69 protein-coding genes and 5 tRNA genes (2 of these 74 running past the window's edge) are annotated in these 50,614 nt (G+C 66.9%); 22 read left to right on the top strand and 52 right to left on the bottom strand.

Annotated features, from left to right (window positions below; genetic code table 11):
* The 19 genes from CKO43_RS00655 to CKO43_RS00565 form a co-directional block, all read left to right on the top strand.
* Nucleotides 1–34, top strand: partial view of a hypothetical protein gene (locus CKO43_RS00655; protein WP_200377504.1) — the 3' portion only. 152 nt of this gene lie to the left of the window's left edge; only the last 34 of its 186 coding nucleotides appear in the window; the start codon falls outside the window, past its left edge; the stop codon is at nt 32–34.
* Between the two features lie 70 nt (nt 35–104).
* Nucleotides 105–311: a hypothetical protein gene (locus CKO43_RS00650; RefSeq protein WP_200377503.1), complete on the top strand. Its 207-nt coding sequence runs from the start codon at nt 105–107 to the stop codon at nt 309–311.
* Complete coding sequence (locus CKO43_RS00645; RefSeq protein WP_200377502.1) at nt 308–655, top strand: ogr/Delta-like zinc finger family protein; 348 nt, start codon at nt 308–310, stop codon at nt 653–655. The genes CKO43_RS00650 and CKO43_RS00645 overlap by 4 nt, the downstream gene beginning before the upstream one ends.
* Nucleotides 656–825: 170 nt before the next feature.
* Nucleotides 826–1,239 carry a hypothetical protein gene (locus tag CKO43_RS00640; protein WP_200377501.1) on the top strand — a complete coding sequence of 138 codons (414 nt, stop codon included), beginning with the start codon at nt 826–828 and terminating at the stop codon, nt 1,237–1,239.
* A complete protein-coding gene (locus CKO43_RS00635) occupies nt 1,236–3,953 on the top strand; it encodes a toprim domain-containing protein (RefSeq protein ID WP_200377500.1) in 2,718 nt (905 codons plus the stop codon). The genes CKO43_RS00640 and CKO43_RS00635 overlap by 4 nt, the downstream gene beginning before the upstream one ends.
* 19 nt (nt 3,954–3,972) lie before the next feature.
* The gene (locus CKO43_RS00630) at nt 3,973–4,179 is read left to right on the top strand and encodes a hypothetical protein (RefSeq protein ID WP_200377499.1); all 207 of its coding nucleotides are present in this window, start codon (nt 3,973–3,975) and stop codon (nt 4,177–4,179) included.
* Complete coding sequence (locus CKO43_RS00625) at nt 4,179–4,322, top strand: hypothetical protein (RefSeq protein ID WP_200377498.1); 144 nt, start codon at nt 4,179–4,181, stop codon at nt 4,320–4,322. Before CKO43_RS00630 ends, CKO43_RS00625 begins: the two co-directional genes overlap by 1 nt.
* Nucleotides 4,323–4,347: 25 nt before the next feature.
* Nucleotides 4,348–5,073 carry a deoxynucleotide monophosphate kinase family protein gene (locus tag CKO43_RS00620; RefSeq protein ID WP_200377497.1) on the top strand — a complete coding sequence of 242 codons (726 nt, stop codon included), beginning with the start codon at nt 4,348–4,350 and terminating at the stop codon, nt 5,071–5,073.
* Entirely contained in the window at nt 5,070–5,588 is a 519-nt protein-coding gene (locus CKO43_RS00615; protein WP_200377496.1) for a hypothetical protein, read from the top strand. Before CKO43_RS00620 ends, CKO43_RS00615 begins: the two co-directional genes overlap by 4 nt.
* Nucleotides 5,588–6,439, top strand: a complete 852-nt coding sequence (locus tag CKO43_RS00610) for a DNA adenine methylase (RefSeq protein ID WP_200377495.1) — start codon at nt 5,588–5,590, stop codon at nt 6,437–6,439. Before CKO43_RS00615 ends, CKO43_RS00610 begins: the two co-directional genes overlap by 1 nt.
* Entirely contained in the window at nt 6,439–7,353 is a 915-nt protein-coding gene (locus CKO43_RS00605) for a DNA cytosine methyltransferase (RefSeq protein WP_200377494.1), read from the top strand. The genes CKO43_RS00610 and CKO43_RS00605 overlap by 1 nt, the downstream gene beginning before the upstream one ends.
* Entirely contained in the window at nt 7,353–7,580 is a 228-nt protein-coding gene (locus CKO43_RS00600) for a hypothetical protein (protein ID WP_200377493.1), read from the top strand. Before CKO43_RS00605 ends, CKO43_RS00600 begins: the two co-directional genes overlap by 1 nt.
* Nucleotides 7,581–7,605: 25 nt before the next feature.
* On the top strand, nt 7,606–7,944 hold the full coding sequence (locus CKO43_RS00595) for a hypothetical protein (RefSeq protein WP_200377492.1): 339 nt from the start codon (nt 7,606–7,608) through the stop codon (nt 7,942–7,944).
* On the top strand, nt 7,938–8,108 hold the full coding sequence (locus tag CKO43_RS00590) for a hypothetical protein (RefSeq protein ID WP_200377491.1): 171 nt from the start codon (nt 7,938–7,940) through the stop codon (nt 8,106–8,108). The genes CKO43_RS00595 and CKO43_RS00590 overlap by 7 nt, the downstream gene beginning before the upstream one ends.
* 10 nt (nt 8,109–8,118) lie before the next feature.
* Nucleotides 8,119–8,385, top strand: a complete 267-nt coding sequence (locus CKO43_RS00585) for a hypothetical protein (protein WP_200377490.1) — start codon at nt 8,119–8,121, stop codon at nt 8,383–8,385.
* Nucleotides 8,375–8,752, top strand: coding sequence for a hypothetical protein (locus CKO43_RS00580; RefSeq protein WP_200377489.1), 378 nt, complete (start codon nt 8,375–8,377; stop codon nt 8,750–8,752). Before CKO43_RS00585 ends, CKO43_RS00580 begins: the two co-directional genes overlap by 11 nt.
* Nucleotides 8,742–9,947, top strand: a complete 1,206-nt coding sequence (locus tag CKO43_RS00575) for a hypothetical protein (protein ID WP_200377488.1) — start codon at nt 8,742–8,744, stop codon at nt 9,945–9,947. Before CKO43_RS00580 ends, CKO43_RS00575 begins: the two co-directional genes overlap by 11 nt.
* Nucleotides 9,947–10,315 carry a hypothetical protein gene (locus tag CKO43_RS00570; protein WP_200377487.1) on the top strand — a complete coding sequence of 123 codons (369 nt, stop codon included), beginning with the start codon at nt 9,947–9,949 and terminating at the stop codon, nt 10,313–10,315. The genes CKO43_RS00575 and CKO43_RS00570 overlap by 1 nt, the downstream gene beginning before the upstream one ends.
* Nucleotides 10,308–10,961, top strand: a complete 654-nt coding sequence (locus CKO43_RS00565; RefSeq protein ID WP_200377486.1) for a DnaJ domain-containing protein — start codon at nt 10,308–10,310, stop codon at nt 10,959–10,961. The genes CKO43_RS00570 and CKO43_RS00565 overlap by 8 nt, the downstream gene beginning before the upstream one ends.
* An 11-nt stretch (nt 10,962–10,972) precedes the next feature.
* On the opposite strand, the gene CKO43_RS00560 is transcribed toward CKO43_RS00565, so the two are convergent.
* Complete coding sequence (locus CKO43_RS00560) at nt 10,973–11,179, bottom strand: hypothetical protein (protein ID WP_200377485.1); 207 nt, start codon at nt 11,177–11,179, stop codon at nt 10,973–10,975.
* A gap of 86 nt (nt 11,180–11,265) precedes the next feature.
* Between CKO43_RS00560 and CKO43_RS00555 the strand changes: the two genes are divergently transcribed.
* Together CKO43_RS00555 and CKO43_RS00550 are read left to right on the top strand one after the other, a co-directional pair.
* Nucleotides 11,266–11,523 (top strand): hypothetical protein, encoded by a 258-nt coding sequence (locus CKO43_RS00555; RefSeq protein WP_200377484.1) that lies wholly within the window; start codon nt 11,266–11,268, stop codon nt 11,521–11,523.
* A 126-nt stretch (nt 11,524–11,649) separates the two neighbouring features.
* On the top strand, nt 11,650–13,233 hold the full coding sequence (locus tag CKO43_RS00550) for a recombinase family protein (RefSeq protein WP_200377483.1): 1,584 nt from the start codon (nt 11,650–11,652) through the stop codon (nt 13,231–13,233).
* Here CKO43_RS00550 and CKO43_RS00545 read toward each other — a convergent pair.
* The 36 genes from CKO43_RS00545 to rpsL form a co-directional block, all read right to left on the bottom strand.
* Nucleotides 13,212–13,288: transfer RNA gene (locus CKO43_RS00545), tRNA-Met, on the bottom strand. The two genes, CKO43_RS00550 and CKO43_RS00545, sit on opposite strands and share 22 nt — an antisense overlap.
* An 82-nt stretch (nt 13,289–13,370) precedes the next feature.
* On the bottom strand, nt 13,371–14,351 hold the full coding sequence (locus tag CKO43_RS00540) for a hypothetical protein (protein WP_242481010.1): 981 nt from the start codon (nt 14,349–14,351) through the stop codon (nt 13,371–13,373).
* A 236-nt stretch (nt 14,352–14,587) separates the two neighbouring features.
* Nucleotides 14,588–14,983 carry a 50S ribosomal protein L17 gene (gene rplQ, locus CKO43_RS00535; RefSeq protein WP_200225888.1) on the bottom strand — a complete coding sequence of 132 codons (396 nt, stop codon included), beginning with the start codon at nt 14,981–14,983 and terminating at the stop codon, nt 14,588–14,590.
* A 141-nt stretch (nt 14,984–15,124) separates the two neighbouring features.
* On the bottom strand, nt 15,125–16,111 hold the full coding sequence (locus tag CKO43_RS00530; protein WP_200225885.1) for a DNA-directed RNA polymerase subunit alpha: 987 nt from the start codon (nt 16,109–16,111) through the stop codon (nt 15,125–15,127).
* A gap of 161 nt (nt 16,112–16,272) precedes the next feature.
* Complete coding sequence (gene rpsD, locus CKO43_RS00525) at nt 16,273–16,896, bottom strand: 30S ribosomal protein S4 (RefSeq protein WP_200225883.1); 624 nt, start codon at nt 16,894–16,896, stop codon at nt 16,273–16,275.
* 231 nt (nt 16,897–17,127) lie between these two features.
* Nucleotides 17,128–17,532 (bottom strand): 30S ribosomal protein S11, encoded by a 405-nt coding sequence (gene rpsK / locus CKO43_RS00520; RefSeq protein WP_200225881.1) that lies wholly within the window; start codon nt 17,530–17,532, stop codon nt 17,128–17,130.
* A gap of 34 nt (nt 17,533–17,566) precedes the next feature.
* Nucleotides 17,567–17,932: a 30S ribosomal protein S13 gene (gene rpsM, locus CKO43_RS00515; protein WP_200225878.1), complete on the bottom strand. Its 366-nt coding sequence runs from the start codon at nt 17,930–17,932 to the stop codon at nt 17,567–17,569.
* A gap of 16 nt (nt 17,933–17,948) precedes the next feature.
* The gene (rpmJ, locus tag CKO43_RS00510) at nt 17,949–18,062 is read right to left on the bottom strand and encodes a 50S ribosomal protein L36 (protein ID WP_009548427.1); all 114 of its coding nucleotides are present in this window, start codon (nt 18,060–18,062) and stop codon (nt 17,949–17,951) included.
* A gap of 16 nt (nt 18,063–18,078) precedes the next feature.
* Entirely contained in the window at nt 18,079–18,297 is a 219-nt protein-coding gene (gene infA / locus CKO43_RS00505; protein ID WP_009855680.1) for a translation initiation factor IF-1, read from the bottom strand.
* A 6-nt stretch (nt 18,298–18,303) separates the two neighbouring features.
* A complete protein-coding gene (secY, locus tag CKO43_RS00500; RefSeq protein ID WP_200225876.1) occupies nt 18,304–19,614 on the bottom strand; it encodes a preprotein translocase subunit SecY in 1,311 nt (436 codons plus the stop codon).
* Between the two features lie 14 nt (nt 19,615–19,628).
* The gene (rplO, locus tag CKO43_RS00495) at nt 19,629–20,060 is read right to left on the bottom strand and encodes a 50S ribosomal protein L15 (RefSeq protein ID WP_200225873.1); all 432 of its coding nucleotides are present in this window, start codon (nt 20,058–20,060) and stop codon (nt 19,629–19,631) included.
* The gene (rpmD, locus tag CKO43_RS00490; protein WP_200225871.1) at nt 20,060–20,242 is read right to left on the bottom strand and encodes a 50S ribosomal protein L30; all 183 of its coding nucleotides are present in this window, start codon (nt 20,240–20,242) and stop codon (nt 20,060–20,062) included. Before rpmD ends, rplO begins: the two co-directional genes overlap by 1 nt.
* Before the next feature lie 20 nt (nt 20,243–20,262).
* Nucleotides 20,263–20,781: a 30S ribosomal protein S5 gene (gene rpsE / locus CKO43_RS00485; RefSeq protein WP_200225869.1), complete on the bottom strand. Its 519-nt coding sequence runs from the start codon at nt 20,779–20,781 to the stop codon at nt 20,263–20,265.
* Nucleotides 20,782–20,803: 22 nt separating this feature from the next.
* The gene (gene rplR / locus CKO43_RS00480) at nt 20,804–21,160 is read right to left on the bottom strand and encodes a 50S ribosomal protein L18 (RefSeq protein WP_200225866.1); all 357 of its coding nucleotides are present in this window, start codon (nt 21,158–21,160) and stop codon (nt 20,804–20,806) included.
* A gap of 10 nt (nt 21,161–21,170) precedes the next feature.
* Complete coding sequence (gene rplF, locus CKO43_RS00475) at nt 21,171–21,704, bottom strand: 50S ribosomal protein L6 (RefSeq protein ID WP_200225864.1); 534 nt, start codon at nt 21,702–21,704, stop codon at nt 21,171–21,173.
* Between the two features lie 16 nt (nt 21,705–21,720).
* Nucleotides 21,721–22,116: a 30S ribosomal protein S8 gene (rpsH, locus tag CKO43_RS00470; RefSeq protein ID WP_200225861.1), complete on the bottom strand. Its 396-nt coding sequence runs from the start codon at nt 22,114–22,116 to the stop codon at nt 21,721–21,723.
* Nucleotides 22,117–22,144: 28 nt separating this feature from the next.
* Complete coding sequence (gene rpsN / locus CKO43_RS00465) at nt 22,145–22,450, bottom strand: 30S ribosomal protein S14 (protein ID WP_200225859.1); 306 nt, start codon at nt 22,448–22,450, stop codon at nt 22,145–22,147.
* A 9-nt stretch (nt 22,451–22,459) separates the two neighbouring features.
* Nucleotides 22,460–23,023, bottom strand: a complete 564-nt coding sequence (rplE, locus tag CKO43_RS00460) for a 50S ribosomal protein L5 (RefSeq protein WP_200225857.1) — start codon at nt 23,021–23,023, stop codon at nt 22,460–22,462.
* 5 nt (nt 23,024–23,028) lie between these two features.
* Nucleotides 23,029–23,343, bottom strand: coding sequence for a 50S ribosomal protein L24 (gene rplX / locus CKO43_RS00455; protein ID WP_200225855.1), 315 nt, complete (start codon nt 23,341–23,343; stop codon nt 23,029–23,031).
* A 30-nt stretch (nt 23,344–23,373) separates the two neighbouring features.
* Nucleotides 23,374–23,742 carry a 50S ribosomal protein L14 gene (rplN, locus tag CKO43_RS00450; protein ID WP_009855669.1) on the bottom strand — a complete coding sequence of 123 codons (369 nt, stop codon included), beginning with the start codon at nt 23,740–23,742 and terminating at the stop codon, nt 23,374–23,376.
* A gap of 211 nt (nt 23,743–23,953) precedes the next feature.
* Nucleotides 23,954–24,472, bottom strand: a complete 519-nt coding sequence (locus CKO43_RS00445) for a peroxiredoxin (RefSeq protein WP_200377482.1) — start codon at nt 24,470–24,472, stop codon at nt 23,954–23,956.
* Between the two features lie 89 nt (nt 24,473–24,561).
* On the bottom strand, nt 24,562–24,843 hold the full coding sequence (rpsQ, locus tag CKO43_RS00440; RefSeq protein ID WP_200225851.1) for a 30S ribosomal protein S17: 282 nt from the start codon (nt 24,841–24,843) through the stop codon (nt 24,562–24,564).
* Complete coding sequence (gene rpmC, locus CKO43_RS00435; RefSeq protein WP_014426562.1) at nt 24,840–25,037, bottom strand: 50S ribosomal protein L29; 198 nt, start codon at nt 25,035–25,037, stop codon at nt 24,840–24,842. Before rpmC ends, rpsQ begins: the two co-directional genes overlap by 4 nt.
* A 17-nt stretch (nt 25,038–25,054) precedes the next feature.
* Entirely contained in the window at nt 25,055–25,471 is a 417-nt protein-coding gene (gene rplP / locus CKO43_RS00430) for a 50S ribosomal protein L16 (protein WP_132644734.1), read from the bottom strand.
* A 2-nt stretch (nt 25,472–25,473) separates the two neighbouring features.
* Entirely contained in the window at nt 25,474–26,340 is an 867-nt protein-coding gene (rpsC, locus tag CKO43_RS00425; protein WP_200225848.1) for a 30S ribosomal protein S3, read from the bottom strand.
* Nucleotides 26,341–26,356: 16 nt separating this feature from the next.
* Entirely contained in the window at nt 26,357–26,686 is a 330-nt protein-coding gene (gene rplV / locus CKO43_RS00420) for a 50S ribosomal protein L22 (RefSeq protein ID WP_200225845.1), read from the bottom strand.
* Nucleotides 26,687–26,699: 13 nt separating this feature from the next.
* Nucleotides 26,700–26,975, bottom strand: a complete 276-nt coding sequence (gene rpsS, locus CKO43_RS00415) for a 30S ribosomal protein S19 (RefSeq protein ID WP_200225843.1) — start codon at nt 26,973–26,975, stop codon at nt 26,700–26,702.
* Between the two features lie 10 nt (nt 26,976–26,985).
* Nucleotides 26,986–27,810, bottom strand: coding sequence for a 50S ribosomal protein L2 (gene rplB / locus CKO43_RS00410; protein WP_200225841.1), 825 nt, complete (start codon nt 27,808–27,810; stop codon nt 26,986–26,988).
* Complete coding sequence (rplW, locus tag CKO43_RS00405) at nt 27,810–28,127, bottom strand: 50S ribosomal protein L23 (protein ID WP_200225839.1); 318 nt, start codon at nt 28,125–28,127, stop codon at nt 27,810–27,812. The genes rplB and rplW overlap by 1 nt, the downstream gene beginning before the upstream one ends.
* Nucleotides 28,124–28,744 carry a 50S ribosomal protein L4 gene (gene rplD / locus CKO43_RS00400; RefSeq protein WP_200225837.1) on the bottom strand — a complete coding sequence of 207 codons (621 nt, stop codon included), beginning with the start codon at nt 28,742–28,744 and terminating at the stop codon, nt 28,124–28,126. The genes rplW and rplD overlap by 4 nt, the downstream gene beginning before the upstream one ends.
* Nucleotides 28,744–29,415, bottom strand: a complete 672-nt coding sequence (rplC, locus tag CKO43_RS00395; RefSeq protein WP_200226062.1) for a 50S ribosomal protein L3 — start codon at nt 29,413–29,415, stop codon at nt 28,744–28,746. Before rplC ends, rplD begins: the two co-directional genes overlap by 1 nt.
* A gap of 211 nt (nt 29,416–29,626) precedes the next feature.
* Nucleotides 29,627–29,941 (bottom strand): 30S ribosomal protein S10, encoded by a 315-nt coding sequence (gene rpsJ, locus CKO43_RS00390; RefSeq protein WP_200225835.1) that lies wholly within the window; start codon nt 29,939–29,941, stop codon nt 29,627–29,629.
* 164 nt (nt 29,942–30,105) lie between these two features.
* Nucleotides 30,106–31,296, bottom strand: coding sequence for an elongation factor Tu (gene tuf, locus CKO43_RS00385; RefSeq protein ID WP_200225805.1), 1,191 nt, complete (start codon nt 31,294–31,296; stop codon nt 30,106–30,108).
* A gap of 123 nt (nt 31,297–31,419) precedes the next feature.
* On the bottom strand, nt 31,420–33,522 hold the full coding sequence (gene fusA, locus CKO43_RS00380) for an elongation factor G (protein WP_200225833.1): 2,103 nt from the start codon (nt 33,520–33,522) through the stop codon (nt 31,420–31,422).
* 73 nt (nt 33,523–33,595) lie between these two features.
* Nucleotides 33,596–34,066: a 30S ribosomal protein S7 gene (gene rpsG / locus CKO43_RS00375; RefSeq protein ID WP_200225831.1), complete on the bottom strand. Its 471-nt coding sequence runs from the start codon at nt 34,064–34,066 to the stop codon at nt 33,596–33,598.
* A gap of 137 nt (nt 34,067–34,203) precedes the next feature.
* Nucleotides 34,204–34,581 carry a 30S ribosomal protein S12 gene (gene rpsL, locus CKO43_RS00370; protein WP_200225829.1) on the bottom strand — a complete coding sequence of 126 codons (378 nt, stop codon included), beginning with the start codon at nt 34,579–34,581 and terminating at the stop codon, nt 34,204–34,206.
* A 221-nt stretch (nt 34,582–34,802) separates the two neighbouring features.
* Between rpsL and CKO43_RS00365 the strand changes: the two genes are divergently transcribed.
* Nucleotides 34,803–35,240 carry a putative toxin-antitoxin system toxin component, PIN family gene (locus CKO43_RS00365; protein ID WP_200225827.1) on the top strand — a complete coding sequence of 146 codons (438 nt, stop codon included), beginning with the start codon at nt 34,803–34,805 and terminating at the stop codon, nt 35,238–35,240.
* A gap of 96 nt (nt 35,241–35,336) precedes the next feature.
* Here CKO43_RS00365 and rpoC read toward each other — a convergent pair whose 3' ends face one another.
* The 15 genes from rpoC to trpC form a co-directional block, all read right to left on the bottom strand.
* Nucleotides 35,337–39,566, bottom strand: a complete 4,230-nt coding sequence (gene rpoC, locus CKO43_RS00360) for a DNA-directed RNA polymerase subunit beta' (protein WP_200377481.1) — start codon at nt 39,564–39,566, stop codon at nt 35,337–35,339.
* Nucleotides 39,567–39,691: 125 nt separating this feature from the next.
* Nucleotides 39,692–43,813: a DNA-directed RNA polymerase subunit beta gene (gene rpoB / locus CKO43_RS00355; protein ID WP_200377480.1), complete on the bottom strand. Its 4,122-nt coding sequence runs from the start codon at nt 43,811–43,813 to the stop codon at nt 39,692–39,694.
* Nucleotides 43,814–44,178: 365 nt separating this feature from the next.
* Complete coding sequence (gene rplL, locus CKO43_RS00350; RefSeq protein ID WP_200225820.1) at nt 44,179–44,553, bottom strand: 50S ribosomal protein L7/L12; 375 nt, start codon at nt 44,551–44,553, stop codon at nt 44,179–44,181.
* Nucleotides 44,554–44,597: 44 nt separating this feature from the next.
* Complete coding sequence (gene rplJ, locus CKO43_RS00345; protein ID WP_200225817.1) at nt 44,598–45,116, bottom strand: 50S ribosomal protein L10; 519 nt, start codon at nt 45,114–45,116, stop codon at nt 44,598–44,600.
* A gap of 284 nt (nt 45,117–45,400) precedes the next feature.
* Nucleotides 45,401–46,102 (bottom strand): 50S ribosomal protein L1, encoded by a 702-nt coding sequence (rplA, locus tag CKO43_RS00340; RefSeq protein WP_200225815.1) that lies wholly within the window; start codon nt 46,100–46,102, stop codon nt 45,401–45,403.
* Nucleotides 46,103–46,106: 4 nt separating this feature from the next.
* Nucleotides 46,107–46,538 (bottom strand): 50S ribosomal protein L11, encoded by a 432-nt coding sequence (gene rplK / locus CKO43_RS00335; protein ID WP_200225812.1) that lies wholly within the window; start codon nt 46,536–46,538, stop codon nt 46,107–46,109.
* A gap of 133 nt (nt 46,539–46,671) precedes the next feature.
* A complete protein-coding gene (nusG, locus tag CKO43_RS00330) occupies nt 46,672–47,256 on the bottom strand; it encodes a transcription termination/antitermination protein NusG (protein WP_200225810.1) in 585 nt (194 codons plus the stop codon).
* Between the two features lie 11 nt (nt 47,257–47,267).
* Nucleotides 47,268–47,654 carry a preprotein translocase subunit SecE gene (secE, locus tag CKO43_RS00325; protein ID WP_200225808.1) on the bottom strand — a complete coding sequence of 129 codons (387 nt, stop codon included), beginning with the start codon at nt 47,652–47,654 and terminating at the stop codon, nt 47,268–47,270.
* 92 nt (nt 47,655–47,746) lie between these two features.
* Nucleotides 47,747–47,822 (bottom strand) — tRNA-Trp (locus CKO43_RS00320).
* Between the two features lie 18 nt (nt 47,823–47,840).
* Nucleotides 47,841–49,031: an elongation factor Tu gene (gene tuf / locus CKO43_RS00315; protein WP_200225805.1), complete on the bottom strand. Its 1,191-nt coding sequence runs from the start codon at nt 49,029–49,031 to the stop codon at nt 47,841–47,843.
* 56 nt (nt 49,032–49,087) lie between these two features.
* A tRNA-Thr gene (locus CKO43_RS00310) sits at nt 49,088–49,162 on the bottom strand.
* A gap of 99 nt (nt 49,163–49,261) precedes the next feature.
* Nucleotides 49,262–49,335: transfer RNA gene (locus CKO43_RS00305), tRNA-Gly, on the bottom strand.
* 27 nt (nt 49,336–49,362) lie between these two features.
* Nucleotides 49,363–49,448, bottom strand: a tRNA-Tyr gene (locus CKO43_RS00300).
* Nucleotides 49,449–49,472: 24 nt separating this feature from the next.
* Entirely contained in the window at nt 49,473–50,153 is a 681-nt protein-coding gene (locus CKO43_RS00295; protein ID WP_200377479.1) for a uracil-DNA glycosylase, read from the bottom strand.
* Nucleotides 50,150–50,614, bottom strand: the 3' portion of a protein-coding gene (gene trpC, locus CKO43_RS00290; RefSeq protein ID WP_200377478.1) for an indole-3-glycerol phosphate synthase TrpC. It continues 324 nt past the right edge of the window; the window shows 465 of its 789 coding nt (coding positions 325–789); the start codon falls outside the window, past its right edge; its stop codon occupies nt 50,150–50,152. Before trpC ends, CKO43_RS00295 begins: the two co-directional genes overlap by 4 nt.

Below are 50,614 nucleotides of genomic sequence, written 5' to 3'. Positions count from 1 at the left end.
GCTGGCCGCGAGTTTCGACCGCCGCCAAGGCTGAGGCCAGGCGCATACAGGCGCCCCAAGCGCCCCCGATCCGCCACCGATTCGGCAGACGAAAAGCAGCACACATGCCCGAGCACGCAATCACGCTCTCAGACGCCGACCTCGACATGCTCGAGCGCGTGCGCCAGTCGCAGGGCCTTGCCGACGTGCACCAGGCTGCGGAATGGCTGGCCAAGGTGAGGCTGCGCCGCGCAGCGCGCGCCAGCACCGGCCGCGGCCGCGCTCTGAACCTGGTGCATGTAGCGGCGCCGAAGCCGGAAGGCACCCGATGAGCCGCCCGCGCGCTGCACGCCTCGGTGTCCGCTGCCCGCACTGCGATGCGCGGTGCGTCGGCCAGCGCGATCGCCGCATCTCGCGCGTGCTGACCGAGGTCGACTACCTCTGCACGAACCCCGACTGCAACCACCGCTTCGTCGTCTCGGTCGAGGCGGTGCGCACGATCGGCCTGTCGTCGACGCCACGAAGCGACGTGCACATCCCGCTTTCGACGCACATCCGCCGCGGCGCCATCGCCGCGCAAATCTCGGCGCTGCCGCCCGCGCGCGGCGCCGACGAATGGCCCGCTGGCCAAGCCGCCAGCGACCCCACCGGCGACCTGTTCGAGGCGACCGGATGAACGACGACCACCCGAGCCGCGCAGGCCCCGCCTGACCGGCTGACACCACCCAAAACCACCCGCTGCAGGGCCTGTTCGGAGGCCCCTGCGGATCAGCTCACGCCTACGAGATCCACGCCATGCCGACAACGACTCGCCGATCACCCGCCAAGTCCTCCCACGAGGGCGTCATGCAACAGCTCGCCCGGCGCGACGCCGCCCCCCTGGCTGCAGCGGCGCTCGAGCACGAGCTGGAACGCCACCGCACAGCGGTCGCAGTGCTGGAACGCCTCGCTGGACAGCTGCAGGTGCTGGACACCTTCCGTCCGGCGCTGGCGGCGAAGGGCGTGAAGGTCTCCTACGGCCAGGTCAGCACGACCGGCACCTTCGAGAAGGCCGTCTATCTCACCGAACCAATGTTCGACGGCGACTGGGGCATGCGGCTCAAGGCGGCGCTGCTCGAGCTGGGCTGGAAGCTCGTCGAGTGCCGAGACGGCGGCAGCTACGAGGCGGTGCAGTTGACGACCACCGTCGAGCGCCGCCGCTGCACCGTGCGCTTCAACGCCAACAAGCCGAAGGCAGCGACCGGAGCGGGTGCAGCGTGAGTCCCGACCTGCTCAAGTCCGTCCTGCGCGAGCTGGGCGAGTTCGGGTTCAAGGAAGAAGGCTCCGGCGAGGAGCGCTGGCTGCGCAAGGGCACCTGCCCGAGCTGCGGCAAGCGCGAGCTGTACACGAAGGCCGAGCACCCATGGGTGCTGCGCTGCGGTCGCCTGAACAACTGCGGCTACGAGGCGCACGTCAAAGAGCTGTATCCGGGCCTCTTCAGCGACTGGACGAAGCGCGCGCGCGACCAGGCCGCCGCGAACCCGGCTGTGCCGCCGAACCCGCGGGCCGCGGCGGACCTGTACATGTCCGAGGGGCGCGGCTTCCAGCTCGCGCTGATCAACGGCTGGTACAGCCAGGACACCTACTTCGACCCCGAGGCCGACAACGGCCGCGGCGCCGGCAGTGCCACCGTCCGCTTCGCCGTCGGCGCCGACTACTGGCAGCGGATCATCGACAGGCCCGAGCGCTTCGGGAAGAAGAAGGCGCATTTCAAGGCGGGCAGCTCGTACAAGGGCCGCTGGTGGCAGCCGACCGGCATGCTGCCGGCCGAGGGCCGGGAACTGTGGATCGTCGAGGGGATCTTCGACGCGATCGCGCTTTTCCATCACGGCATCCCGGCAGTCGCTGCGCTGAGCAGCAACAACTACCCGGACAAGAGCCTCGAGGACCTGCGCATCGCGGTGTCGGCCCGTGGCGTCGAGCTGAAGCTGGTCTGGGCGCTGGACGGCGACGCCGCCGGCCGCCGCTTCACCGTCAAGCACGTGGACCTGGCGCGCAAGGCTGGCTGGGTGTGCGAGGCCGCGCAGATCCCGCAGACCGGCCGCGGCAAGCTCGACTGGAACGACCTGCACCAGCGCGGCCGCCTGGAGGCCAAGGACCTCGAGGAGTACCGCTACCACGGCGCGCTGCTGATTGCCGAGAGCGCCAGCGCCAAAGGCCTGCTGATGTACCGCCACAGCGGCGGCGCGCGCACCGAGTTCGACTTCGAGTTCAAGCGCCGGCTGTACTGGTTCCGGCTCGATGTCGAGGCCTTCAACAGGGCGCTGCAGCAGCTGGAGAAAGACGACGAGGGCAAGCACAGCGAGGACGAGCTGCGCGAGGAGGCGCTGAAGAAGAGCCACGTCATCCGGCCGATCGCCAACTGCTACCCGGTGCCGCTGTACTTCCAGGAGAACAAGCTCACCGACGAGAGCTGGTATTACTTCCGCGTCGAGTTCCCGCACGACGCGGCGCCGGTCAAGAACACCTTCAGCGCAGCGCAGCTCAGCGCCGCGGCGGAGTTCAAAAAGCGCCTGCTGGGCATCGCGCCGGGCGCCGTCTTCACCGGCTCGAGCCAGATGCTCGAGCGGATGATGGAGAGGCAGCTCTACGCGATCAAGCGCGTCGAGACCGTCGACTTCATCGGCTACTCGGCCACCCACGGCGCCTACGTCCTGGGCGACGTCGCGGTGCAGGGCGGCCAGGTGCACGAGATCAACGCCGAAGACTTCTTCGACCTCGGCAACAAGCTCGCGCTGAAGAGCCTCAACCAGTCGGTCGCGCTCAGCATCAACCGGGACGCCCAGGCCTACCGCGCCGACTGGCTGGGCCTGCTGTGGCGCTGCTTCGGCGCCAAGGGGCTGGCCGCCCTCACCTTCTGGTTCGGCGCGCTGTTCGCCGAGCAGATCCGCGGCTCGCAGAAGAGCTACCCCTTCCTCGAGGTGGTCGGCGAGGCCGGCGCGGGCAAGTCGACGCTGATCGAGTTCCTGTGGAAGCTCGTCGGTCGGCGCGACTACGAAGGCTTCGACCCGTCGAAGTCATCGCTGGCCGCCCGGGCCCGGAACTTCGCCCAGGTGTCCAACCTGCCGGTCGTGCTGATCGAGAGCGACCGCGAGCGCACGGGCGACAACCCGCACGTCAAGAGCTTCGACTGGGACGAGCTGAAGACCTGCTTCAATGGCCGCAGCGTGCGGGCCCGGGGCATGGCCACCGGCGGCAACGAGACCTATGAGCCGCCCTTCCGCGGCGCGATCGTCATCAGCCAGAACAACGAGGTGCAGGCCTCGGACGCGATCCTGCAGCGGATCGTCCACCTGGACTTCGACCGCAAGGGGCAGACGCCGGCGACGCGCGAAGCGGCGATCACGCTGGAGAGCATGCCGGTAGAGCAGGTGAGCGGCTTCGTGCTGCGCGCCGCGATGCGCGAGGCACAGGTCCTGTCGACGGTGGCAGAGCGCACGCCGGTGCACGAGGCGCACCTGCAGGGCCTCGTGAAGAGCACCCGGATCGCGAAGAACCACGCGCAGATCAAGGCGCTGGCCGACGCGCTGCGCCTGGTGGCGCCGATCAGCGAGGAGCAGCTCGCCGCGCTGCACGCCCAGATCGACACGATGGCAGTGGAGCGTCAGGCCGCGATCAGCGCCGACCACCCGATGGTCGCCGGCTTCTGGGAGGTGTTCGAGTACCTCGAGAACTTCCAGGCGCTCAACCACGCGCGCGACGACGACGTCATCGCCGTCAACCTCAACCACCTCTACGAGGTCGCCCGCGAGCACGGGCAGACGCTGCCCCTGCTCGGCGACTTGAAGAAAGTGCTGAAGACCAGCCGGTCGCGGCTCTACCTCGACAGCAAGAACGTCAACAGCGGCATCCGCGCGCGCGGCGAGAACGTCGCCGCAGTGCTGTTCTGCCACCGCTTCCTCAAGCCGGGCGTCAAGCCCACCGGCAAGCACTGACCACCACCAGGGAGGCTTCATGCACCTCGCACTCGTCCATTCGTCCCCGACCGCCGCGGCGGCCGTGCCGGGCCCGGCGCTGCAGCGCTTCGACGTCGTGCACGTCGATGACGACGGCCGCCGCCGGGCCTACAGCGAGCTGGCGCCGTCGGCGCGTGCCGCTGAGGACCGCGCCGTCGACCGCTTCGGCATGCCCCGCCTGCTGCGCGCCTGGAGGGCGTCGTGATGGCCAGCGTCCAGCGCGTGCAGCGCCACTACGTCACCGCCTGGGGCATCGGCTTTCGCCTCGGGCTGCTCTACGGCGTCGCCGGCGGCGGTGCCGTCATGGCGGTCGTCTTCCAGGTCGCGCTGCTCTGGCCGGCGCGCTGATTCACCCGTCCCCGAGGACTTGACCATGAACCACCCTTACACCACCGGCGTCGACCTGGCCCGCAAGCCGGACGCCAGCATCACGATCCCCCGGCCGACTCGCACCGCGCCGGCCATCCTTGGCCTGTGCGGACTGCCGGGCTGCGGCAAGGACGCCTGCGCAGACGTGCTGGAGCGCTACGGCTGGCGCCGCATCGCCTTCGCCGACGCGCTGCGCGCCGAGATCTGCGAGGCCTGGGGCGTCGACGTCCGCCTGCTGCAGGACCGCGGCACGAAGGGCTTGCCGCTGGGCGCTCTGGCCATCGGCCGCTGCGCCGAGCCGGCGTTCATCGGCTGGGCCCGCCGCGAAGGCCTGGACCTCGCCGCCCCGCGCAGCCCGCGCTGGCTGATGCAGCGCTACGCGACCGAGTTCACCCGCGACCGCGATCCCGACTACTGGGTGCGCCAGGTGCGCCTGCGGATGCTGGACCTGATGGCCGCCGGCGAGACGCGCTTCGTCGTCACCGACGTCCGGTTCGTCAACGAGGCAGCGATGCTGCAGCTGGCGGGCGCGCTGATCGTGCGCGTGTACCGCCGCGAGCTGGAGGCGCTGACGCCCGACACGGCGGACCACGAGAGCAACCGGCTCGGCCGGTTGCCCGTCAACGCTCACCTCGTGAACGACGGAACGCTCGACGCGCTGGCGCTCGACGTCGTCGACCTGGTCGCCCGCCTGTTTGGTCTGGACGTGCTGCCGGGAGCCGCGCGATGAGCCGCCGCCCGCAGTTCCGCCACACGCGGGAAGAGCTGCTGCACCGCATGGAGCTGAGACAGGCGCGGCGGCGGCACCTGACGCCCGACCAGATCAAGGCGCTGGCGCTGGCGCACCTGACGAACGTCGACGCAATCGCGCGTGGCCGCGCCGACGCCGGCGTGATGTGGGACCTGGCCGAGGCCGCGCTGCAGTGGAGCCTGGTGGCGGACGCGCTGCGCCAGCAGCACCCCGACAACGCGGACCTCGAGGAGGCCGCCGCCGGCATGCGTGCGCACCTGGAGACGGCCCTCGGCGTGGTGAAGCGCTGGTCGGCCACCGGCCGGATCGTCTTCCGGGGCCCCGAGCTGACCCAGGCGCGCCAGGCCATCGACTGGATGGACGCGCTAGCGGAGGCCGTCGACCAGGGCACCGCGATCGCGTGCGCCCTGGAGTGCGCGCGGATGCTGGAGCCCCTGAAGCGCCAGCACCAGGCGCCTGCGGCGCAACGCCCGGCACTTGCGGAGGCGGCCTGATGTCCGCGATCAGACGGCCTGCTCTCCGGTACCACGGTGGAAAGTTCAGGCTTGCCCCGTGGGTGGCGCAGTTCTTCCCGCCGCACTCGGCCTACGCCGAGCTGTTCGGCGGGGCGGCGTCGCTGCTGCTGCTCAAGCCGCCGGTTCCCGCCGAGGTCTACAACGACCTCGACGCGCGCGTCGTGAACTACTTCCGCGTGCTCCGGGACCCGGTGAAGTCTGCCGAGTTGCAGCGCCGCTGCTCGCTAACGCCGTATGCGCGCGCCGAGCTGGAGTGGTCGTTCGGCGAGCCCACCGACGATGTCGACGCCGCGCACCGGCTGGTCGTCCGGTCGTTTCTTGGCCACGGGTCGGACTCCGCGACGCGCGTCTCGCGCACCGGCTTTCGGGCCCGGCTCACCGACGGCCGTGCCTTGAACTCCGCGGAGTGGGCAACCTGGGCGGACTGCATCCCGGCGATGCGCGATCGCCTCATGCGCGTGCTGATCGAGAACGACCGCGCGGAGCGCATCGTTGACCGCATGGACGGGCCTGGCACGCTCTTCTACGCCGACCCGCCGTACCTGCACTCCACCCGCTCCGGCAAGACCGGGAGCAACGGCTACTTGCACGAGATGTCCGACGACGACCACGCAGCGCTGCTGGAGCGGATGCGGGCGGCCGTCGGCATGGTCGTGCTCTCGGGCTATCCGAGCGCGCTCTACGACGAGGCCCTGCAAGGCTGGGAGCGCCACGAGCGCCGGGCCATCGCCGACTGCGCTGCGATCCGCACCGAGGTCGTATGGCTCAACCCCGCCTGCAGCGCCGCGCTGGCGCGCAGCCGCGGCGGCCTGTTCGAGGAGGCAGCCTGATGCGCGCCATCGACCTCTTTGCGGGCGCCGGCGGCTTCAGCACCGGCGCGGTGCTGGCCGGCTGCCGCGTGCTATGGGCCGCGAACCACTGGCCAGTCGCCGTCGAGTGGCACGCCGCCAATCACCCCGAGACCGAGCACGAATGCCAGGACCTGCAGCAGGCCGACTTCCGCGCCGCGCCGGCGCACGACCTGCTGCTGGCGTCGCCGGCGTGCCAGGGCCACAGCCCGGCGCGCGGCAAGGATCGCCCGCACCACGACGCGCAACGCGCGACCGCTTGGGCCGTCGTCACATGCGCCGAGGTCCACCGGCCGCCGGTCGTCGTCATCGAGAACGTCCCGGCCTTTTCAAACTGGGCGCTTTACCCGGCGTGGTGCGCCGCGATGCACGCGCTCGGCTACGCGCTGGCGCCGATGGTGCTCGACGCCGCCGACGCCGGCGTCCCGCAGCAGCGCCGCCGCCTTTTCGTCGTCGCGACGCGCTCGCGTCATCCGATCGAGCTGCAGATGCATCAGCGCGAGCACCGGCCCGCCGCCGCGGCGATCGACTTCACCGCCGGCCGCTGGTCGCCGGTGCAGCGCCCGGGACGCAGCGCCCGCACGCTGGCCCGCATTGCCGCGGGCCGTCGCCGCTTCGGCGCTCGCTTCGTCGCTCCGTACTACGGCAGCGGCAGCGGCGAGACAGGCCGCAGCCTGGACCGACCGATCGGCACCCTGACGACGCGCGCGCGCTGGGCCGTGGTCGACGGCGAACGCATGCGGATGGTGCTCGCCACCGAGGGACGCGAGCTGATGGGCCTGCCGGACGGCTACCTACTGCCGGCGAACGAAGCGACCGCCTGGCACCTGATCGGCAACGCCGTCTGCCCGCCCCAGGCCGCGCAGCTGATCGAAGCGATCCGGAGGGCCGCCTGATGAGCCCCTTCGACCCGAACTACCGCGGCCAGCTCGCTGCCGAGCTGACCTCGCCCGCCGGCCGCGCCCGCGCCGAAGCCTCGCGCGCGGCGCGCCGCCGGCGCGAGCTGCAGCTGACGTCCGATGACCCGGCCCAGCGCTGGAACGCCAGCTGCGCCGTCGCCGGCCTCGGCGTCCCCAGCGACCCGGCCAAGGCCGCCCGAATCCGCAAGCCATCGCGGCTGTAGCCGCACAACAGAGGGAGTCCACACGATGTGCAAGAAGACCTGCAGCGGCGCCTGCCGCTGCGCCAACGCCAACACCGCCGCGGCTGTCGACGCCGTCAACGCGCTCGGCGCCGCCCTCTCGCAGCCACCTGCTGGCGGCGAGCAGATGACGGACGAGTGGCTCGTCGAGCAAGCCGGCCGCGCGGCCTGGATCGCTGCGGCAGGTTTCGCGCCCGAGGCGCAGCAGGCCGCGTTCCTGCGTGGCATCGCCAACCGGGTGTTGATGAGCTTCGGCTGCGACCCCGCCGCCGCGCTGGCGGTCCCCTTCACCGGCCGCCTGCGCGCCGGCACCGAGGTCGTGCACCAGGAGACGACGCCGTGCTGAGGCTGCTCAACGCCGCCGCGGCGGCGATCGGCTGGCTCACGGTCGTGGCCGCGCTGCTGTCGGCCGTCGGCGCCGGCCGCTTCATCTGGGCCTTCGAGGCGGGCGACGAGCCCGCGCACGAGGCTGATCAACAACCCGCCGCGCTGCTGGCCAGTGCGCGCTGAGGAGCGATCCATGTCCGATGCGATGAAGAAGACCGCCGGCGCACGCCCGCAGGTGACCGTCGAGCGAGGCCCGAAGGGCGGATTCCGTTTCAACTGGAAGAGCCTTCCCGCCAGGGGCGACGTCGTGAAGATGAGCGACGGCCGAAGCATGGTTTACCAGCAGGTCGGCCCTGCGGGGATGGTGCTGTGCACCGACGAAGGCGGCGCCGAGCATCTGCTGTTCCCCAGCCAGATCGATCTGGTGATCCCCGGCGGCGAGGCCTCGAATGCCGACTGACCTGTCGATCCTGCTCCCGGAGCTGCGCCAGGTCCTCGCGGCCTTCCCGGGCGGCGCAACGCAGGCGACGGCGGCGGTGCAGCGTGCGCTGGAGGGCGTCGCCGTCGGCCGCGCTCTGCGCCGCTTCATCGAAGCGGCCACCCAGGCCGCGCCGGCGCTGCTCGCCGAGCTGGACCAGCACGGCGACCCCAAGCCCGCCGAGAAGGACCTCGACGAGCTGATCAAGCACACCCTGCTCTTCTGCAAGTCGCCCGAAGTCGCGACCCGCGCCGCGGCGCATGACGGCTGGATCGCCGGCTACCAGGCGGCGGCCGTCAAGGCGGCGGCGAAGAGCGACAACACCCAGGAGGCCCAAGATGGCATCTGACCTCTCGATCCTGATCCCGCGGCTTCGCGCCGCGATCGCGGCGCTGCCGCCCGGCGCCTGGCCGCTCGATCGCCAGACGCTCCAGGTGGTGATGGGCGGCCGGCGCTTCGGCAAGACCGCGCAGGCCTACGTCGATCTCGCCGCCGAGGCGGCTCCAGCGCTGCTCGAGCACGCCGAGCTCTACGAGCACCTGCGCACGCGCCCGCTGGACACCATCGCTCTGGCCAAGGGCGGCGTCTTCGCCGGCCGCGTGCCCGACAACGTCGTGCTCAACGGCGAGGACCTGGACCGGGCGATCCGGGAGGAGATGGGCCGGCCGCAGGCGGCGCAGGCCGAGCAGGTGGCGGAACGCGACGAGATCTTGAACGACTTCGAGCGCGAGCTTTTCGACGCCACGAAGCCCGAATGGGTTGCCGGCATGACGAATGACTGGACCGCCATCGGCGCACAGCTCTGCACGAAAGACGGCCGCGTGACTGGGAACGCCGTGGTGACGGGCAGCAAGGAGGCCAACGGAACGCCCTTCTACAGCGTGGTCACCGACGTCGGCACGCAGTTGCACCTGAGCGAACAGGAGCTGAAGTCGAGGTTCCACCAGCCGCGTTTCACTATGGTCGTCGAAAGGCACCCCGGCGTCCTGCGTAGAGCCGGCCAGGCGCTGCCGCTGCAGGCCAAGCCGAAGGCGCCACAGCTGTACGAGGAAGACGCGCTACTGCTGGCCCAGGCGGTCGACATGCTGAGCGAGTACGCCGCCGACCTGCGGCGGCGAGGGGCCGACTCGGAGGCGGCCGGTGCCAAGTGCAGCTCGGCCGCAGTCCTCCGTCTGGGCGGCGCGCTCTCCCGTGCGGCACTTGCCGCCAGCGAGGCTGCGCTGCCGGCGCCCGAAGACAAGCCCGAGGCCGTGAATGCGCGGCTGCTGTCCGAACTGCGAGGCGCGCACCAGGCGCTTGAAGCCAACGGCTTCACGCAACAGGCAGGTACGGCCCGCGCCGTCATTGCCGACGCGGAGGCGGCGTGGCCCGCCCTGGCGGAAAGAGTGGCGCAGTTGCTGGACGGCTTCGACAGCAGGATCGCCACCGCGGAGGCCAACGGCGACAGCTACGACGCGGGCTACTTGAAGGCGATGAAAGCGAGCTTCAAGGCGCTGGTCACCTCGCTCGGCCTCGGCGCCACGGACGAGAAGGGAGGCGCGTGATGCAGACGAGCGCCTTTGCCTCGATCGCCAAGGCTCTGACGCGGCGTCAGTGCCACCGGGAAGGGCTGCGGCAGCGCTTCGATGAGGCTTCCGACGGCACACGAACCGCCATGCTGCTCGACATGCTGGACCGCAACGGCGCGATGCCCTCGCGCGACCTGGCCGATGCCGCCGGCCTGTCGGTCAAGGCGGTGCGGAACCTGCTGGACGGCCCGCGCCAGCGCGACCAGGTTCGCTTCCTGGCCGACCTCGCGGTCTGGGAGATCAACCGAAACTACGACGAGGACCTGCACGCGCAGCTGCTCGCCGCGGCCGCGCTGCTGCGGCGGCACGGGTGGACGGTAGAGAAGGGAGAGCGCCATGGCTGACGCGCTGAGCGCCTACCCGCTGCATTGGCCTGAAGGCTGGAAGCGCACCACAACCGGCGGCCGCCGGCCCGGTCACTTCGGCAAGCGCCGGCAGCAGCGCAACGGCGGCTACGCGATGCTCGAGGACCTCACGGTCACCGAGGCGGTGCGCCGCGTGCTTGAGGAACTGCAGCGCATGGGCATCGACCGCCAGGACGTCGTGATCAGCACGAACGTGCGCACGCGCCTGGACGGCCTGCCGCGCGCCGGCGAACGTGCGCCGCAAGACCCCGGCGCAGCCGTCTACTGGCAGGAGCCGACTGGCGCGCGCCGCTGCATCGCCGTCGACCAGTACCTGCGCGTGGAGCACAACCTCGCCGTGATCGCCGCGACGCTGGACGCCATGCGCGCGATCGAGCGCCACGGCGGCGCCGCGATCCTCGAACGGGCCTTCACGGGCTTCACGGCGCTGCCGGCAACTGGTGCAGCACGCGAGTGGTGGGAGATCCTGGGCGTCGCGCGCTCCTGCTCGTTGGACCAGGCCCGGGCCGCGTACCGGCGCCTCGCGGCGCTGCGGCACCCGGACCGGGGCGGCGACGCCGGAGAGATGGCGGCGATCAACGTCGCCTGGCATGCCGCGCAGGAAGCACTACGAGGCGCACGATGATCAGCCGCGCCTTACCGCGTCACCCAGCGCGCACCCGTCATGCTCGTGAGCTTGTCCAGCAGGCGTCGGTGCTCTTGGCACAAGTGGAAGACCCGATAGCGATGCTTTTTGGAGCCGTTGACGGAGGCAAGAAGCGTCTTCTCATCGATGTCACGCCGGACTCTGCGGATGGCGGCATGCAGCTGCTGCAGCGGGGTAATGGGGCGAATGGTGGTCATCTCATTTCCTTTCTGGGAGGGCCTCCCGCGGAATGTAGCGGTCCGCCTTGGAGGTATGGGCACGGGGTCTGCGAGGAGCCCTTCTGATGGCGAGCACCGTGCAGCAAACGTGGCAGCCGACCCGCGACGACCTGCAGGTCTCGCTGGCCGAGCTTCGGCACCGCGCACCGCGCATGCCGGCGTCGCTGGACGAGGCGCTGGCCAGCCCAACCTGGCACAAGCTGATCCGCTGCCACGCCAGCGCCAGGCTGCGCGAGGCCTCGGCACGACCGCGCACCGCGGCGGTGCCGTTGCGGCCGCTGCCGTCTTTCGACGCCCGGCGGGCCGCCGCCGGCGACCTGTGACCCCCGCTACGATGTCCCGAGATCCAGTAGCCCGCCACGCCGCCACGCGCCAGCTCGTTGAGATGCTGGCCGCGGACATCGTGCGCGAGCTACTGGCCTCCTCCCCCGTTTCGATGAACGCCCCAGATGGCCACCAACCAACCCCTGCGCGCGGTGCTCTACGCGCGGTACAGCAGCGACCGCCAGCGCGAAACGTCGATTGATGACCAGCTGCGCGCCGGGCGCACGCTGATCGCCCGGGAGGGCTGGCACTTGGCCGGCGAGTGGGGAGACGAGGAGATCTCGGGTTCGACGCCGGTGGCGCTGCGGCCAGGCGGCAAGGCCCTGCTGGCGGCAGCGCTGGCCAGCCGCTTTGATGTCCTGGTGCTCGAAGGCCTCGACCGCCTATCTCGGGAGGTCGGTGAGCAGGAGAGCATCGTCAAGCGACTCGAGCACCGAGGTATCCGCATCGTCGGCACCGCCGATGGCTACGACAGCGAGGCACGCGGCCGCAAGGTGATGCGCATCGCCCGCGGCTTGGTCAACGAGCTGTACCTGGACGACCTGCGCGAGAAGACGCACCGCGGCCTGGCGGGGCAGTTCGACCGCGGGTTCCACGTCGGCGGCGTCTGCTTCGGCTACCGATCGGAGCCCGTCGACGGCGCCGACGGCCGGCGCCTGGTCGTTGACGAGGCCGAGGCTTCGGTCGTGAGGGATATTTTTGAAGCCTACGCCGCCGGCGACAGCGCCCGCGCCATCTGCCACCGGCTCAACGCCGCTGGTATCCCGAGCCCGCGCGGCGGCACCTGGGCGGTGTCGGCACTCGTCGGCGACCGCGCCCGCGGCGCGGGCCTGCTCAACAACCAGCTGTACGCCGGCCGGCTGATCTGGAACCGCCGCCAGTGGCTGAAGGATCCGGACAGTGGGAAGCGCCGCTACGTCGAGCGGCCGCGCGAAGAGTGGCAGGTGCGAGACGTTCCCGAGCTACGCATCGTGCCGGCCGACCTGTGGGCTTCCGTCCGCGCCCGTGACCGCCGCTTCGGAGTGCAGGGCAAGGGGGCAAAGATGCGCACGCTCTTCGCCGGGCTGCTGCGGTGCTCTTGCTGCGGCGGGCCGATGACTGCGATCGACGCGCGGCGGTACGGCTGCAACGTCCACCAGGACCGCGGGCCGGCCGTCTGCGCGAACCGCGACGCCTTTCGACGGCGCGACGTAGACCAGGCACTTCTTGGGCTCGTCCGCGAGCAGCTGCTCGCCCCGGAGATGCTGGCGCAGCTCCAGGCCAGCGTCCGCGCAGGCCTGCGCGCCGCGACAGCCCAGGCCTCACGCGCCGGGAAGGCATCGGCGGCGCGCCAGGCCGAACTCGAGGGCGAGATCTCGCACCTGGTGGATGCTGTGGCTCAGATCGGGTTGAGCGAAGCGCTGAAGGCCCGCCTGGCGGCCGCGGAGGCCGAGCTGGCGCAGCTACAGGCGCCGCCGCCGGAAACGATCGACGTGGAGCGGGCCGCTTCGATGGCGCTGGCCGCCTACCGGCGCCGGCTGCTGGACCTGCAGGCCGCGCTCGAGCGCGAGTCCGACCGGGAGCGGACGCGCGAGCTGCTGGCGGAGATCGTCGGGCCAGTGCTACTGCGCCGTGATGACGCGGGCGACTGGGCCCAAATGGAAGAGCCGGCCCAGCGTGTGGCGCTGGCCGGCTCTGCTTCTGGTAATGGTTGCGGGGGCAGGATTTGAACCTGCGACCTTTGGGTTATGAGCCCAACGAGCTACCAGACTGCTCCACCCCGCGACTGAGAAAGTGACTATAACACGGTTTCGGTGCAGCGCGCCAGTATTGCATCGCGCTCGTCTTATTGGCCCCGGGTTGAGCCTCAGACGCTGTAGCGGCTGACCCAGTGGAAGTACATCGCCCACACGTGCAGGCAGGCCAGCGCCACCGGCAGCAGCCAGAGCGCGAACGCTGCGGCACGACCCGGCCAACCGGCCCGCGGCGCCGCGCCGATGACACGCGCGCCGAGCCAGGACGTCCAGCACAAGCCCGCAGCCAGCAGAGCGGCCCGCGCTGACGGCAGCCAGTCGAGTGCAAGGCCTTCACCGCGCAGGTACAGCGCCGTCGGCTGGGTCAGGCCCAGAACGAGCAGCACGCCGGCCAGCGGCAGCAGGCTGCGCGCCAACGCCCGCCGGTCACAGCCGGCGAGGCGCCCGGCTGCCGTCAGCACGGCACACACTGCTGCGCCGATCGCGGCGCCGGCAGTCATCCAGGCGGCGAAGCTCAGGCCATCCAGCCAGGCGAAGTCGCTGGGCTGCATCGGCCAGCGCGCAAGCCAGAACTCGGCCAGCGCCTGACGCAGGGCAACGAAGCCGGGATTCAGCGTCGATTGGAACCAGGCCGGGGCGAGGCCGTACAGGGTGGCGACGAGCAGCAGCGCTTGCTGCTCGCGCACGCGCCGCTGCAAGGCCAGCGCGGGCAACAGCACCGGAACCATCAGTCCCCAGGCCAGGTAGCGCAGCACGAGCAGCGCACGGTCGCCGGCGTCTGCCCGGGCGGCGGGTTTGGGTAGCACCGCGTCCGGCGCAGCCAGGCCGCCGGCGTCGTCCGGCGAGCAGACCTCGCCGGCCATGAAGCTCGCCGCGCCCCAGCCGTCCGAGAACAAGCGCAACTCGGCCTGCGGTTGCGGCAGGACGACCGGCAGCACGATCGCCAGCATCAGCAGCGCCAGCACCACGAACACGCGCGCCGGGCGCCGCAGCCGCGCCGAGACGGCAGCGACCAGCGTCCGCCAACACGCCGCCGCACCGTCACCGGATGCACGCAGGTCGAGCCGGTCAGCTGCTCCGCTCAGGTTAGCCATGATGGATAGAGTTGCGGTTGCGACGCATTCTCACCGGCTGGCTGAGCTACACCTAGACGGAGAACAAACGTGACGGTTTTGCCGGGAGGTGGAAGCAGCGCTGGATGCTGCCGCGAGGCACGCGTGCGAGGGCATGAGCACCACCCGCGGCCGGCTGGGGGCCGGCGCAACGCCGCGTTGCGCGGCGCTGCTGGACACCGCGGGCAACCCGAAGGCCGCCCGCCGTGCATGCAGCCTTATTCGGCCGCTTCGGTCGTGGTCTCTTCAGCCACTTCCGGACGATCGACCAGTTCGACGAAAGCCATCGGCGCGTTGTCGCCGACGCGGAAGCCCATCTTCAGGATGCGGGTGTAGCCGCCCGGACGCGCGGCGTAGCGCGGGCCCAGTTCGTTGAAGAGCTTGGTCACGACTTCGCGGTCACGCGTGCGGTCGAAGGCGAGGCGGCGGTTGGCCAGCGTCGGGGTCTTGCCCAGCGTGATCAGCGGCTCGACGACGGCGCGCAGTTCCTTGGCCTTGGGCACGGTCGTCTTGATCGCTTCATGGCGGATCAGCGAGTTGGCCATGTTGCGCAGCATCGCCAGGCGATGGCTGCTGGTGCGGTTGAGTTTGCGGAGTCCGTGGCGGTGGCGCATGGCGCGTTCCTTTGGTTATCAGACCCCGGCCGTATCAGGTACCGGGGCGGGACCGGGGCACTGGGCCCCTATCGACACCGCGGCTCCCGTACGGGAGCCGCAGCGGTATGACGGCAACGGGCCGCTCACGGCCCGTCGATCTCAACGCTTGTCGAGACCTTGCGGCGGCCAGTTTTCCAGGCGCGCGCCCAGCGTCAGGCCGCGCGAGGCCAGCACTTCCTTGATCTCGTTGAGCGACTTGCGACCCAGGTTCGGGGTCTTCAGCAGCTCGGTCTCGGTGCGCTGGATCAGGTCGCCGATGTAGTAGATGTTCTCGGCCTTCAGGCAGTTGGCCGAACGCACCGTCAGCTCGAGCTCGTCGACCGGACGCAGCAGGATCGGGTCGAAGTTCGGCGTGCGCTGCGGCTGCGGCTCGAAGATGTCGCTGACCTGGCCTTCGAGCTGCGCGAACACGGCGAGCTGCTCGACGAGGATCTTGGCCGACTGGCGGATCGCTTCTTCCGGCGTGATGGCGCCGTTGGTCTCGATCTCCATCACCAGCTTGTCGAGGTCGGTACGCTGCTCGACGCGGGCGTTTTCGACCGCGTAGCTGACGCGGCGCACCGGCGAGAACGAAGCGTCGAGCACGATGCGGCCGATGGCCTTGGTCGGCTCGTCGCCGTAGCGGCGCAGGTTGCCCGGCACGTAGCCGCGGCCCTTCTCGACCTTGATCTGCATGTCGAGCTTGCCGCCTTGCGACAGGTGCGCGATCACGTGATCCGGGTTGATGATCTCGACGTCGTGCGGGGTCTGGATGTCGGCCGCGGTGACCGCGCCTTCGCCTTCCTTGCGCAGCACCAGCGTGACTTCATCGCGGTTGTGCAGACGGAACACCACGCCCTTCAGGTTGAGCATGATGTGGACGACGTCTTCCTGCACGCCGTCGATCGCGGAGTACTCGTGCAGCACGCCGGCGATCGTGACCTCCGTCGGCGCATAGCCCACCATCGACGACAGCAGCACGCGCCGCAGCGCGTTGCCCAGCGTGTGGCCGAAGCCACGCTCGAACGGTTCGAGCACCGCCTTGGCGCGGTAACCGCCGAGCGGCTCGACGTGGATGGCCTTGGGCTTCAGAAGAGTGGTTTGCATGGAGTGTTTGGTTTCCTGTCAATACCCTCGGCTCGTTACACCGATAAGGCTGATGGACCGCCGGGCTTTGTCCTGGAGCCGCTTCGCGCCCGGCAGGCGAAACGCCCGGTATTGGGAACGGCCGCAAGCGCGACGGCCGGCAGGTGCCGGCCGCGGGGGCTTTAGCGGCTGTAGAGTTCGACGATCAGCGCTTCCTTGATCTCGGCGCCGAACTGGTCGCGGTCCGGGACCTTCTTGAACACGCCTTCCATCTTGGTGGCGTCGACCTGCACCCAGTCGCAAAGGCCAACGCTCTGCGCGAGCTTCAGGGAGTCCTGGACGCGCAGCTGGTTCTTCGACTTCTCGCGCACCGCGACGACGTCACCGGCCTTGACCACGAACGACGGGATGTTGACGACCTGGCCGTTGACCGTGATCGCCTTGTGCGACACCAGCTGACGCGATTCGGCACGGGTCGAGCCGAAGCCCATGCGGTAGACGACGTTGTCCAGGCGCGATTCCAGCAGCGCCAGCAGCGTCGAGCCGGTATTGCCCTTGCGGCGCTCGGCTTCGGCGAAATAGCGGCGGAACTGGCGCTCGAGCACGCCGTACATGCGCTTGACCTTCTGCTTTTCGCGCAGTTGGACGCCGTAGTCGGAGGTGCGCGAGCCGCTGGTGCGGCCGTGTTGGCCAGGCTTGCTGTCGAACTTGGCCTTGTCCCCGATCGAGCGGCGAGCGCTCTTCAGGAACAGGTCGGTGCCTTCACGGCGGGAGAGTTTGGCCTTCGGGCCGAGATAACGTGCCACTTGCTTTGTCCTTGTCTTATGCTGACGCGGCGGACCCAGCCGTCAGACGGCGGAGCCCCGCGCAAGTCCTGCACCGACGACCGGAGTCGTGCATGAGGTGCGGACGGTGGGCTTGGGTTGCAAGGCTGCTTGCCTTGAGGAAAACAGCCGGCGCGCACTTGTCCGTGCCGCCGGCTTACGGGAAACCGCGAATTCTATCACCGGCAGGAACAACCTGCCGGCGTTCACCGCTCAGATGCGACGACGCTTCTGCGGGCGGCAGCCGTTGTGCGGGATCGGCGTCACGTCGCTGATCGACGTGATGCGGATGCCGAGCGAGGCCAGCGCACGAACGCTGGACTCACGGCCCGGGCCCGGGCCCTTGATGCGCACGTCCAGGTTCTTGATGCCCTGTTCCTGCGCGGCACGACCGGCGTTCTCGGCAGCGACCTGCGCGGCGAACGGCGTGCTCTTGCGCGAGCCCTTGAAGCCTTGACCGCCGCTCGAGGCCCACGCCAACGCGCCGCCTTGGCGGTCGGTGATCGTGATGATGGTGTTGTTGAACGACGCGTGCACGTGGGCAATGCCGTCCGCAATGTTCTTGCGGATCTTCTTGCTGACGCGGCGCGCGGCGTTGTTGACGGGTGACTTGGCCATGTGTGGATCTTCCTGTCTCGTGCGAGGCGGCGGCTTACTTCTTCAGCGCAGCGGCACCCTTGCGCGGACCCTTGCGGGTGCGGGCATTGGTGCGGGTGCGCTGGCCGCGCACCGGCAGGCCGCGGCGGTGACGGAAGCCGCGGTAGCAGCCGAGGTCCATCAGACGCTTGATGTTGATCGACAGCTCGCGGCGCAGGTCGCCCTCGATCGTCAGGCGGCCGATCTCCTCGCGGATCTTCTCGAGCTCGCCATCGTTCAGGTCCTTGACCTTCTTCGAGTACGGGATGCCCGCTGCGTCGCAGATCTTCTGCGCCGTCGTACGGCCGACGCCGTAGATCGAGGTCAGGCCGATTTCCGCATGCTTATGCGGCGGGATGTTGATGCCGGCGATACGTGCCATGTTCTTCCTCTGACTATCAGCCTTGACGCTGCTTGTGGCGCGGGTCGGTGCAGATCACGCGCACGACGCCCTTGCGTCGGATGATCTTGCAATTGCGGCACATCTTCTTGACCGAAGCTGCGACTTTCATGGTCTTCTCCTTGACCTTACTTGGCGCGGAACACGATCCGCGCGCGACTCAAATCGTAGGGGGTGAGCTCGACGGTCACCTTGTCACCCGGAAGGATGCGGATGTAGTGCATCCGCATCTTTCCGGAGATGTGCCCGAGCACCACGTGCCCGTTTTCCAGCTTGACCCGGAAGGTGGCATTGGGGAGGTTTTCAAGGATCTCCCCCTGCATCTGAATGACGTCGTCCTTGGCCATCTCGCATCAGCCCGCCTTGAAGTTCGCCTTCTTGAGCAGGCTCTCGTACTGCTGGCTCATGACATAGCTCTGAACCTGGGCCCAGAAATCCATCGTCACAACCACGATGATCAGCAGAGACGTGCCACCAAAGTAGAACGGAACGTTGTACTTCAGGACCAGGAACTCGGGCAGCAGACACACAGCCGTGATGTACACCGCGCCGGCCAGCGTCAGACGCGACAGGATACGGTCGATGTACTTGGCCGTCTGTTCGCCCGGACGAATGCCCGGAATGAACGCGCCACTCTTCTTCAGGTTGTCGGCGGTCTCGCGGCTGTTGAACACGAGCGCCGTGTAGAAGAAGCAGAAGAACACGATCATGCTGGCGTACAGCAGGACGTAGATCGGCTGCCCCGGCGACAGCGCGCTCGAGATGTCCTTCAGCCAGCGCATGCCTTCACCGGTGGCGAACCAGCCGACGATGGTGGCAGGCAGCAGGATGATCGACGACGCGAAGATCGGCGGGATCACGCCCGACATGTTCAGCTTCAGCGGCAGGTGCGACGACTGGCCACCATAGACCTTGTTGCCGACCTGGCGCTTGGCGTAGTTCACCAGGATCTTGCGCTGGCCGCGTTCGACGAACACGACGACGTAGGTCACACCGATCACGACTGCCGTGATGAACAGGCTGGCGATGATGCTCATGGCACCGGTGCGAACCAGTTCGAACAGGCCGCCGATGGCGCTCGGCAGACCGGCGACGATGCCGGCGAAGATCAGGATCGAGATGCCGTTGCCCAGGCCGCGTTCGGTGATCTGCTCGCCCAGCCACATCAGGAACATCGTGCCGGCCACCAGGCTGACGACCGCCGTCATGCGGAAGCCGAAGCCGGGCGACAGCACCAGGCCCTGCGAACCTTCGAGCGCCAGGGCGATGCCCAGGCTCTGGAAGATCGCCAGGAACAGCGTGCCGTAGCGCGTGTACTGCGTGATCTTGCGTCGACCGGACTCGCCTTCCTTCTTCAGCGCCTCGAGCGAGGGCACGACGTAGGTCATCAACTGCATGATGATCGACGCCGAGATGTAGGGCATGATGCCCAGCGCGAAGACGGTGAAGCGCGACAGTGCGCCGCCGCTGAACATGTTGAACAGGTTCAGGATGCCGCCGCCCTGACCCTTGAACAGCTGCTGCAGCTGGTTCGGATCGATACCGGGCACGGGAATGTGCGCACCGATGCGGTAGACCACCAGGGCCAGCAGCAGGAAGATCACCCGGCGACGCAAGTCGCCGAACTTCCCACTTTTGGCCAGCTGGTTAGCGGAGGTTGCCACGGGCTAGGTGTCCCTCAGGCGAACGTGCCGCCGACGGCCTCGATCGCAGCCTTGGCGCCGGCGGTCGCGCCGATGCCCTTGAGCGTCACCTTGCGGGTGAGCTCGCCGCTCTTGACGACCTTGACGTGCTTGACGATCTGGCGCACCAGGCCGGCAGCCTTCAGCGACAGCAGGTCGACCTCGTCGACGCCCAGCGCCTCGAGTTCGCCCAGCGTGATCTCGCCGTTGTACTTCAGCTGCTGGGACTTGAAGCCACGCTTGGGCAGGCGACGCTGCAGCGGCATCTGGCCGCCTTCGAAGCCGACCTTGTGGAAGCCGCCGGCGCGGGACTTCTGGCCCTTGTGGCCACGGCCCGCGGTCTTGCCCAGCCCCGAACCGATGCCGCGGCCGACGCGGCGACGCGCCTTCTTGCTGCCCTCGGCGGGCTTGAGGTTGTTGATCTGCATTACAGCACCTTCACCAGGTACGAGACCTTGTTGATCATGCCGCGCACCGCGGCCGTGTCTTCAAGCACGCGTTCGCTGTTGAGCTTGCGCAGGCCCAGGCCGCGGACGGTGGCGCGATGCGACTCGCGCGTACCGGCGACGCTGCGGACCAGCTTGACCTTGAGGGTCTTCTTGTCGGACATGAGGCTTCTCCGGCGCGGTGTCAGTTGAAGAGGTCTTCGACCGACTTGCCACGCTTGGCGGCCACTTCGGCCGGCGTGGTGGAGCGCTTCAGCGCGTTCAGCGTCGCGCGCACCATGTTGTACGGGTTCGTCGAGCCGTGGCTCTTGGCGACGATGTCGGTCACGCCCATCACTTCGAAGACGGCGCGCATCGGGCCGCCGGCGATGATGCCGTCACCGGGCTTGGCCGGGGCCATCAGGACCTTGGCCGCACCGTGTTCGCCGTCGACCTTGTGGTGGATCGTGCCGTTCTTCAGCGCGACCTTGACCATGTTGCGGCGAGCCGCTTCCATGGCCTTCTGCACGGCGACCGGCACTTCCTTGGCCTTGCCCTTGCCCATGCCGATGCGGCCATCGCCGTCACCGACCACGGTCAGCGCCGCGAAGCTCAGCGTGCGGCCACCCTTGACGACCTTCGTGACGCGGTTGACCGCGATCATCTTTTCCTTCAGACCGTCGTCATTGCCTTCGGTCTGCTGGCGGGGAGTGAACTTTGCCATTTCGAGTCTTCCTTTGCGCCCGTCAGAACTGCAGGCCGGCTTCGCGAGCCGCTTCGGCCAGCGCCTTGACGCGGCCGTGGTAGGCGAAGCCCGCGCGGTCGAACGCGACCTTCTCGACGCCGGCAGCCTTGGCCTTCTCGGCGATGCGCTTGCCGATCAGCGCGGCGGCCTCGGCATTGCTGCCCTTGGCCAGCTGCTCGCGGACTTCCTTCTCGGCCGTCGACGCGCTCGCCAGGACCTTGCTGCCGTCCTCGGAAAACACGCTGGCGTAGATGTGCAGGTTGGAGCGGAAGACGCTCAGCCGGGCCACGCCTTGCTGCGCAATGCGCAGGCGGGTCTGGCGCGAACGACGCAGGCGCTGTTCCTTCTTCGTCATCATGGTGCGCTCCTTACTTCTTCTTCGTCTCTTTGAGGATCACGCGCTCGTCCGCATAGCGGATGCCCTTGCCCTTGTACGGCTCGGGCGGACGGAAGGCGCGAACCTCCGAGGCGATCTGGCCGACGCGCTGACGATCGGCACCGGAGATGACGATTTCGGTCTGGGTCGGAGTCGCCACCTTGATGCCTTCGGGCATCTCCTTGACGACCGGATGCGAGAAACCGATCTGCAGGTTCAGCTTCTGGCCCTGTGCCTGAGCACGGAAACCGACGCCGACCAGGTTCAGCTTCTTCTCGAAGCCCTTGCCGACGCCGTTGACCATGTTGGCCACCAGCGCGCGCATCGTGCCGCTCATCGCGTCGGCTTCGGTGCTGTCGTTGGCGGGCACAAAGCTCAGCTTGCCGGCTTCGTTCGTGATCGTCACGAGCGGGTTCAGGTCACGCACAAGCGTGCCGTTGCTGCCCTTGACGGTGATTTTTTCGGCCGAGATCGCGACGTCCACGCCTTGCGGGACGGCGACCGGCATCTTTCCTACGCGGGACATGTCGTTCGTCCTTGGTTTAGGCCACGTAGCAAAGCACTTCGCCACCGACACCGGTCTGGCGAGCCTTGCGGTCGGTCATCACACCCTTGGGGGTCGTGACGATCGCAACACCCAGGCCATTCATGACCTGAGGGATCGCGTCGCGGCCCTTGTAGATGCGCAGGCCGGGGCGGCTGACGCGTTCGATGCGCTCGATGACCGGGCGACCGGCGTAGTACTTCAGCGAGATCTCGAGTTCGCTCTTGCCGCCTTCGCCACGGATGACAAAGCCGTCAATGTAGCCTTCGTCCTTCAGGACTTGGGCGATCGCGACCTTGAGCTTCGACGACGGCATCGTGACCACGGCCTTCTCAACGCTTTGGGCGTTGCGAATGCGGGTCAGCATGTCGGCGATGGGATCACTCATGCTCATAACAAATCTCCTTCGCGGCTTCCCGGGGTCACCAGCTGGCCTTGACCATGCCGGGGATGTCGCCCTTGAAGGCGAGCTCGCGGATCTTGTTGCGGCCCAGGCCGAACATGCGGAACGTGCCGCGCGGACGACCGGTCAGGGCGCAACGATTGCGCAGACGGGTCGGGTTCGCGTTGCGCGGCAGCTTCTGGAGTTCGAGGCGGGCGACGTAGCGCTCCTCGTCAGAACGTTGCGCATCGTCGATGATGGCCTTCAGCTCGGCGTACTTCTTGGCGTACTTGGCGACCAGCTTCTCGCGCTTTTCCTCGCGCTGCTTGAGGGACGTTTTGGCCATGGCTTGCCTTCAGTTCTTGAACGGGAACTTGAACGCGGCGAGCAGTGCCTTGCACTCGTCGTCGCTCTTCGCGCTGGTCGTGATGCTGATGTTCAGCCCGCGGATCGCGTCGATCTTGTCGTACTCGATCTCGGGGAAGATGATCTGTTCCTTGACGCCGATGTTGTAGTTGCCGCGGCCGTCAAACGCACGGCCGGAAATGCCGCGGAAGTCGCGAACACGCGGCAGCGCAACCGTGACGAAACGGTCCAGGAATTCGTACATGCGCACGCCGCGCAGCGTGACCATGCAGCCGATAGGCACGTTCTCGCGGATCTTGAAGCCCGCGATGGCCTTGCGGCTCTTGGTCACGACCGGCTTCTGGCCGGAGATCTTGGTGAGGTCGCCGACGGCGTGGTCCATCACCTTCTTGTCCGCGACCGCTTCGCTCACGCCCATGTTCAGCGTGATCTTCTCGAGACGCGGAACCTGCATCACCGAGGTGAAGCCGAACTTGGTCATCAGCTCGGGAACGATCTGCTCGCGGTAGAGCGCCTGCAGGCGCGAGGTCGCCGTAGCTTGAGTCTTTGCCATGGTGCTTACGCCTTGATCTCTTCGCCGCTGGACTTGAAGACGCGGGTCTTCTTGTCGCCGTCGATCTTGATGCCGACGCGGTCAGCCTTGCCGGTGGCGGCGTTGAAGATGGCGATGTTGGACTGATGGATCGGCATCGTCTTGTCGACAACACCGCCGGTCGTGCCCTTCATCGGGTTCGGCTTCACATGCTTCTTGACCATGTTCACGCCTTCGACGATCAGATGATCCTCGTCGACGCGCTGGGTCACGGTGCCGCGCTTGCCCTTGTCACGGCCGGTCAGCACGATGACCTGGTCGCCTTTACGAATCTTGTTCATGAGTGTCGAACCTCGAATCTGTCGGCCGCGTCAGAGCACTTCCGGCGCCAGCGACACGATCTTCATGAAGCGCTCGCTGCGCAGCTCGCGCGTGACCGGCCCGAAGATGCGGGTGCCGATCGGCTCCAGCTTGGCATTCAGCAGCACGGCGGCATTGCCGTCGAACTTGATCAGGGAGCCATCTTGGCGACGCACGCCCTTGGCGGTGCGAACGACGACGGCCGAGTAGACCTCGCCCTTCTTCACACGCCCGCGGGGTGCGGCTTCCTTGATGCTGACCTTGATGACGTCGCCGATGCCGGCATAGCGCCGCTTGGACCCGCCGAGCACCTTGATGCACATGACGGACTTGGCACCCGTGTTATCGGCCACGTCGAGCCGCGATTGCATTTGGATCATTGTTCGTACCCCAACTTCTCCCCGCGCCACCCGATCGTTCGGGTCTTGCTGGTCAGTCTTGGGCCCGTGGTCTGGGTAGATCTGGGCTGATCCGAATGGACTGCTTTTGCCCGTTGGCACCTGTCGGCACCTGAGAAAAGCCGCCCTTTCGGCGAAGCCATGGATTATGCCGGCGTTATGGCCGGCACGTCAAGCAAAAGAATCGAGGGGCTCAGGCGGCCGCGGCTTCGCGTAGTCGGCGCAGCATCGAGTCGGCGTCGCTCGCCTCGAACTTGCCTGCAGCCTCGACGTCGAGCGTGCGCACCACGCCGTCGACAACGAGCATCGCGTAGCGCGCCGAACGCACCCCCATCCCGCGCGATGTCAGGTCCAGGGTCAGCCCGGTGGCGCGCGCGAAATCGGCACTGCCGTCGCCCAGCATGCGCACCGCACCGGCAGCGCCCAGCTGACGGCCCCAGGCCCCCATGACGAAGGCGTCGTTGACCGACACGCACCACAGCTCGTCGACGCCGGCGGCACGCAGCTCAGCAGCCCGGGCGATGTAACCCGGCACGTGCTTCTCGGAACAGGTCGGCGTAAACGCGCCCGGCAGGCCGAAGACGACGATCGTCTTGCCGGCGGCAGCCGCGGCGATGTCGACCACGTTCGGTCCGAGCGCGCAGCCCTCGGTGGCGACGTCGACGTATTCGTACAGCTGCCCGGCGGGCAGGCGGTCTCCTGGCTTGAGCATTGCTACTCCTCCTCGTTCGCGCCGGCCAATGAAAAACGGCCGGCGCCGGAGTATCCAGCGACGGCCGTTCGCGAGCGGCGAGGCGGGTCTTAGACCAGCTTGGCCTTCTCGATGAGACGGGTCACGACCCAGCTCTTGGTCTTGCTGATCGGGCGCCCTTCGGCGATCTCGACCAGGTCGCCCAGCTTGTAGTCGCCGTTCTCGTCGTGCGCGTGGTACTTGCGCGAACGAGCGACGATCTTGCCGTAGAGCTCGTGCGCCGCGCGACGCTCGACCAGGACCGTGACGGTCTTGGCGCGCTTGTCGCTGACGATTCGGCCGATCAGCGTCCGGGTGTTCTTCACCGGAGCAGTGGTCTGGGTTTCGCTCATTTCGCGGCCCTCTTCTTCTCGGCCAAAACGGTCTTGGCGCGGGCGATGTCGCGGCGGGTTTTGCCCAGCTGCGAGTTGTTGGTCAGCTGCTGGGTCGCCTTCTGCATGCGCAGGCCAAAATGGGCCTTGAGCAGATCGGAGACTTCCTTCTCCAGCGCCGCGACGTCCTTGGAACGCAGTTCGGATGCTTTCATCTTCGCTTCCTTTGGCGTTACAGGCCGACCTGGCGGGCGACGAAGGTGCAACGCAGCGGCAGCTTCGCGGCCGCCAGCGTGAACGCCTCGCGCGCCAGCGCTTCCGGAACACCGTTGATCTCGTACAGCACCTTGCCCGGCTGGATTTCCGCGACGTAGAACTCGGGGTTGCCCTTGCCGTTACCCATCCGGACTTCGGCCGGCTTCTGCGAAATCGGCTTGTCCGGGAAGATGCGGATGAAGATGCGACCGCCCCGCTTGATGTGGCGCGAGATCGCGCGGCGAGCCGCTTCGATCTGGCGTGCGGTGATGCGGCCGCGCTCTGTGGCCTTCAGACCGAATTCACCGAACGAGACGTTGTTGCCCCGCGTGGCGATGCCGGTGTTGCGGCCCTTGTGTTCCTTGCGGAACTTGCGACGTGCAGGTTGCAGCATCGTTATTCTCCTTTGGTCTCGCCGCCGGCAGCCGGAGCGCCGGCGCGACGCACGCGCTTGACGGCCGGACCCTTGGCGTCGCCGGCCGGCGCGGCCGACGGAGCACCGTCGGCACGCGGGCCACGGTCGCCACCCGGACGGCCACGGCCAGCACCCGGACGATCACCGCCCGGACGCGGACCACGGCGCGGACGGCGGTCGTCGTCACCCTCGGTCTTCGCGAGTTGCGGCGCTTCGCCATTGGCCAGGCGGTCGCCACGGTAGACCCAGACCTTGACGCCGATGACGCCGTAGGTTGTCTTGGCTTCCGAGAAGCCGTAGTCGATGTCGGCCTTCAGGGTGTGAAGCGGCACGCGACCTTCGCGGTACCACTCGGTACGCGCGATTTCGATGCCGTTCAGACGACCGGCCGACATGATCTTGATGCCCTGCGCGCCCAGGCGCATCGCGTTCTGCATCGCGCGCTTCATCGCGCGGCGGAACATGATGCGCTTTTCGAGCTGCTGGGTGATCGAGTCGGCGATCAGCTGGGCATCGACTTCGGGCTTGCGCACTTCCTCGATGTTGACCGCGACCGGCACGCCCAGGCGCTTGGTCAGTTCGGCCTTCAGGTTCTCGATGTCCTCGCCCTTCTTGCCGATCACGACACCCGGACGTGCCGAGAAGATCGTGATGCGGGCGTTCTTGGCCGGACGCTCGATGAGGATGCGCGAGACCGCGGCGTTCTTCAGCTTGGTCTTCAGGTAGTCGCGAACCTGCAGGTCTTCGGCCAGCATGCCGGCGAAGTTGCGGTTCGAGGCGAACCAGCGCGAGCCCCAGGCCCGCGTGACGCTCAGCCGGAAGCCGGTCGGATGGATTTTTTGTCCCATATCTGTTCCCAGCTCCTCAGTTGCCGACGGTCACGAAGATGTGACAAGTCGGCTTGCTGATGCGGTTGCCGCGACCCTTCGCACGGGCCGAGAAACGCTTCAGCGTGGCGCCTTGTTCGACGTAGATCGACTTGATCTTCAGCTCGTCGATGTCCGCGCCGTCGTTGTGCTCGGCGTTGGCCACAGCCGACTCGACCGCCTTCTTGATGATGACGGCCGCCTTCTTCGGCGTGAACGCGAGGATGTTGATCGCCTGGTCGACCTTCTTGCCGCGGATCATGTCCGCCACCAGTCGGCCCTTGTCGGCCGACAGGCGGACACCACGGACGATTGCCTTGGTTTCCATGGTTCTCGCCCCTTTAGCGCTTGGCCTTCTTGTCGGCCGGGTGACCCTTGAACAGACGGGTCAGCGCGAACTCGCCGAGCTTGTGGCCGACCATCTGGTCGGTCACGTACACGGGAACGTGCTGCTTGCCGTTGTGCACCGCGACCGTCAGCCCGATGAATTCGGGCAGGATCGTCGAGCGGCGCGACCAGGTCTTGATCGGCTTCTTGTCCTTGTTGGCGGCGGCCTTCTCGACCTTCGCCATCAGGTGGTGGTCCACGAAGGGACCCTTTTTCAGTGAACGTGCCATGTTTGTGGCCTCACTTCTTGCGACGCGAGACGATCATCGTCTGCGTGCGCTTGTTGCTGCGCGTACGGTAGCCCTTGGTCAGCGTGTTCCACGGCGACACCTGCGGCTTGCCTTCGCCGGTGCGGCCTTCGCCACCACCGTGCGGGTGATCGACCGGGTTCATCGCGACGCCACGCACGGTCGGACGGATGCCCTTCCAGCGGATCGCGCCGGCCTTGCCGTATTGGCGCAGGCTGTGCTCTTCGTTGCTGACCTCACCGATCGTGGCGCGGCAGTCGATGTGGATCTTGCGGACTTCACCCGAGCGCAGGCGGACCTGAGCGTAGGTGCCTTCGCGCGCCATCAGCGTCACCGAGGCGCCGGCCGAACGCGCGATCTGCGCGCCCTTGCCCGGCAGCATCTCGACGCAGTGGATGATCGAACCCACCGGGATGTTGCGGATCGGCAGCGTGTTGCCAGCCTTGATCGGCGCTTCCGGGCCCGACATCAGCGTCACACCAGCATCGACGCCACGCGGGGCGATGATGTAGCGGCGCTCGCCGTCGGCGTAGCAGACCAGAGCGATGTGGGCGGTGCGGTTCGGGTCGTACTCGATACGTTCGACCTTCGCCGGGATGCCGTCCTTGTTGCGCACGAAGTCGACAACGCGGTAGTGGTGCTTGTGGCCACCACCCTTGTGCCGCATCGTGATGATGCCGCGGTTGTTGCGGCCGGCGTTCTGCTTCTGCGGCTCGAGCAGCGAAGCTTCCGGAGCGCCCTTGTGCAGGTGCTTGTGCACCACCTTCGTCACGGCACGGCGGCCGGGCGACGTCGGCTTGACCTTGATGACAGCCATTACGCGGCCTCCCCGGAGAAGTTGAGCTCCTGGCCCGGCTTCAGCGCCACGTACGCCTTCTTGACGTGATCGCGGCGGCCGACGGTGCGGCCGAAGCGCTTGACCTTGCCCTTCTGCACGGTCGTCGTGACCGAAGCCACCTCGACCTTGAACATCAGTTCCACCGCAGCCTTGATCTCGGGCTTGGTGGCGTCGCGCAGAACCTTGAACAGGACCTGGTTGTGCTTCTCGGCGACGCTGGTGGCCTTCTCGGAGATGATCGGCGCGACCAGAACCTTGGCCAGGCGATCTTCAGCGAACTTTTGCGGGGCGCTCATGCGAACATCTCCTTGAGCTGCTCGATCGCGCCCTTCGTCACCAGGACCTTCTTGTAGAAGACCAGCGACAGCGGATCGGCGTAACGCGGCTCGACGACGAGCACGTTGGCCAGGTTGCGCGAGGCCAGCGCGAGGTTGTCGTCGATCTGGTCGGCGATCACGAGCACCGACTCCAGGCCCATCGCCTTCAGCTTCTGGGCCAGCAGCTTGGTCTTGGGCGCGTCGATCGTCAGCGATTCCACCACCGCCAGACGGCCGTCACGGGCCAGCTGCGACAGGATGGACGCCATGCCGGCGCGGTACATCTTCTTGTTGACCTTGTGCGAGAAGTTCTCGTCAGGGCGGTTCGGGAAGATGCGGCCGCCCCCACGCCACAGCGGCGAGGAGGTCATACCGGCGCGAGCACGGCCGGTGCCCTTCTGGCGGAACGGCTTCTTCGTCGAGTGCTTGACCTCGCCGCGGTCGAGCTGGGCACGAGTGCCCTGGCGCGCGTTGGCCTGGTAGGCGACGACGACCTGGTGGACCAGGGCTTCGTTGTAGTCACGCGCGAACAGGGTGTCCGGCGCGTCGACCTTGGCGGTGGCCTGGCCTTGTTCGTTCAGGAGCTCGAGTTGCATCACTGGGCCCCCTTCTTCAGCTTGGCCTTGACGGCGGGACGCACGACGACGTGGCCGTTCTTGGCACCCGGGACCGCGCCGCGGACCAGCAGCAGCGAGCGGGCTTCGTCCACGCGGACGATGTCCAGGTTCTGGGTGGTGACGGTCTCGTCGCCCATGTGGCCGGTCATCTTCTTGCCCGGGAACACGCGGCCCGGATCCTGCGCCATCGAGATCGAGCCCGGCACGTTGTGCGAACGGCTGTTGCCGTGCGACGCGCGCTGCGAGCCGAAGTTGTGGCGCTTGATGGTGCCGGCGAAGCCCTTGCCGATCGAGGTGCCCTGCACGTCGACCTTCTGGCCCGCGGCGAAAACGTTCACCGGCAGAACGGCGCCCGGCTGAAACTGGCCGGCGACGTCAGCGGCGACGCGGAATTCTTTGAGGATCTCGCCCGCTTCGACACCGGCCTTGGCCAGATGTCCTGCTGCCGGCTTGTTGACGCGACTGGCCTTGCGGGCACCGAACGCGACTTGAAGCGCGCTGTAGCCATCGGTGGCCACCGTCTTGACTTGCGTGACGCGGTTGTTGGACACGTCGAGCACCGTCACGGGGATGGCGTCGCCATCGTCCGTGAAGATGCGCATCATGCCCACCTTGCGGCCCAGCAAGCCGAGCTTTTCGCTCATGCTCATGGTCAATTCTCCAGCGCCCGACCCAGCAGGTGCGGACGCCTTTGTTCACGATCCCGACATCGATTGGCCGGGGTGATGTCCTCGTGTCCCTGCGAGCAACTGCCCCGCACGTTCCACGTGGACGAAATCCCCGAGCCCAGTCTTTTGAGACCGGAGTCGGGGAAAGCCGATGATTGTAGCAGCAGCCGGAGCCGCTGCAACGTGACGGCGATTACTGCAGCTTGATCTCGACGTCGACGCCGGCCGGCAGGTCGAGCTTCATCAGCGCGTCGACCGTCTTGTCGGTCGGGTCGACGATGTCCATCAGGCGCTGGTGGGTGCGGATCTCGAACTGGTCGCGGCTGGTCTTGTTGACGTGCGGCGAACGCAGGATGTCGAAGCGCTGCAGGCGCGTCGGCAGCGGCACCGGGCCCTTGACGATGGCGCCGGTGCGCTTGGCGGTTTCGACGATCTCCTGCGCCGACTGGTCGATGAGCTTGTAGTCGAACGCCTTCAGGCGGATGCGGATCTTTTGCTTCGTGGACATGGTGTTCCTCTATGCACTGCGTTCCCGTCGCCGCTAGGGCGACGGGCGCGCGAATGGTGGCCGAAGAGCGCGTCGTTCACGGGTCTCCCGGGAACGACGCGAGCCCCCTCGGGGGGCGGCCGTCGCGCGCGCCGTAGCGCGCGCAGCCGGCCGGGGGTCCACGTTTATTCGATGATCTTGGCGACGACGCCGGCGCCGACGGTGCGACCACCTTCACGGATGGCGAAGCGCAGGCCTTCTTCCATCGCGATCGGGGCGATCAGCTTCACCGTGATCGACACGTTGTCGCCCGGCATCACCATTTCCTTGTCCTTCGGCAGCTCCACCGCGCCAGTCACGTCCGTCGTGCGGAAGTAGAACTGCGGGCGATAGTTGTTGAAGAACGGCGTGTGGCGACCACCCTCTTCCTTGCTCAGCACGTAGATCTCGGCCGTGAAGTGCGTGTGCGGCTTGACCGAACCCGGCTTGCACAGCACCTGACCGCGCTCGACTTCTTCGCGCTTCGTGCCGCGCAGCAGAATGCCCACGTTGTCGCCCGCTTGACCTTGGTCCAGCAGCTTGCGGAACATTTCCACGCCGGTGCAGGTCGTCTTGACCGTCGGGCGGATGCCGACGATTTCGATTTCCTCGCCGACCTTGATCACGCCGCGTTCGACACGACCCGTCACCACGGTGCCGCGACCCGAGATCGAGAACACGTCTTCCACCGGCATCAGGAACGTGCCGTCCACCGCGCGCTCCGGCGTCGGGATGTAGCTGTCCAGCGCGTCAGCCAGGCGGAAAATCGCCTGTTCGCCCAGCTCGCCCTTGTCGCCTTCGATCGCCAGCTTGGCCGAACCCTTGATGATCGGCGTGTCGTCGCCCGGGAACTCGTACTTGCTCAGCAGTTCGCGGACTTCCATCTCGACGAGCTCCAGCAGCTCGGCGTCGTCCACCATGTCGCACTTGTTCAGGAACACGATGATGTACGGCACACCGACCTGACGGGCCAGCAGAATGTGCTCGCGCGTCTGCGGCATCGGGCCGTCAGCGGCCGAGCACACCAGAATCGCGCCGTCCATCTGCGCCGCACCCGTGATCATGTTCTTCACGTAGTCGGCGTGCCCCGGGCAGTCGACGTGCGCGTAGTGGCGCTTGGCGGTTTCGTACTCGACGTGCGCCGTGTTGATCGTGATGCCACGCGCCTTTTCTTCCGGCGCCGCATCGATCTGGTCGTACGCCTTCGCTTCGCCGCCGAACTTCGCCGCCAGGATCGTCGTGATCGCCGCCGTCAGCGTCGTCTTGCCGTGGTCGACGTGGCCGATCGTGCCCACGTTCACGTGCGGCTTCGTGCGTTCGAACTTACCCTTTGCCATTTTTCGTATCTCCAGAGAAAGAGCAGAGCCCGTGGAGGTTTAAGGTCTCGCACCACGCACCGGCCACGGGCAGCCGGCGCCTCGAGGGCGCGAGACCGCGGGGCGCATGCCCCGCGTCGTTTGTTACTTGCCGCGAGCGGTGACGATCGCGTCGGCGACGTTCTTCGGAGCTTCAGCGTAGTGCTTGAACTCCATCGTGTACGTCGCGCGGCCCTGCGACATCGAGCGCAGGGTCGTCGAGTAGCCGAACATCTCCGACAGCGGAACTTCGGCCTTGATGACCTTGCCACCGCCAGGCATGTCGTCCATGCCCTGCACCATGCCGCGACGGGACGACAGGTCGCCCATCACCGAGCCGGCGTAGTCTTCCGGCGTCTCGACTTCCACGGCCATCATCGGCTCGAGGATGACCGGGCTGGCGCGACGGCAGGCTTCCTTGAAGCCGATCGACGCCGCCATCTTGAAGGCGTTTTCCGACGAGTCGACTTCGTGGTACGAACCGAAGGTCAGCGTGACCTTGATGTCGACCACCGGGTAGCCGGCCAGCACGCCGTTGGGCAGCGTTTCTTCGACACCCTTCTGCACCGCCGGGATGTACTCGCGCGGCACGACGCCGCCCTTGATCGCGTCGACGAACTGGAAGCCCTTGCCCGGCTCGTTCGGCTCGACCGTGAAGACGACGTGGCCGTACTGGCCCTTGCCGCCCGACTGGCGAACGAAGCGACCTTCGACGTCGGTCGCCGGCTTGCGAATGGTTTCGCGGTACGCGACCTGCGGCTTGCCGACGTTGGCCTCGACGCCGAACTCGCGCTTCATGCGGTCGACGATGATTTCCAGGTGCAGCTCGCCCATGCCGGAGATGATGGTCTGGCCGGACTCTTCGTCGGTGCGCAGGCGGAACGAGGGATCCTCGGCCGCCAGGCGACCCAGCGCCAGACCCATCTTTTCCTGGTCGCTCTTGGTCTTGGGTTCGACGGCCTGCGAGATCACGGGCTCCGGGAACACCATCTTCACGAGAGTGATCACGGCGTCCGGATCACACAGCGTTTCGCCGGTCGTGACGTCCTTCAGGCCCACGCAGGCAGCGATGTCGCCGGCCAGGATTTCCTTGATTTCTTCACGCTGGTTGGCGTGCATCTGCAGGATCCGGCCGATGCGCTCCTTCTTGCTGCGAATCGGGTTGTAGACCGAGTCGCCACTCTTCAGCACGCCCGAGTAGACGCGCACGAAGGTCAGCTGACCGACGTACGGGTCGGTCATCAGCTTGAAGGCGAGCGCCGAGAACTTCTCGCTGTCATCGGCCTTGCGCGACGCCGGCTGTTCGTCTTCGTCCGTGCCGACAACCGGCGGGATATCCACCGGCGAGGGCAGGAACTCGATGACCGCGTCCAGCATGCGCTGCACGCCCTTGTTCTTGAAGGCGGTGCCGCAGAGCATCGGCTGGATCTCGGTCGCGATGGTGCGCTGGCGCAGCCCGGCCTTGATCTCTTCCTCGGTCAACTCGCCAGTCTCGAGGTACTTGTTCATCAAGTCCTCGGAGGCCTCGGCGGCGGCCTCGATCATGTTGTCGCGCCACTTCTGGCAGACCTCGGCGAGCTCGGCCGGGATCTCTTCGTAGTTGAACTTCATGCCCTGGGACGCTTCGTCCCAGATGATGGCCTTCATCTTGAAGAGGTCGACGACGCCCCGGAAGTTCTCTTCGGCGCCGATCGGCACGACGACGGGAACCGGGTTGGCCTTCAGGCGCGCCTTCATCTGGTCATAGACCTTGAAGAAGTTCGCACCGGTGCGGTCCATCTTGTTGACGAACGCCAGGCGCGGCACCTTGTACTTGTTGGCTTGGCGCCAGACGGTCTCGGACTGCGGCTGCACGCCGCCGACCGCGCAATAGACCATGCACGCGCCGTCGAGCACCCGCATCGAGCGCTCGACTTCGATCGTGAAGTCGACGTGCCCCGGGGTGTCGATGATGTTGAAGCGGTGCTCCGGGAAGGACAGGTCCATGCCCTTCCAGAAGCAGGTGGTCGCCGCGGAGGTGATCGTGATCCCGCGTTCCTGCTCCTGCGCCATCCAGTCCATCGTCGCGGCGCCGTCGTGCACCTCGCCGATCTTGTGGTTCACGCCCGTGTAGAACAGGATGCGTTCGGTCGTGGTGGTTTTGCCGGCATCGATGTGCGCCGAAATACCGATGTTGCGGTAGCGCTCGATGGGGGTCTTGCGGGCCATGATCAGTTCTCCAAATACAGGGCCGCCTTCGGGGCTGTCGTCAGCCCGCAAAGGCGGCCGTCAAGCGGGTAGGTCAGAAGCGGAAGTGCGAGAACGCCTTGTTCGCTTCGGCCATGCGGTGGACTTCGTCGCGCTTCTTCATCGCGCCGCCGCGGCCTTCGGACGCTTCGAGCAGTTCGTTGGCCAGACGTGCAGCCATCGACTTCTCACCGCGCTTGCGCGCCGATTCCTTCAGCCAGCGCATGGCCAGGGCCTGCCGGCGAACGGGGCGAACTTCCACGGGAACTTGGTAGTTCGCACCGCCGACACGGCGGGACTTCACTTCGACCATCGGCTTGATGTTGTTCAGCGCGACGAGGAAGACTTCCAGCGGATCCTTGCCGGCCTTCTTTTCGACCTGCTCGAGGGCACCGTAGATGATGCGCTCGGCGACGGCCTTCTTGCCCGATTCCATGATGACGTTCATGAACTTGGACAGGTCGACGGAACCGAACTTCGGATCCGGCAGGATTTCGCGCTTGGGTACTTCGCGACGACGTGGCATGGGACTGTTCCTTTTCGATTCAGTTGGCGCTGGCGCTTGGCCCGCACCGCGAAGGGTCATCGAGGCCCTTCACTTACTTGACCCGCTCGGCGGGCCTTCCGCTAGACCACCCCGGCGAGGGGGCGGCACCGCCTGTATTAGGCCTTCTTCGGGCGCTTCGCGCCGTACTTCGAACGCGATTGCTTGCGATCCTTGACGCCTTGCAGGTCGAGCGAGCCGCGCACGATGTGGTAACGCACACCCGGCAGATCCTTGACCCGGCCGCCGCGCACGAGCACGACACTGTGCTCCTGCAGGTTGTGGCCCTCGCCGCCGATGTACGAGATGATCTCGAAACCGTTGGTCAGGCGCACCTTGGCGACCTTACGCAGAGCCGAGTTCGGCTTCTTCGGGGTCGTGGTGTAGACGCGAGTGCAGACGCCGCGGCGTTGCGGGCAGTTCTGCATCGCAGGAGATTTGCTCTTGACGACTTCGGCCTGGCGGCCTTGGCGCACGAGCTGATTGATGGTGGGCATAGGTAACTTGTTCCCGTTTGAAGCTACACGTTCTATTTTCGGGAAACCGCCCCCGCCTCGGGGCCGTCGCGCAAAAGCCCGGGCGACCCATGGGACCCCGGGCTGACGCCGACGCTTGAAAGCCCAACTCTCCATCGGAAAGCCAAGCTCGGGGCGCAGGCAGAGTCTGCCGAAAAGCCTTCCATTATAGTCAGCGGTTTGCGCAGGGGCAAGCAAGCGCCATGGAGCGAAGTGAACGCGGAGCCGCCGTCGTGCTCGACACCAACGTCGTGCTGGACTGGCTGGTGTTCGAAGACCCTGCCGTGCGGCCCTTGGCCGACGCGCTGGCCGACGGGCGACTGAGCTGGATCGCGACAGAGGCCATGCTCGATGAACTGCGCCACGTGCTGACGCGTCCGGGCCTCGAGCGTTGGAGCGAGCGTTGCGCGCAGGCCCTGGAAAGTGCGGCCGCGGCGGTGCGCACCGTCGAGATGCCGGCCTGCGACCGGCCGATCCCGGTATGCCGGGACGCATCGGACCAGAAGTTCATCGAGCTCGCCCTGGCCTGCAACGCGCCCTGGCTGCTCACGCGCGACAAGGAGTTGCTGCGCCTGGCGCGCGCCGCGCGTGCGGCCGGCACGACGGTCTGCCCGCCGGCAGGCTGGCGCGCCGCCGGCTGAAACAACCCGCCCCTCGGGCGCCGGACCGGCCGTTCGCGGCGCGGCCATGAAAAAAGGGCAGCCGAAGCTGCCCTTTCGCCATCGGGGAACGGTCGATTACTCGGCCGCTTCTTCCCCGGCTTCGCTCGCGGCGTCGACACCGGCCAGTTGCACGGCGGCCAGTTCCTCGGCCTCCTGCAGCGTGATCGCACGGCGCTCGCTCTCGTCCATCGCTTCCTTGGTCTTGCGCGCGGCATGGAAGGCCATGCCGGTGCCCGCCGGGATCAGGCGGCCGACGATGACGTTCTCCTTCAGGCCGCGAAGCTCGTCGCGCTTGCCCATGATGGCCGCCTCGGTCAGCACGCGGGTCGTTTCCTGGAACGAGGCCGCGGAGATGAAGGAGTCGGTCGACAGGCTGGCCTTGGTGATGCCCAGCAGCACGTCGGCGTGCGTAGCCGGCAGCTTGCCTTCGGCGCGCATGCGGTCGTTGGTGTCCAGCAGTTCCGAACGCTCGACCTGCTCGCCGGCGATGTAGCCGGTGTCGCCGGTGTTGGTGATCTGGACCCGACGCAGCATCTGGCGGACGATCACCTCGATGTGCTTGTCGTTGATCTTCACGCCCTGCAGACGGTAGACGTCCTGGACCTCGTCGACGATGTAGCGCGCCAGTTCCTCGATGCCCAGCAGACGCAGGATGTCCTGCGGGTCCGCCGCGCCGTCGACGATCAGCTCGCCCCGGTTCACGACCTGGCCTTCGTGCACCAGGATGTTCTTTTCCTTGGGCACCAGCTCTTCGTAGACCTTGCCTTCCGGGTCGGTGATCTGCAGGCGCACCTTGCCCTTGGTCTCCTTGCCGAACGACACCGTGCCGGTGATCTCGGCCAGCGTGCCGACATCCTTCGGCGAGCGGGCTTCGAAGAGTTCGGCCACCCGCGGCAGACCGCCGGTGATGTCGCGCGTCTTCTGGCCTTCCATCGGGATGCGCGCCAGCACTTCGCCCGGCATCAGGTCCTGACCGTCGCGCACCTGGATCAGCGAGCCGACCGGGAAGCCGATCGTCACTGCGTGGTCCGTGCCCGGGATCTTGACCTCGATGCCCTGCGCGTCCAGCAGCTTGACCTGCGGGCGCACCACCTTGGCCGCGCCGCGGCGCTTCGGGTCGATGACGACCAGCGTCGACAGGCCGGTGACTTCGTCGACCTGCTTGGCGACCGTGACACCTTCCTCGACGTTCTCGAAGCGCGCCTTGCCGGCGAACTCGGTGATGATCGGGCGCGTCAGCGGGTCCCAGTTGGCCAGCACGGTGCCGGCCTTGATCGGCTGGTCGGGCTTGATGTTGAGCGTGGCGCCGTACGGCAGCTTGTGGCGCTCGCGCTCGCGGCCGTGCGGGTCGGCGATGATGATCTCGCCCGAACGCGAGATGACGACGAGCTCGCCCTTGCCGTTCGTGACGTAGCGCATCGTGCTGTTGAAGCCGATGATGCCGTCCGACTTGGCTTCGACGCTCGACGCAACCGCCGCACGCGATGCGGCGCCGCCGATGTGGAAGGTCCGCATCGTCAGCTGCGTGCCCGGCTCGCCGATCGACTGCGCGGCGATGACACCCACCGCCTCGCCGACGTTGACCAGCCCGCCACGACCGAGGTCGCGGCCGTAGCACTTGGCGCACAGGCCGAAGCGCGTGCTGCAGGTCAGCGGCGTGCGCACCTTGACCTCGTCGACGCCGGCAGCCTCGAGCTTCTCGAGCGCTTCTTCATCGAGCATCTCGCCCGCGCCCATCAGCGTTTCCTGCGTCTCGAGGTGCAGGACTTCGGTCGCGGTGACGCGGCCCAGCACACGGTCGCGCAGCGACTCGATGACTTCACCGCCCTCGACCAGCGCGCGCATGTTCATGCCGTTCTGGGTGCCGCAGTCGTCCTCGGTGACGACCAGATCCTGCGTCACGTCGACCAGGCGGCGCGTCAGGTAGCCCGAGTTCGCGGTCTTCAGCGCCGTATCCGCCAGGCCCTTACGGGCGCCGTGGGTGGAGATGAAGTACTGCAGAACGTTCAGGCCTTCGCGGAAGTTCGCGGTAATCGGCGTCTCGATGATCGAACCGTCAGGCTTGGCCATCAGGCCCCGCATGCCGGCAAGCTGGCGGATCTGGGCGGCGGAACCCCGCGCGCCCGAGTCGGCCATCATGTAGATCGAGTTGAACGATTCCTGGTCGACTTCCTTGCCGTGGCGGTCGATGGTCTTCTGCTTGGACAGCTGCGACATCATGACCTTGCCGACCTCGTCGCCGGTCTTGCCCCAGATGTCGACGACCTTGTTGTAGCGCTCGCCGGCGGTCACGAGACCCGAGACGTACTGCTGCTCGATCTCCTTGACTTCCTTTTCGGCGCGCAGGATCAGGTCAGGCTTCTGCGGCGGCACCAGCATGTCGTCGATCGCGATCGAGATGCCGGCGCGCGTGGCCAGACGGAAGCCGCTTTGCAGCAGCTTGTCGGCGAAGACCACGGTCTCCTTCAGGCCGCACTTGCGGAAGCTGACGTTGATGAGACGCGAGATTTCCTTCTTCTTCAGCGCCTTGTTCAGGTTCGAGAACGGCAGGCCCTTGGGCAGGATCTCGGACAGCAGCGCACGGCCGACGGTGGTCGCGACCAGCTTGATCTCGGGCACGAACTCGCCCGACACCGGATCCTTCGCCCACTCGGTCAGGCGGACGTTGATCTTGGCCGTGATCTCGACGACGCCGTTGTCCAGCGCACGCTGCAGCTCCTTCAGGTCGGAGAAGATCATGCCTTCACCGCGGCCGTTGATGCGCTCGCGGGTCGCGTAGTACAGACCCAGCACCACGTCCTGCGACGGCACGATCGACGGCTCGCCGTTGGCCGGGAACAGCACGTTGTTGGAGGCCAGCATCAGCGTGCGGGCTTCCATCTGCGCTTCGATCGACAGCGGAATGTGCACGGCCATCTGGTCACCGTCGAAGTCGGCGTTGAACGCCGAGCAGACCAGCGGGTGCAGCTGGATCGCCTTGCCTTCGATCAGCACCGGCTCGAACGCCTGGATGCCCAGGCGGTGCAGCGTCGGCGCGCGGTTCAGCAGGACCGGGTGTTCCTTGATGACTTCTTCGAGGATGTCCCAGACCACCGGCGTGCCGGATTCGACTTCCTTCTTCGCGGCCTTGATGGTCGTGGCGATGCCCATCGCCTCCAGGCGGCTGAAGATGAAGGGCTTGAACAGCTCGATCGCCATCAGCTTGGGCAGGCCGCACTGGTGCAGCTTGAGCGTCGGGCCGACGACGATGACCGAACGGCCGGAGTAGTCGACGCGCTTGCCCAGCAGGTTCTGGCGGAAGCGGCCGCTCTTGCCCTTGATCATGTCGGCCAACGACTTCAGAGCGCGCTTGTTCGCGCCCGTCATCGCCTTGCCGCGGCGGCCGTTGTCCAGCAGCGAGTCGACGGCTTCCTGCAGCATCCGCTTCTCGTTGCGGACGATGATCTCGGGAGCCTTCAGCTCGAGCAGGCGCGCCAGCCGGTTGTTGCGGTTGATGACGCGACGGTAGAGGTCGTTCAGGTCGGAGGTCGCGAAGCGGCCGCCGTCCAGCGGCACCAGCGGACGCAGGTCCGGCGGCAGCACCGGCAGCACCTCGAGGATCATCCAGTGCGGCTTGATGCCCGACTTCTTGAAGGCCTCCATCACCTTCAGGCGCTTGGAGTTCTTCTTGATCTTCAGCTCCGACCCGGTCATGTCGTTGCGGAGCTTGTCGATCTCGACGTCGAGGTCCATCTCCTCGAGCAGCTTCTTGATGCCCTCGGCGCCCATCAGCGCGATGAACTCGTCACCGAACTCGACGCGCTTGGCCTCGTAGTCGTCCTCGGACATGATGCTGAACTTCTTCAGCGGGGTCATGCCGGGGTCGACGACGACGTAGGCTTCGAAGTACAGCACGCGCTCGATGTCGCGCAGCGTCATGTCGAGCACCAGGCCCAGACGCGACGGCAGCGACTTCAGGAACCAGATGTGCGCGCAGGGCGCGGCCAGGTCGATGTGGCCCATGCGCTCGCGGCGCACCTTGGTCTGCGTGACTTCGACGCCGCACTTCTCGCAGATGACGCCGCGGTGCTTCAGGCGCTTGTACTTGCCGCACAGGCACTCGTAGTCCTTGATCGGGCCGAAGATCTTGGCGCAGAACAGGCCGTCGCGTTCCGGCTTGAAGGTGCGGTAGTTGATCGTCTCGGGCTTCTTCACCTCGCCGAACGACCAGCTGCGGATCTTCTCCGGAGAAGCCAGGCCGATCCTGATGGCATCGAAATGCTCATCGGGGGTGAATTGCTTGAAAAGGTCGAGTAGTCCCTTCATGGGGTTCTCCTAGATCCTGGTATCGAACGGGGCGAAATGGGTCAAGCGGACGCCGCGGTCCCGGCCAGGCCGGTCCGCAGGCGCCGCCCCCCGGAGGGCGGCGACCATCGGTCGCTTCGGGGGTGTCAATTCCGTTCCAGCTCGATGTCGATACCGAGCGAGCGGATTTCCTTGACCAGCACGTTGAACGATTCCGGCATGCCGGCCTCGATCGAATGCTCGCCCTTGACGATGTTCTCGTACACCTTGGTGCGGCCGTTCACGTCGTCGGACTTGACGGTCAGCATCTCCTGCAGGATGTAGCTGGCGCCGTAGGCCTCGAGCGCCCAGACTTCCATTTCGCCGAAGCGCTGGCCGCCGAACTGCGCCTTGCCGCCCAGCGGCTGCTGCGTGACCAGGCTGTACGGGCCGGTCGAGCGCGCGTGCATCTTGTCGTCGACCAAGTGGTGCAGCTTCAGCACGTGCATGTAGCCGACGGTGACGGGGCGTTCGAACGCCTCGCCGGTGCGGCCGTCATGCAGCGTCGCCTGGGTGCGGGTGGCGGTGAGGCCCTTCTTGGCAGCGATCTCGTCCGGGTAGGCCAGCCGCAGCATGCCGCGGATTTCCTCCTCCTCGGCGCCGTCGAACACCGGCGTCGCGAACGGCACACCGTGCTGCAGGTTCTTGGCCATATCGACGATTTCTTCGTCGCTCAGGTCCTGCAGCGACTCGGTCTTGCCGCCCGACTGGTTGTAGAGCTGGTCCAGGAACTCGCGCAGCTCGGCGGCGCGTGCCTGGCTCTGCAGCATGTCGCCCAGACGCTGGCCGATGCCCTTGCCGGCCCAGCCCAGGTGGACTTCGAGCACCTGCCCGACGTTCATCCGCGACGGCACGCCCAGCGGGTTCAGCACGATGTCGCACGGGGTGCCATCGGCCATGTAGGGCATGTCCTCGATCGAGACGATCTTGGACACGACACCCTTGTTGCCGTGGCGGCCGGCCATCTTGTCGCCAGGCTGCAGGCGGCGCTTGACGGCGAGGTAGACCTTCACCATCTTCAGCACGCCAGCGGGCAGCTCGTCGCCCTGCGTCAGCTTCTTGCGCTTCTCTTCGAAGGCAAGGTCGAAGCTGTGGCGCGTCTGCTCGAGCGAGTTCTTGATCGACTCGAGCTGATTGGCGATCTCGTCCTCGGCCGGGCGGATGTCGAACCAGTGGTACTTCTCGACCGTCGCCAGATATTCCTTGGTGATGGCCGTGCCCTTGGCGATCTTCTGCGGGCCGCCGTTGACGATCTTGCCGTTCAGCAGCTTCTCGATCCGGTCGAACGCGTCGGCCTCGACGATGCGCAGCTGGTCGTTCAGGTCCAGGCGGAAGCGCTTGAGTTCGTCGTCGATGATCTGCTGGGCGCGCTTGTCGCGCTGGATGCCTTCACGCGTGAAGACCTGGACGTCGATGACGGTGCCGCTGGTGCCCTGGTCGACACGCAGCGAGGTGTCCTTCACGTCGGAGGCCTTCTCGCCGAAGATCGCGCGCAGCAGCTTTTCTTCCGGCGTCAGCGTCGTCTCGCCCTTAGGCGTGACCTTGCCGACCAGCACGTCGCCCGGGTTCACCTCGGCGCCGATGTAGACGATGCCCGATTCGTCCAGGCGAGCCAGTTGCTGCTCGGACAGGTTGGGAATGTCGCGCGTGATTTCTTCGGAGCCCAGCTTGGTGTCGCGGGCCATCACCACCAGTTCCTCGATGTGGATCGAGGTGTAGCGGTCTTCGGCGACGACGCGTTCGCTGATCAGGATCGAGTCTTCGAAGTTGTAGCCGTTCCACGGCATGAACGCGACCAGCATGTTCTGGCCGAGCGCGAGCTCGCCCAGGTCGGTCGACGCGCCGTCGGCGACGACGTCGCCGGCACCGACATGGTCACCGCGCTTGACGATCGGGCGCTGGTGGATGTTGGTGTTCTGGTTGGAACGCTGATACTTGATCAGGTTGTAGATGTCGACGCCGACTTCACCGGCCACCGTCTCGTCGTCGTTGACGCGGATGACGATGCGGTTGGTGTCGACGTAGTCGACGATGCCGCCGCGGCGGGCCGTGACGACGGTGCCCGAGTCGACCGCGGCGACGCGTTCGACACCGGTACCGACCAGGGCCTTTTCCGGACGCAGCGTCGGCACGGCCTGGCGCTGCATGTTGGCGCCCATCAGTGCGCGGTTCGCATCGTCGTGCTCGAGGAAGGGCACGAGCGAGGCCGCGACCGAGACGATCTGCGTCGGCGCCACGTCCATGTACTGCACGCGCTCCGGCGACAGCAGCACGGATTCGCCGTTCTCGCGCGCCGAGACCAGCTCGTCGATCAGCCGGCCTTCGCCGTCCAGCGTGGCGTTGGCCTGAGCGATGACGTACTTGCCTTCTTCGATCGCCGACAGGTAGTCGATCTGGTCGGTGACCTTGCCGTCGACGACGCGGCGGTAAGGCGTTTCCAGGAAGCCGTACTCGTTCAACTGCGCGTACAGCGCCAGCGAGTTGATCAGGCCGATGTTCGGGCCTTCCGGCGTTTCGATCGGGCAGACGCGGCCGTAGTGGGTCGGGTGCACGTCGCGGACTTCGAAGCCGGCGCGCTCGCGCGTCAGACCGCCCGGGCCCAGGGCCGAGACGCGCCGCTTGTGCGTGATCTCGGACAGCGGGTTGGTCTGGTCCATGAACTGCGAGAGCTGGCTCGCACCGAAGAACTCCTTGAGCGCCGCGCTGATCGGCTTGGAGTTGATCAGGTCGTGCGGCATCAGGGCTTCGGTCTCGGCCTGGCCCAGACGTTCCTTGACGGCCTTCTCGATGCGCGCGAGGCCCGAGCGGTACTGGTTCTCGGCCAGTTCACCGACGCAGCGCACGCGACGGTTGCCCAGGTGGTCGATGTCGTCGACTTCGCCGTTGCCGTTGCGCAGGTCGACGAGGATCTTGACGACGTCGAGGATGTCCTCGTTGGACAACGTCATCTTGCCCTCGGGCATGTCGCGGCCCACGCGGGCGTTGAACTTCATGCGGCCCACGCGCGACAGGTCGTAGGTGTCCTCGCTGTAGAACAGGCGATGGAACAGCGCTTCGACGGCGTCTTCGGTCGGCGGCTCGCCGGGGCGCATCATGCGGTAGATGGCCACGCGTGCGGCCAGCTGGTCGGCGGTCTCGTCAGAGGCCAGCGTCTGGCTGATGTAGGCGCCCTGGTTCAGCTCGTTCGTGAACAGGCACTGCACGTCCTTGATGCCGGCGGCGCGCAGCTTCTTCAGCAGCGCCTCGGTGACTTCGTCGTTGGCCTTGGCGACGATTTCACCGGTGTCCGGATCGATCATGTTGCGCGCGACGAAGCGGCCCAGCAGGTAGTCCTCGGGCACGCTGACGAAGCCGGTGCCGGTCTGCTCGAGCTGGCGCACGTGGCGCGCGGTGATGCGCTTGTCCTTCTCGACGATGACGGCGCCGTTCTTGTCGGTCAGGTCGAAACGCGCGACCTCGCCCTTCAGGCGTTCCGGCACGAACTCCATCTGCGCGCCCGAGTCCATCAGGCGGAAGTTGTCGAAGACGAAGAAGTGGCTGAGGATCTGCTCGGGGTTCAGGCCGATGGCCTTGAGCAGGATCGTCACCGGCATCTTGCGGCGGCGGTCGACGCGGAAGTACAGGATGTCCTTCGGGTCGAACTCGAAGTCCAGCCAAGAGCCGCGGTAGGGGATGATGCGGGCGCTGAACAGCAGCTTGCCCGAGCTGTGCGTCTTGCCCTTGTCGTGCTCGAAGAACACGCCCGGCGAACGGTGCAGCTGGCTGACGATGACACGCTCGGTGCCGTTGACGATGAAGGAGCCGTAGTCGGTCATCAGGGGCACTTCGCCCATGTAGACCTCCTGCTCCTTGATCTCCTTGACGACCTTGGCGGGATGCGATTCCCGGTCGTAGATGATCATCTGCAGCTTCGCGCGCACGGCGGCGGCGAAGGTCAGCCCCCGCTGCTGGCACTCGCGCACGTCGAAGGGCGGCTTCGCGATGTTGAACTCGAGGAACTTCATCTCCACAAAGCCGTTGTGGGAGACGATCGGGAAGGCCGAAAGGAAGGCGGCCTGCAGGCCCTCGGGCTTGCGCTGCTGCGGCGGCACGTCCTTCTGCAGGAACGCGACGTAAGACTCGCGCTGCATCGTCAGCAGATAGGGGACCTTGAGCACGCTCTCGCGCTTGCCGAAGCTCTTGCGGATGCGCTTGCGCTCGGTGAACGTGTAGGGGGTTGCTTGCGCCATTGAACTCTCCGTGTCGACAACGCCGCCCTGGCCTTGGGCAGCATTTCGTCGGCGACTGGCTGCCCGGATCGTCGGCGCCGGGGCCGAGGCGTTGCGAGGCCTCGGCTGCTACGCCGGTAGCGGCCCCGGGCGGGGCGGCGAATCGGCGACGGCGTCGTGTCCGAGGCTTGGTGGCAGGCCACTACCTGCCGCTGGCGGACAACCCCGGCGTTGCACCGGAGTCCGACCAAACCCGTTCCCTGCAGTCGGATCAGAGAACACTTGCAAACCCCGCATCATGCGACGTTTGCAGGTGCTCCCGGGCTCGAGGCCCGGAAGACCCTGAAGAACGGCGGTGCGAAAACCCCGTCGTCCTTCCTGCCGAATTACTTGACTTCGGCCTTGGCGCCGGCGTCGACCAGCTTCTTGAGGGCGGCTTCGGCGTCGGCCTTGGCAATGCCTTCCTTGACAGCCTTCGGAGCGCCGTCGACCAGGTCCTTGGCTTCCTTCAGGCCCAGGCCCGTCAGTTCGCGCACGGCCTTGATGACCGAGACCTTGTTCGCGCCGGCTTCCAGCAGCATGACGTTGAATTCGGTCTTTTCTTCGACCGGGGCGGCGGCGGCGGCGCCACCGGCGGCCGGGGCGGCCATCGCAGCGGCGGACACGCCGAACTTCTCCTCGATGGCCTTGACCAGGTCATTGAGTTCCATCACGGTCATGCTGTCCATCGCAGCCAGGAAAGCGTCTTTGTCGAATGCCATTTCAGGTTCCTCGAAATCAGTAAAAGTTCAATGAATCGGATGCGTCAGGCCGCCGGAGCTTCGGCAGGCGCTTCGGCGCCGCCCTTTTGCTCGGCGACGGCGGCGATCACGCCGGCCATGCGCTGGATCGGCGACTTCAGCAGACCCGCCACCTGGGCGATCAGCACTTCGCGGCTCGGGATCGAGGCGAGCGCCTTGATGCCGTTGGCGTCGAGCAGCTTGCCTGCGTAGGCACCACCCTTGACGACGAGCTTGTCGTTGCCCTTGGCGAAGTCGGAGACGACTTTCGCGGCGGCGACGGCATCCTCGGAAAAGCCGTAGATCAGCGGACCGACCATCGCGTCCGAGGCCACTTCGAAGGGCGTGCCGGCGACGGCGCGACGGGCCAGCGTGTTCTTCAGCACGTGAAGATAAACGCCGTTGTCGCGCGCCTGGCGGCGCAGCTTGTCGAGGTGAGCCACGGTGAGGCCGCGATACTCGGCCAGCGCGAGCGTCTGCGAGCGTGCGGCTTGCGCCGACACGCCGTCGACGACGGCTGCCTTCTCGTTGCGATTGAGACTCAAGGTCTGTTCCTCACACATCATGTGCCGGGTCTCGCGACCACGGCACGCCTGGAATCAGCGACCTTCTGTTTCGGGAAACCCCGGCAACAACTCCCGGGAAAACCTTCAGCAGCGGGACCGCCATCTGCGCTGGCCACCAGGAACCCCGCGAAGGGTGCCCGGCAGATTAAGGAGCCCGAAAGCTCCGCCAGCGGTCTTGGATGACCTGCCCGACCTCGCGGCCGGACAGCCCACCAATTCGAAAGGCCGCACGCCAGACTGAAGCGTGCGGCCCCGTATCAGGTTCAGGCCTGCGCGGCGATCGACTGGGTGTCGACACGAACGCCGATGCCCATCGTCGAGGACACGGCGATCTTGCGCAGGTACACGCCCTTGCTCGAAGCCGGCTTGGACTTGTTCAGGGCCTCGATCAGCGCGCGCAGGTTGTCGGTCAGGCGATCCGACTCGAACGAACGGCGGCCGATCGTCGCGTGGATGATGCCGCCCTTGTCGACGCGGAACTGGACTTGGCCGGCCTTGGCGTTGCGCACGGCCTGGGCGACGTCCGGGGTCACGGTGCCGACCTTCGGGTTCGGCATCAGACCGCGCGGGCCGAGGATCTGGCCCAGCGTACCGACGACGCGCATCGTGTCCGGCGAGGCGATCACGACGTCGAAGTTCAGGTTGCCGGCCTTGATCTCGGCAGCCAGGTCGTCCATGCCGACGATGTCGGCACCGGCGGCCTTGGCTTCCTCGGCCTTGGCGCCCTGGGCGAAGACGGCGACACGCTTGGTCTTGCCAGTGCCCGCGGGCATCACGACCGCGCCGCGCACGACCTGGTCGGACTTCTTGGCGTCGACACCCAGTTGCACGGCGACGTCGATCGACTCGTCGAACTTGGCGGTGGCGGCTTCCTTAACGAGCGCGAGCGCGTCGGCCAGCGGGTACAGCTTGGTGCTGTCGGCCTTGCCCTTCAGGGCCTTGGCTTTCTTGGTGAGCTTGGCCATGGCGTCAGACCCCTTCAACAATGAGGCCCATCGAGCGGGCGGAACCGGCGATGGTCTTCACCGCGGCGTCCATGTCGGCGGCGGTGAGGTCCTTCATCTTGGTCTTGGCGATTTCTTCGAGCTGCTCGCGCGTGACCTTGCCGACCTTCTCCAGGTGGGCACGGCCGGAACCCTTCTCGATCTTGGCGGCCTTCTTCAGCAGCACGGTCGCCGGGGGCGACTTCAGGATGAAGGTGAAGGACTTGTCGGCGTAGGCCGTGATCACGACCGGCAGCTTCAGGCCCGGCTCGTAGCTCTGCGTCTGGGCGTTGAACGCCTTGCAGAACTCCATGATGTTCAGGCCGCGCTGACCGAGCGCCGGGCCGATCGGGGGCGAGGGGTTGGCCTTGCCGGCCGGGACTTGCAGCTTGATGAAGCCGACGATTTTCTTTGCCATGATGGCTCCTACCGAGTTCTAGCGCTGGGGACACCAGCTCCTCGTCATGCAGACCCTGTCGTTGCAAAGGGCGCCCGGGGTTGCAGGCGGGCGCCCTGGTTCTTCGCGACGCCGGCGCGGCGGCCGGCGGGCGTCAGACCTTCTCCACCTGCGAGAAGTCGAGTTCGACGCCAGTGGCACGACCGAAGATCGTGACCGAGACCTTGACCTTGCTCTTCTCGTAGTTGACTTCTTCGACGGCGCCGTTGAAGTCGGTGAACGGGCCTTCCTTGACGCGGACCATCTCGCCGACCGTCCACTCGACCTTGGGCCGGGGCTTGTCGACGCCTTCCTGCATCTGGTTGACGATCTTCATCACCTCGGCTTCGGAGATCGGCGCCGGGCGGTTGCGCGCGCCGCCGACGAAGCCGGTGACCTTGCTGGTGTGCTTGACCAGGTGCCAGGTGTCGTCGGCCATGTCCATCTCGACGAGCACGTAGCCCGGGAAGAAACGGCGCTCGGTCACGGCCTTCTTGCCGTTCTTGAGCTCGACGACCTCTTCGGTCGGCACCAGGATGCGGCCGAACTTGTCCTGCATGCCGGCGCGGTCGATACGCTCGCGCAGGTTGCGTTCGACGGCTTTTTCCATGCCCGAGTAGGCATGCACGACGTACCAGCGCTTGGTGCTGGCGGGCGCGGTGGCCTCGGGGGTCGGGGTGGCTTGCGGTTGTTCCGTCATCGTGTTCGCCCTCAGCGCTTCCAGCCCAGGATCAGGTCGTACAACACCCACTCGAGCGTCTTGTCGGTCAGGAACATGAAGAGCGCCATCGCGAACACGAAGGCGAACACGTACAGCGTCATCTGGCCGGCTTCCTTGCGGGTCGGCCAGACCACCTTCTTCACTTCCTTGGTCGACTCGCGGCCGAAGGCGATCAGCTGGCGGCCGGTTTCGGCGGTGAAGAAGACGCCCACCGCGCCGGCGAGCAGCACCAGCAGGGCAACGACACGCTGCCACAGCTCACGCTGCCCGAGCACGTAGAACACGACGATACCGGCCACGAGCAGAACGGCTGCGACGGCCAGCTTGGCCTTGTCGGCGCCCGTGGAGACGGTTTCGACTTGGGGTTGGGTGGACATGGGCTACAGGTTACGTTGCCGCCATCAGCAGCAAAGCCCGCCGGGCTTTTCAGCGCCCGCGGGCTGGTGTCTTGGGCACCCGAGTGATCGGGTGGCAGGGGCAGAGGGGATCGAACCCCCGACCTTCGGTTTTGGAGACCGACGCTCTGCCAGTTGAGCTATGCCCCTGCGGTTGACCTTGACAGATTACTCGATGATCTTGGCGACGACGCCGGCGCCGACGGTGCGACCGCCTTCACGGATGGCGAAGCGCAGGCCTTCTTCCATCGCGATCGGGGCGATCAGCTTCACCGTGATCGACACGTTGTCGCCCGGCATCACCATTTCCTTGTCCTTCGGCAGCTCCACCGCGCCAGTCACGTCCGTCGTGCGGAAGTAGAACTGCGGGCGATAGTTGTTGAAGAACGGCGTGTGGCGACCACCCTCTTCCTTGCTCAGCACGTAGATCTCGGCCGTGAAGTGCGTGTGCGGCTTGACCGAACCCGGCTTGCACAGCACCTGACCGCGCTCGACTTCTTCGCGCTTCGTGCCGCGCAGCAGAATGCCCACGTTGTCGCCCGCTTGACCTTGGTCCAGCAGCTTGCGGAACATTTCCACGCCGGTGCAGGTCGTCTTGACCGTCGGGCGGATGCCGACGATTTCGATTTCTTCGCCGACCTTGATCACGCCGCGTTCGACACGGCCCGTCACCACGGTGCCGCGGCCCGAGATCGAGAACACGTCTTCCACCGGCATCAGGAACGTGCCGTCCACCGCGCGCTCCGGCGTCGGGATGTAGCTGTCCAGCGCGTCAGCCAGGCGGAAAATCGCCTGTTCGCCCAGCTCGCCCTTGTCGCCTTCGATCGCCAGCTTGGCCGAACCCTTGATGATCGGCGTGTCGTCGCCCGGGAACTCGTACTTGCTCAGCAGTTCGCGGACTTCCATCTCGACGAGCTCCAGCAGCTCGGCGTCGTCCACCATGTCGCACTTGTTCAGGAACACGATGATGTACGGCACACCGACCTGACGGGCCAGCAGAATGTGCTCGCGCGTCTGCGGCATCGGGCCGTCAGCGGCCGAGCACACCAGAATCGCGCCGTCCATCTGCGCCGCACCCGTGATCATGTTCTTCACGTAGTCGGCGTGCCCCGGGCAGTCGACGTGCGCATAGTGGCGCTTGGCGGTTTCGTACTCGACGTGCGCCGTGTTGATCGTGATGCCACGCGCCTTTTCTTCCGGCGCCGCGTCGATCTGGTCGTACGCCTTCGCTTCGCCGCCGAACTTCGCCGCCAGGATCGTCGTGATCGCCGCCGTCAGCGTCGTCTTGCCGTGGTCGACGTGGCCGATCGTGCCCACGTTCACGTGCGGCTTCGTGCGTTCGAACTTACCCTTTGCCATGTCAGGTGCTCCTGGCTGAGAAACTCGATCGTGTCGAGTCGATTACTAGCGAATCGTGGTGCCCATGGCGCGGATCGAACGCGCGACCTCTCCCTTACCAAGGGAGTGCTCTACCACTGAGCCACATGGGCAATCGGTACGGGTCTGACGACCGGCGCTGCCTGGCAGATGGGCCGGCAGACCCGTAACGACGGCGCGGGATTCGACGACGAGAACCTTCGAAACCTTCCTGGAGCGGGAGACGGGAATCGAACCCGCGTCATTAGCTTGGAAGGCTAAGGTTCTGCCATTGAACTACTCCCGCGGGCACAACCGTCTAGCAAAGTCTCTCTGGTGGAGGAGGCTGGATTCGAACCAGCGTAGGCGTAAGCCAACAGATTTACAGTCTGCCCCCTTTAGCCACTCGGGCACCCCTCCGGAGAGCCAGAGAGTGTAGCACGGTCAGCAGGAAATACCAGCCCCGCGCCACCAATCGATGCGATCAGCCGTCGCGGCGAAGTGACTGCCGTCAGCCATGAACTCGCGCCGGAAGTCGTGCGACGGGTGGCGCGTACGCCAGACAGGCGGCCGGCAGCCCGCCGGACAGGCCGCATCGAAGAAGGCATTCGCCGGTTTTCCCCACAACAGGAATGCCGGCGCCTGCTCACGTTGGCACAAAACCGAGACGATTTCGGATGTGAGCGCCTGCCAACCACATGCCAGATGGCTGCCGGCGCTGCCGATTTCAACCGTCAGCACCGGGTTCAGCAGCAGCGCGCCCTGCGCCGCCCAGCCGTCCAGCGCCCAGCGCTCGGGCCGCTGCCAGTCAGGCCGGTCCGCCGCCAGCACGTCAAAAACCCGACGCAGCGAGTGGGGCTTTCCATGGCCGGCGGAGAAGGCCAGCCCGTCGGCGTGGCCCGGCCGCGGATAGGGATCCTGACCCAGCAGCACGACCCGCACGGCGTCGGGCGCCACCAGCCGCAGCGCGCGGAACGGGTCCGGCGGGCCGATCTCGCGTGTGGCCGAGACGGCGCGCACACGGTCGACGACGGCCGCCTCGGCCGCCGGTGTCCAGCCCGGCAACACCGCGCGCCAGGCCGGCGGCAGCGTCGCGAACGCTGCCGGCAGTTCGTCGGCCGTCATGCGAACAGGCCGGCCAGCGCCGCGCCGGGGTCGCTCGCGCGCATGAAGGCCTCGCCGACGAGGAAGGCGTGCACGCCGGCGGCGCGCATGCGCTGCACGTCGGCCGGGCCCAGGATGCCGGACTCGGTGACCAGCAGCCGCTCGGCCGGCACCTGCGCCAACAGACCCAGCGTCGTCTCCAGCGTGACCTCGAAAGTCCGCAGGTTGCGGTTGTTGATGCCCAGCAGCGGCGTCTTCAGGCCGAGCGCACGTTCCAGCTCGGCGCCGTCGTGCACCTCGACCAGCACGTCCAGGCCGAGCGCGTGCGCGCAGGCCTCCAGGTCGTGCATCTGCACATCGTCCAGGCAGGCGGCGATCAGCAGGATGGCGTCGGCGCCGATCGCACGCGCTTCGAACACCTGGTATTCGTCGACGATGAAGTCCTTGCGCAGCACCGGCAGCGCGCAGGCGGCGCGAGCGGC

It is taken from the genome of Rubrivivax gelatinosus, assembly GCF_016583785.1.
GTDB classification, from domain to species: domain Bacteria; phylum Pseudomonadota; class Gammaproteobacteria; order Burkholderiales; family Burkholderiaceae_C; genus Rubrivivax; species Rubrivivax gelatinosus_B.
This window is presented reverse-complemented; position numbering and strand designations above follow the sequence as displayed.

What these genes read in the sequence shown, in the direction of transcription:
- CKO43_RS00615 (WP_200377496.1), top strand. Translation starts at nt 5,070, where the DNA reads ATGAGCCGCCGCCCGCAGTTCCGCCACACGCGGGAAGAGCTGCTGCAC.
- rpoC (WP_200377481.1), bottom strand. Translation starts at nt 39,566, where the DNA reads ATGAAGGGACTACTCGACCTTTTCAAGCAATTCACCCCCGATGAGCAT.
- tuf (WP_200225805.1), bottom strand. Translation starts at nt 31,296, where the DNA reads ATGGCAAAGGGTAAGTTCGAACGCACGAAGCCGCACGTGAACGTGGGC.
- CKO43_RS00530 (WP_200225885.1), bottom strand. Translation starts at nt 16,111, where the DNA reads ATGCAAACCACTCTTCTGAAGCCCAAGGCCATCCACGTCGAGCCGCTC.
- rpmC (WP_014426562.1), bottom strand. Translation starts at nt 25,037, where the DNA reads ATGAAAGCATCCGAACTGCGTTCCAAGGACGTCGCGGCGCTGGAGAAG.
- CKO43_RS00365 (WP_200225827.1), top strand. Translation starts at nt 34,803, where the DNA reads ATGGAGCGAAGTGAACGCGGAGCCGCCGTCGTGCTCGACACCAACGTC.
- rplC (WP_200226062.1), bottom strand. Translation starts at nt 29,415, where the DNA reads ATGAGCATGAGCGAAAAGCTCGGCTTGCTGGGCCGCAAGGTGGGCATG.
- CKO43_RS00555 (WP_200377484.1), top strand. Translation starts at nt 11,266, where the DNA reads ATGGCGAGCACCGTGCAGCAAACGTGGCAGCCGACCCGCGACGACCTG.
- CKO43_RS00540 (WP_242481010.1), bottom strand. Translation starts at nt 14,351, where the DNA reads ATGGCTAACCTGAGCGGAGCAGCTGACCGGCTCGACCTGCGTGCATCC.
- fusA (WP_200225833.1), bottom strand. Translation starts at nt 33,522, where the DNA reads ATGGCCCGCAAGACCCCCATCGAGCGCTACCGCAACATCGGTATTTCG.
- rplX (WP_200225855.1), bottom strand. Translation starts at nt 23,343, where the DNA reads ATGAACAAGATTCGTAAAGGCGACCAGGTCATCGTGCTGACCGGCCGT.
- CKO43_RS00445 (WP_200377482.1), bottom strand. Translation starts at nt 24,472, where the DNA reads ATGCTCAAGCCAGGAGACCGCCTGCCCGCCGGGCAGCTGTACGAATAC.
- rpsH (WP_200225861.1), bottom strand. Translation starts at nt 22,116, where the DNA reads ATGAGCATGAGTGATCCCATCGCCGACATGCTGACCCGCATTCGCAAC.
- CKO43_RS00610 (WP_200377495.1), top strand. Translation starts at nt 5,588, where the DNA reads ATGTCCGCGATCAGACGGCCTGCTCTCCGGTACCACGGTGGAAAGTTC.
- rplV (WP_200225845.1), bottom strand. Translation starts at nt 26,686, where the DNA reads ATGGAAACCAAGGCAATCGTCCGTGGTGTCCGCCTGTCGGCCGACAAG.
- rpsJ (WP_200225835.1), bottom strand. Translation starts at nt 29,941, where the DNA reads ATGTCCACGAAGCAAAAGATCCGCATCCGCCTGAAGGCGTTCGACTAC.
- CKO43_RS00605 (WP_200377494.1), top strand. Translation starts at nt 6,439, where the DNA reads ATGCGCGCCATCGACCTCTTTGCGGGCGCCGGCGGCTTCAGCACCGGC.
- CKO43_RS00565 (WP_200377486.1), top strand. Translation starts at nt 10,308, where the DNA reads ATGGCTGACGCGCTGAGCGCCTACCCGCTGCATTGGCCTGAAGGCTGG.
- rplK (WP_200225812.1), bottom strand. Translation starts at nt 46,538, where the DNA reads ATGGCAAAGAAAATCGTCGGCTTCATCAAGCTGCAAGTCCCGGCCGGC.
- rpsG (WP_200225831.1), bottom strand. Translation starts at nt 34,066, where the DNA reads ATGCCACGTCGTCGCGAAGTACCCAAGCGCGAAATCCTGCCGGATCCG.
- CKO43_RS00640 (WP_200377501.1), top strand. Translation starts at nt 826, where the DNA reads ATGCAACAGCTCGCCCGGCGCGACGCCGCCCCCCTGGCTGCAGCGGCG.
- rpmD (WP_200225871.1), bottom strand. Translation starts at nt 20,242, where the DNA reads ATGTCCGACAAGAAGACCCTCAAGGTCAAGCTGGTCCGCAGCGTCGCC.
- rplO (WP_200225873.1), bottom strand. Translation starts at nt 20,060, where the DNA reads ATGCAGATCAACAACCTCAAGCCCGCCGAGGGCAGCAAGAAGGCGCGT.
- rplQ (WP_200225888.1), bottom strand. Translation starts at nt 14,983, where the DNA reads ATGCGCCACCGCCACGGACTCCGCAAACTCAACCGCACCAGCAGCCAT.
- rplR (WP_200225866.1), bottom strand. Translation starts at nt 21,160, where the DNA reads ATGATGACGAAGAAGGAACAGCGCCTGCGTCGTTCGCGCCAGACCCGC.
- rplN (WP_009855669.1), bottom strand. Translation starts at nt 23,742, where the DNA reads ATGATCCAAATGCAATCGCGGCTCGACGTGGCCGATAACACGGGTGCC.
- nusG (WP_200225810.1), bottom strand. Translation starts at nt 47,256, where the DNA reads ATGACGGAACAACCGCAAGCCACCCCGACCCCCGAGGCCACCGCGCCC.
- rplB (WP_200225841.1), bottom strand. Translation starts at nt 27,810, where the DNA reads ATGGCTGTCATCAAGGTCAAGCCGACGTCGCCCGGCCGCCGTGCCGTG.
- rpoB (WP_200377480.1), bottom strand. Translation starts at nt 43,813, where the DNA reads ATGGCGCAAGCAACCCCCTACACGTTCACCGAGCGCAAGCGCATCCGC.
- rpsL (WP_200225829.1), bottom strand. Translation starts at nt 34,581, where the DNA reads ATGCCCACCATCAATCAGCTCGTGCGCCAAGGCCGCCAGGCCGAAGTC.
- CKO43_RS00560 (WP_200377485.1), bottom strand. Translation starts at nt 11,179, where the DNA reads ATGACCACCATTCGCCCCATTACCCCGCTGCAGCAGCTGCATGCCGCC.
- CKO43_RS00630 (WP_200377499.1), top strand. Translation starts at nt 3,973, where the DNA reads ATGCACCTCGCACTCGTCCATTCGTCCCCGACCGCCGCGGCGGCCGTG.
- secE (WP_200225808.1), bottom strand. Translation starts at nt 47,654, where the DNA reads ATGTCCACCCAACCCCAAGTCGAAACCGTCTCCACGGGCGCCGACAAG.
- tuf (WP_200225805.1), bottom strand. Translation starts at nt 49,031, where the DNA reads ATGGCAAAGGGTAAGTTCGAACGCACGAAGCCGCACGTGAACGTGGGC.
- CKO43_RS00585 (WP_200377490.1), top strand. Translation starts at nt 8,119, where the DNA reads ATGTCCGATGCGATGAAGAAGACCGCCGGCGCACGCCCGCAGGTGACC.
- rplF (WP_200225864.1), bottom strand. Translation starts at nt 21,704, where the DNA reads ATGTCCCGCGTAGGAAAGATGCCGGTCGCCGTCCCGCAAGGCGTGGAC.
- rplA (WP_200225815.1), bottom strand. Translation starts at nt 46,102, where the DNA reads ATGGCCAAGCTCACCAAGAAAGCCAAGGCCCTGAAGGGCAAGGCCGAC.
- rplE (WP_200225857.1), bottom strand. Translation starts at nt 23,023, where the DNA reads ATGGCAAAGACTCAAGCTACGGCGACCTCGCGCCTGCAGGCGCTCTAC.
- CKO43_RS00645 (WP_200377502.1), top strand. Translation starts at nt 308, where the DNA reads ATGAGCCGCCCGCGCGCTGCACGCCTCGGTGTCCGCTGCCCGCACTGC.
- rpmJ (WP_009548427.1), bottom strand. Translation starts at nt 18,062, where the DNA reads ATGAAAGTCGCAGCTTCGGTCAAGAAGATGTGCCGCAATTGCAAGATC.
- CKO43_RS00625 (WP_200377498.1), top strand. Translation starts at nt 4,179, where the DNA reads ATGGCCAGCGTCCAGCGCGTGCAGCGCCACTACGTCACCGCCTGGGGC.
- CKO43_RS00550 (WP_200377483.1), top strand. Translation starts at nt 11,650, where the DNA reads ATGGCCACCAACCAACCCCTGCGCGCGGTGCTCTACGCGCGGTACAGC.
- infA (WP_009855680.1), bottom strand. Translation starts at nt 18,297, where the DNA reads ATGGCCAAGGACGACGTCATTCAGATGCAGGGGGAGATCCTTGAAAAC.
- rplD (WP_200225837.1), bottom strand. Translation starts at nt 28,744, where the DNA reads ATGCAACTCGAGCTCCTGAACGAACAAGGCCAGGCCACCGCCAAGGTC.
- rplL (WP_200225820.1), bottom strand. Translation starts at nt 44,553, where the DNA reads ATGGCATTCGACAAAGACGCTTTCCTGGCTGCGATGGACAGCATGACC.
- CKO43_RS00650 (WP_200377503.1), top strand. Translation starts at nt 105, where the DNA reads ATGCCCGAGCACGCAATCACGCTCTCAGACGCCGACCTCGACATGCTC.
- CKO43_RS00600 (WP_200377493.1), top strand. Translation starts at nt 7,353, where the DNA reads ATGAGCCCCTTCGACCCGAACTACCGCGGCCAGCTCGCTGCCGAGCTG.
- rpsC (WP_200225848.1), bottom strand. Translation starts at nt 26,340, where the DNA reads ATGGGACAAAAAATCCATCCGACCGGCTTCCGGCTGAGCGTCACGCGG.
- rpsE (WP_200225869.1), bottom strand. Translation starts at nt 20,781, where the DNA reads ATGGCAAAGTTCACTCCCCGCCAGCAGACCGAAGGCAATGACGACGGT.
- rpsQ (WP_200225851.1), bottom strand. Translation starts at nt 24,843, where the DNA reads ATGAGCGAAACCCAGACCACTGCTCCGGTGAAGAACACCCGGACGCTG.
- CKO43_RS00595 (WP_200377492.1), top strand. Translation starts at nt 7,606, where the DNA reads ATGTGCAAGAAGACCTGCAGCGGCGCCTGCCGCTGCGCCAACGCCAAC.
- rplP (WP_132644734.1), bottom strand. Translation starts at nt 25,471, where the DNA reads ATGCTGCAACCTGCACGTCGCAAGTTCCGCAAGGAACACAAGGGCCGC.
- CKO43_RS00570 (WP_200377487.1), top strand. Translation starts at nt 9,947, where the DNA reads ATGCAGACGAGCGCCTTTGCCTCGATCGCCAAGGCTCTGACGCGGCGT.
- rpsS (WP_200225843.1), bottom strand. Translation starts at nt 26,975, where the DNA reads ATGGCACGTTCACTGAAAAAGGGTCCCTTCGTGGACCACCACCTGATG.
- rpsM (WP_200225878.1), bottom strand. Translation starts at nt 17,932, where the DNA reads ATGGCACGTATCGCCGGCATCAACATCCCGCCGCATAAGCATGCGGAA.
- rplW (WP_200225839.1), bottom strand. Translation starts at nt 28,127, where the DNA reads ATGAGCGCCCCGCAAAAGTTCGCTGAAGATCGCCTGGCCAAGGTTCTG.
- CKO43_RS00620 (WP_200377497.1), top strand. Translation starts at nt 4,348, where the DNA reads ATGAACCACCCTTACACCACCGGCGTCGACCTGGCCCGCAAGCCGGAC.
- rpsN (WP_200225859.1), bottom strand. Translation starts at nt 22,450, where the DNA reads ATGGCCAAAACGTCCCTCAAGCAGCGCGAGGAAAAGCGCGAGAAGCTG.
- CKO43_RS00295 (WP_200377479.1), bottom strand. Translation starts at nt 50,153, where the DNA reads ATGACGGCCGACGAACTGCCGGCAGCGTTCGCGACGCTGCCGCCGGCC.
- rpsK (WP_200225881.1), bottom strand. Translation starts at nt 17,532, where the DNA reads ATGGCCAAGTCACCCGTCAACAACGCCGCGCGCCGCGTCAGCAAGAAG.
- CKO43_RS00575 (WP_200377488.1), top strand. Translation starts at nt 8,742, where the DNA reads ATGGCATCTGACCTCTCGATCCTGATCCCGCGGCTTCGCGCCGCGATC.
- CKO43_RS00580 (WP_200377489.1), top strand. Translation starts at nt 8,375, where the DNA reads ATGCCGACTGACCTGTCGATCCTGCTCCCGGAGCTGCGCCAGGTCCTC.